At 69.4% G+C, this 56,524-nt stretch carries 53 protein-coding genes and 1 tRNA gene (2 of these 54 only partly in view); 18 read left to right on the forward strand and 36 right to left on the reverse strand.

What is annotated here, in order from left to right; all coding sequences use genetic code 11:
- On the reverse strand, positions 1-391 hold the 5' portion of the coding sequence (locus tag ACGFSB_RS35540) for a response regulator transcription factor (protein WP_393408176.1). 290 nt of this gene lie to the left of the window's left edge; 391 of the gene's 681 nt are visible here — the first part of the coding sequence; it begins with the start codon at positions 389-391; its stop codon lies off the left edge, out of view.
- 144 nt (positions 392-535) lie between these two features.
- Here ACGFSB_RS35540 and ACGFSB_RS35545 point away from each other — a divergent pair, with 144 nt between their 5' ends.
- Positions 536-1,183 carry a PepSY domain-containing protein gene (locus ACGFSB_RS35545; protein ID WP_393408179.1) on the forward strand — a complete coding sequence of 216 codons (648 nt, stop codon included), beginning with the start codon at positions 536-538 and terminating at the stop codon, positions 1,181-1,183.
- Between the two features lie 351 nt (positions 1,184-1,534).
- Here ACGFSB_RS35545 and meaB read toward each other — a convergent pair whose 3' ends face one another.
- Positions 1,535-2,494: a methylmalonyl Co-A mutase-associated GTPase MeaB gene (meaB, locus tag ACGFSB_RS35550; protein ID WP_393408181.1), complete on the reverse strand. Its 960-nt coding sequence runs from the start codon at positions 2,492-2,494 to the stop codon at positions 1,535-1,537.
- A gap of 64 nt (positions 2,495-2,558) precedes the next feature.
- A complete protein-coding gene (locus ACGFSB_RS35555; protein WP_393408183.1) occupies positions 2,559-3,761 on the reverse strand; it encodes an acetyl-CoA C-acetyltransferase in 1,203 nt (400 codons plus the stop codon).
- Between the two features lie 136 nt (positions 3,762-3,897).
- Here ACGFSB_RS35555 and mce point away from each other — a divergent pair, with 136 nt between their 5' ends.
- The 8 genes from mce (at position 3,898) to ACGFSB_RS35595 (ending at position 14,638) form a co-directional block, all read left to right on the forward strand.
- Complete coding sequence (gene mce / locus ACGFSB_RS35560; protein WP_393408186.1) at positions 3,898-4,338, forward strand: methylmalonyl-CoA epimerase; 441 nt, start codon at positions 3,898-3,900, stop codon at positions 4,336-4,338.
- Positions 4,339-4,607: 269 nt separating this feature from the next.
- Positions 4,608-8,459: a polarized growth protein Scy gene (scy, locus tag ACGFSB_RS35565; RefSeq protein ID WP_393408188.1), complete on the forward strand. Its 3,852-nt coding sequence runs from the start codon at positions 4,608-4,610 to the stop codon at positions 8,457-8,459.
- 182 nt (positions 8,460-8,641) lie between these two features.
- Positions 8,642-9,577 carry a cellulose-binding protein gene (locus tag ACGFSB_RS35570; RefSeq protein ID WP_393408191.1) on the forward strand — a complete coding sequence of 312 codons (936 nt, stop codon included), beginning with the start codon at positions 8,642-8,644 and terminating at the stop codon, positions 9,575-9,577.
- 124 nt (positions 9,578-9,701) lie between these two features.
- Entirely contained in the window at positions 9,702-10,694 is a 993-nt protein-coding gene (locus tag ACGFSB_RS35575; RefSeq protein ID WP_393408193.1) for an ABC transporter ATP-binding protein, read from the forward strand.
- Between the two features lie 3 nt (positions 10,695-10,697).
- Positions 10,698-11,468, forward strand: coding sequence for an ABC transporter permease (locus tag ACGFSB_RS35580; protein WP_393408196.1), 771 nt, complete (start codon positions 10,698-10,700; stop codon positions 11,466-11,468).
- Between the two features lie 59 nt (positions 11,469-11,527).
- Positions 11,528-12,391: a hypothetical protein gene (locus ACGFSB_RS35585; protein WP_393408199.1), complete on the forward strand. Its 864-nt coding sequence runs from the start codon at positions 11,528-11,530 to the stop codon at positions 12,389-12,391.
- Positions 12,392-12,512: 121 nt separating this feature from the next.
- Positions 12,513-13,694, forward strand: a complete 1,182-nt coding sequence (locus ACGFSB_RS35590; RefSeq protein ID WP_393408202.1) for an ABC transporter ATP-binding protein — start codon at positions 12,513-12,515, stop codon at positions 13,692-13,694.
- Between the two features lie 107 nt (positions 13,695-13,801).
- On the forward strand, positions 13,802-14,638 hold the full coding sequence (locus ACGFSB_RS35595) for an ABC transporter permease (RefSeq protein ID WP_393408320.1): 837 nt from the start codon (positions 13,802-13,804) through the stop codon (positions 14,636-14,638).
- A gap of 22 nt (positions 14,639-14,660) precedes the next feature.
- On the opposite strand, the gene ACGFSB_RS35600 is transcribed toward ACGFSB_RS35595, so the two are convergent.
- Positions 14,661-14,993 (reverse strand): ATP/GTP-binding protein, encoded by a 333-nt coding sequence (locus ACGFSB_RS35600; protein WP_393408205.1) that lies wholly within the window; start codon positions 14,991-14,993, stop codon positions 14,661-14,663.
- Between the two features lie 213 nt (positions 14,994-15,206).
- Here ACGFSB_RS35600 and ACGFSB_RS35605 point away from each other — a divergent pair, with 213 nt between their 5' ends.
- Entirely contained in the window at positions 15,207-16,280 is a 1,074-nt protein-coding gene (locus ACGFSB_RS35605) for an LLM class flavin-dependent oxidoreductase (RefSeq protein WP_393408207.1), read from the forward strand.
- 70 nt (positions 16,281-16,350) lie between these two features.
- On the opposite strand, the gene ACGFSB_RS35610 is transcribed toward ACGFSB_RS35605, so the two are convergent.
- Positions 16,351-16,743, reverse strand: coding sequence for an SCO5389 family protein (locus tag ACGFSB_RS35610; protein WP_393408209.1), 393 nt, complete (start codon positions 16,741-16,743; stop codon positions 16,351-16,353).
- Positions 16,744-16,955: 212 nt separating this feature from the next.
- Between ACGFSB_RS35610 and nucS the strand changes: the two genes are divergently transcribed.
- Positions 16,956-17,627 (forward strand): endonuclease NucS, encoded by a 672-nt coding sequence (gene nucS, locus ACGFSB_RS35615; RefSeq protein WP_393408212.1) that lies wholly within the window; start codon positions 16,956-16,958, stop codon positions 17,625-17,627.
- A gap of 91 nt (positions 17,628-17,718) precedes the next feature.
- On the opposite strand, the gene ACGFSB_RS35620 is transcribed toward nucS, so the two are convergent.
- The 4 genes from ACGFSB_RS35620 to ACGFSB_RS35635 form a co-directional block, all read right to left on the reverse strand.
- A complete protein-coding gene (locus tag ACGFSB_RS35620; protein WP_393408213.1) occupies positions 17,719-20,232 on the reverse strand; it encodes an ATP-binding protein in 2,514 nt (837 codons plus the stop codon).
- A 215-nt stretch (positions 20,233-20,447) separates the two neighbouring features.
- Positions 20,448-20,771 carry an STAS domain-containing protein gene (locus ACGFSB_RS35625; RefSeq protein ID WP_393408216.1) on the reverse strand — a complete coding sequence of 108 codons (324 nt, stop codon included), beginning with the start codon at positions 20,769-20,771 and terminating at the stop codon, positions 20,448-20,450.
- Positions 20,772-20,933: 162 nt separating this feature from the next.
- On the reverse strand, positions 20,934-21,782 hold the full coding sequence (locus tag ACGFSB_RS35630; protein ID WP_393408219.1) for a 3-hydroxyacyl-CoA dehydrogenase family protein: 849 nt from the start codon (positions 21,780-21,782) through the stop codon (positions 20,934-20,936).
- 147 nt (positions 21,783-21,929) lie between these two features.
- Positions 21,930-22,571, reverse strand: coding sequence for a TetR/AcrR family transcriptional regulator (locus ACGFSB_RS35635; RefSeq protein WP_393408222.1), 642 nt, complete (start codon positions 22,569-22,571; stop codon positions 21,930-21,932).
- An 84-nt stretch (positions 22,572-22,655) separates the two neighbouring features.
- Here ACGFSB_RS35635 and ACGFSB_RS35640 point away from each other — a divergent pair, with 84 nt between their 5' ends.
- From ACGFSB_RS35640 to ACGFSB_RS35650, 3 genes are read left to right on the forward strand one after another with little or no spacing between them, the layout of a single operon-like run.
- Positions 22,656-23,438 (forward strand): ABC transporter ATP-binding protein, encoded by a 783-nt coding sequence (locus tag ACGFSB_RS35640; RefSeq protein ID WP_393408225.1) that lies wholly within the window; start codon positions 22,656-22,658, stop codon positions 23,436-23,438.
- A gap of 37 nt (positions 23,439-23,475) precedes the next feature.
- Complete coding sequence (locus ACGFSB_RS35645; protein ID WP_393408228.1) at positions 23,476-24,231, forward strand: ABC transporter permease; 756 nt, start codon at positions 23,476-23,478, stop codon at positions 24,229-24,231.
- 13 nt (positions 24,232-24,244) lie between these two features.
- Positions 24,245-24,832 (forward strand): cob(I)yrinic acid a,c-diamide adenosyltransferase, encoded by a 588-nt coding sequence (locus ACGFSB_RS35650; protein WP_393408230.1) that lies wholly within the window; start codon positions 24,245-24,247, stop codon positions 24,830-24,832.
- Here the strand turns inward: ACGFSB_RS35650 and ACGFSB_RS35655 are convergent.
- Positions 24,829-25,485 (reverse strand): hypothetical protein, encoded by a 657-nt coding sequence (locus ACGFSB_RS35655; RefSeq protein ID WP_393408233.1) that lies wholly within the window; start codon positions 25,483-25,485, stop codon positions 24,829-24,831. The two genes, ACGFSB_RS35650 and ACGFSB_RS35655, sit on opposite strands and share 4 nt — an antisense overlap.
- Before the next feature lie 154 nt (positions 25,486-25,639).
- On the opposite strand from ACGFSB_RS35655, the gene ACGFSB_RS35660 reads away from it, so the two are divergent.
- The 3 genes from ACGFSB_RS35660 to ACGFSB_RS35670 all read left to right on the forward strand — a co-directional run bounded on the left by ACGFSB_RS35660 (position 25,640) and on the right by ACGFSB_RS35670 (position 29,545).
- Complete coding sequence (locus tag ACGFSB_RS35660) at positions 25,640-26,869, forward strand: sensor histidine kinase (RefSeq protein WP_393408235.1); 1,230 nt, start codon at positions 25,640-25,642, stop codon at positions 26,867-26,869.
- Positions 26,866-27,522, forward strand: coding sequence for a response regulator (locus ACGFSB_RS35665; RefSeq protein WP_393408238.1), 657 nt, complete (start codon positions 26,866-26,868; stop codon positions 27,520-27,522). Before ACGFSB_RS35660 ends, ACGFSB_RS35665 begins: the two co-directional genes overlap by 4 nt.
- A gap of 151 nt (positions 27,523-27,673) precedes the next feature.
- Positions 27,674-29,545, forward strand: coding sequence for a glycosyl hydrolase family 18 protein (locus ACGFSB_RS35670; RefSeq protein ID WP_393408241.1), 1,872 nt, complete (start codon positions 27,674-27,676; stop codon positions 29,543-29,545).
- Between the two features lie 119 nt (positions 29,546-29,664).
- Here the strand turns inward: ACGFSB_RS35670 and ACGFSB_RS35675 are convergent, their stop codons facing one another.
- The 25 genes from ACGFSB_RS35675 to ACGFSB_RS35795 form a co-directional block, all read right to left on the reverse strand.
- A complete protein-coding gene (locus ACGFSB_RS35675) occupies positions 29,665-30,114 on the reverse strand; it encodes a DUF2550 domain-containing protein (RefSeq protein ID WP_393408244.1) in 450 nt (149 codons plus the stop codon).
- Positions 30,115-30,240: 126 nt separating this feature from the next.
- Positions 30,241-30,615 (reverse strand): F0F1 ATP synthase subunit epsilon, encoded by a 375-nt coding sequence (locus ACGFSB_RS35680; RefSeq protein WP_393408247.1) that lies wholly within the window; start codon positions 30,613-30,615, stop codon positions 30,241-30,243.
- Positions 30,616-30,724: 109 nt separating this feature from the next.
- Positions 30,725-32,167, reverse strand: coding sequence for a F0F1 ATP synthase subunit beta (gene atpD / locus ACGFSB_RS35685; RefSeq protein WP_393408250.1), 1,443 nt, complete (start codon positions 32,165-32,167; stop codon positions 30,725-30,727).
- Positions 32,167-33,084 carry a F0F1 ATP synthase subunit gamma gene (locus ACGFSB_RS35690; protein WP_393408252.1) on the reverse strand — a complete coding sequence of 306 codons (918 nt, stop codon included), beginning with the start codon at positions 33,082-33,084 and terminating at the stop codon, positions 32,167-32,169. Before ACGFSB_RS35690 ends, atpD begins: the two co-directional genes overlap by 1 nt.
- A gap of 20 nt (positions 33,085-33,104) precedes the next feature.
- Positions 33,105-34,703, reverse strand: coding sequence for a F0F1 ATP synthase subunit alpha (gene atpA, locus ACGFSB_RS35695; RefSeq protein WP_393408255.1), 1,599 nt, complete (start codon positions 34,701-34,703; stop codon positions 33,105-33,107).
- A 126-nt stretch (positions 34,704-34,829) separates the two neighbouring features.
- A complete protein-coding gene (locus tag ACGFSB_RS35700; protein ID WP_393408257.1) occupies positions 34,830-35,651 on the reverse strand; it encodes a F0F1 ATP synthase subunit delta in 822 nt (273 codons plus the stop codon).
- The gene (locus ACGFSB_RS35705; RefSeq protein WP_393408259.1) at positions 35,648-36,196 is read right to left on the reverse strand and encodes a F0F1 ATP synthase subunit B; all 549 of its coding nucleotides are present in this window, start codon (positions 36,194-36,196) and stop codon (positions 35,648-35,650) included. Before ACGFSB_RS35705 ends, ACGFSB_RS35700 begins: the two co-directional genes overlap by 4 nt.
- Positions 36,197-36,235: 39 nt before the next feature.
- Entirely contained in the window at positions 36,236-36,475 is a 240-nt protein-coding gene (gene atpE, locus ACGFSB_RS35710; RefSeq protein WP_361820963.1) for an ATP synthase F0 subunit C, read from the reverse strand.
- Between the two features lie 76 nt (positions 36,476-36,551).
- Positions 36,552-37,322: a F0F1 ATP synthase subunit A gene (gene atpB, locus ACGFSB_RS35715; RefSeq protein WP_393408322.1), complete on the reverse strand. Its 771-nt coding sequence runs from the start codon at positions 37,320-37,322 to the stop codon at positions 36,552-36,554.
- 276 nt (positions 37,323-37,598) lie between these two features.
- A complete protein-coding gene (locus tag ACGFSB_RS35720) occupies positions 37,599-38,036 on the reverse strand; it encodes a hypothetical protein (RefSeq protein ID WP_393408261.1) in 438 nt (145 codons plus the stop codon).
- A gap of 260 nt (positions 38,037-38,296) precedes the next feature.
- Positions 38,297-39,628, reverse strand: a complete 1,332-nt coding sequence (locus ACGFSB_RS35725; RefSeq protein WP_393408264.1) for an MraY family glycosyltransferase — start codon at positions 39,626-39,628, stop codon at positions 38,297-38,299.
- 130 nt (positions 39,629-39,758) lie between these two features.
- Positions 39,759-41,036, reverse strand: coding sequence for a serine hydroxymethyltransferase (glyA, locus tag ACGFSB_RS35730; RefSeq protein WP_393408267.1), 1,278 nt, complete (start codon positions 41,034-41,036; stop codon positions 39,759-39,761).
- A 156-nt stretch (positions 41,037-41,192) separates the two neighbouring features.
- A complete protein-coding gene (locus ACGFSB_RS35735) occupies positions 41,193-41,834 on the reverse strand; it encodes a protein-tyrosine-phosphatase (RefSeq protein WP_393408269.1) in 642 nt (213 codons plus the stop codon).
- Entirely contained in the window at positions 41,831-42,478 is a 648-nt protein-coding gene (locus ACGFSB_RS35740; protein ID WP_135331177.1) for an L-threonylcarbamoyladenylate synthase, read from the reverse strand. The genes ACGFSB_RS35735 and ACGFSB_RS35740 overlap by 4 nt, the downstream gene beginning before the upstream one ends.
- A gap of 47 nt (positions 42,479-42,525) precedes the next feature.
- Positions 42,526-43,371 (reverse strand): peptide chain release factor N(5)-glutamine methyltransferase, encoded by an 846-nt coding sequence (gene prmC, locus ACGFSB_RS35745; RefSeq protein WP_393408272.1) that lies wholly within the window; start codon positions 43,369-43,371, stop codon positions 42,526-42,528.
- A gap of 37 nt (positions 43,372-43,408) precedes the next feature.
- Positions 43,409-44,485, reverse strand: a complete 1,077-nt coding sequence (gene prfA / locus ACGFSB_RS35750) for a peptide chain release factor 1 (RefSeq protein ID WP_393408275.1) — start codon at positions 44,483-44,485, stop codon at positions 43,409-43,411.
- Positions 44,486-44,630: 145 nt separating this feature from the next.
- Entirely contained in the window at positions 44,631-44,852 is a 222-nt protein-coding gene (rpmE, locus tag ACGFSB_RS35755; protein ID WP_351163871.1) for a 50S ribosomal protein L31, read from the reverse strand.
- 148 nt (positions 44,853-45,000) lie between these two features.
- Positions 45,001-46,122, reverse strand: coding sequence for an LCP family protein (locus tag ACGFSB_RS35760; RefSeq protein ID WP_393408278.1), 1,122 nt, complete (start codon positions 46,120-46,122; stop codon positions 45,001-45,003).
- A 326-nt stretch (positions 46,123-46,448) separates the two neighbouring features.
- Positions 46,449-48,548 carry a transcription termination factor Rho gene (rho, locus tag ACGFSB_RS35765; protein ID WP_393408280.1) on the reverse strand — a complete coding sequence of 700 codons (2,100 nt, stop codon included), beginning with the start codon at positions 48,546-48,548 and terminating at the stop codon, positions 46,449-46,451.
- Positions 48,549-48,920: 372 nt separating this feature from the next.
- Positions 48,921-49,838 carry a homoserine kinase gene (gene thrB / locus ACGFSB_RS35770; protein WP_393408283.1) on the reverse strand — a complete coding sequence of 306 codons (918 nt, stop codon included), beginning with the start codon at positions 49,836-49,838 and terminating at the stop codon, positions 48,921-48,923.
- 232 nt (positions 49,839-50,070) lie between these two features.
- Positions 50,071-51,129, reverse strand: coding sequence for a threonine synthase (gene thrC, locus ACGFSB_RS35775; RefSeq protein WP_393408286.1), 1,059 nt, complete (start codon positions 51,127-51,129; stop codon positions 50,071-50,073).
- Between the two features lie 6 nt (positions 51,130-51,135).
- Positions 51,136-52,428: a homoserine dehydrogenase gene (locus ACGFSB_RS35780; protein WP_393408288.1), complete on the reverse strand. Its 1,293-nt coding sequence runs from the start codon at positions 52,426-52,428 to the stop codon at positions 51,136-51,138.
- 160 nt (positions 52,429-52,588) lie between these two features.
- Positions 52,589-53,980, reverse strand: a complete 1,392-nt coding sequence (gene lysA, locus ACGFSB_RS35785) for a diaminopimelate decarboxylase (RefSeq protein WP_393408291.1) — start codon at positions 53,978-53,980, stop codon at positions 52,589-52,591.
- A 70-nt stretch (positions 53,981-54,050) separates the two neighbouring features.
- The gene (nrtL, locus tag ACGFSB_RS35790) at positions 54,051-55,109 is read right to left on the reverse strand and encodes an ArgS-related anticodon-binding protein NrtL (protein ID WP_393408293.1); all 1,059 of its coding nucleotides are present in this window, start codon (positions 55,107-55,109) and stop codon (positions 54,051-54,053) included.
- Positions 55,110-55,333: 224 nt separating this feature from the next.
- Complete coding sequence (locus ACGFSB_RS35795) at positions 55,334-55,834, reverse strand: response regulator (RefSeq protein ID WP_393408295.1); 501 nt, start codon at positions 55,832-55,834, stop codon at positions 55,334-55,336.
- A 155-nt stretch (positions 55,835-55,989) separates the two neighbouring features.
- Between ACGFSB_RS35795 and ACGFSB_RS35800 the strand changes: the two genes are divergently transcribed.
- A tRNA-Arg gene (locus ACGFSB_RS35800) sits at positions 55,990-56,061 on the forward strand.
- 108 nt (positions 56,062-56,169) lie between these two features.
- Here ACGFSB_RS35800 and ACGFSB_RS35805 read toward each other — a convergent pair.
- Positions 56,170-56,524 carry the final stretch of an MFS transporter gene (locus ACGFSB_RS35805; protein WP_393408297.1) on the reverse strand. It continues 1,109 nt past the right edge of the window, so the window shows 355 of its 1,464 coding nt (coding positions 1,110-1,464); its start codon lies beyond the right edge, outside the window — the gene reads right to left on this strand; it ends in the stop codon at positions 56,170-56,172.

The raw sequence follows: 56,524 nt of genomic DNA on the forward strand, positions 1-56,524 counted from the left end.
CGAGGGTGTGGATCGGGGACGGACCGCCGTTGCCGCGGCGGCGCAGGAGCGCCTTCACGCGGGCCACGAGCACGACGTACGAGAAGGGCTTGGTGAGATAGTCGTCGGCGCCCGTGTCGAGCCCCTCCGCCTCGTCGTACTCGCCGTCCTTGGCGGTGAGCATCAGGATCGGCACGTCGTGACCGGCGGCGCGCAGGGTGGAGCAGACGCGGTAGCCGTTCATGCCGGGCAGCATGATGTCGAGGATGACCAGGTCGTACGTTCCCTCGCTCGCCCGGTGCAGTCCGTCGACGCCGTCGTGCACGACGTCCACGGCGTAGCCCTCGGCTGTCAGGCCCTTGGCCAGCGACAGGGCGAGCCGCTTTTCGTCCTCCACGATCAACAGGCGCATGCGCTCAGGGTGGCAGAGCAAAGCTGAAGAGTTCTTCAGGCGGCTTCAGGGTGGCTTCAGGGTCGCTCAGCCAGATTGGTCCTTGTCGAAAGCGAACGGCAGCGGCTGATCGGCCGCGGGCCACCGACTCGGGAGGAACCCCTCATGAAGCGCAACATCGTCATCGCCACCGTCGCAGCCATCGCCCTGGCCGGGGGCGGCACGGCGACAGCGCTTGCCGCCACCGGCGACGACGGGTCGTCGGATGCCGCCGCCAAGAAGTCGAGCGTCCAGCTGAAGGACGGCGACCGTGACGACGCCAAGGAGAACACCGTCGAGGTGAAGGCCGCCAAGGTGACGGCCGCCGACGCGATCAAGGCGGCGCTGGCGAGCCAGTCCGGTACGGCGGTCTCCGCCGAGCTGGACGACGAGGACAACGGCGGCCTGGTCTGGGACATCGACCTTCTCGGCAAGGGCAGCACGTGGCACTCCGTGCAGGTGGACCCGGGTACGGGCAAGGTGCTCGGCTCGCACACCGAGCGGGACGAGGACGGGGACGCGAGCCGTGTGGGCGATGCCCTGAAGGGCGCGTCCATCACGGCGGAGGACGCCGCGAAGGCTGCGGCCGCCAAGGGCACGGTGACGTCTGTGGACCTGGATGACGACGGCACGGCGGGCGCGTGGGAGGCGGAGACGTCCAACGCCAAGGGTGCGGAGTCCGACTGGAAGGTTGACCTGCGGTCGGGCAAGGTGAGCGCTGACCGCTCGGACCGCGGCGATGACGTCTCCGACGACGACAGCTCGGACGACTGACGGTCCCCGTCCCATCCAGCAGTAAGCGGCCCCGCAGGGACATCCCTGCGGGGCCGCTTGCTGCCGCGACTGCACCTGGACTCTGGACTGTGGGGCGGTTTGCTGCCGCGACTGCACCTGAGCTGCGGGGCCGGCTCACGTCGCGGCTACCGCCTGAACCGCCAGTCGGCTCACATCGCGGCTACCGCCTGAACCGCCGCTTCGCGGCGGATCTTTCCCGCCCTCCCCCAAGCTCTTAAGGAGCAGGGGGGACCCCCATCCCGATTGCCCCGGGGTAATCGGGTGGGTGGGCGGGAGAAAACGCCGCGAAGCGGCGGCTCGTGCGGCCGCGGACTCAGCCGGTTTCGCCCCTCAGCCGCCCGAGGTCAAGCTCGCGATCAGTTCATCCGCCGCCGCGTAAGGGTCCATCTCCCCCGCCACGATCCGCTCCGCCAGTGCCGACAGCCGCGCGTCCCCGTGAAGGTCCGCGATGCGCTCCCGCAAAGCCGTGACCGCGATGGTCTCCACCTCGCGGGCCGCCCGCGCCGCACGACGCTCCCCGAGGACGCCCCGCTCCTCCATCCACGCCCGGTGCTTCTCCAGGGCTTCGACGACCTCGTCGATTCCCTCGCCCCGTGCAGCCACCGTCTTCACGATGGGCGGGCGCCAGTCCCCGGCGGCCCGGGACTCCCCGAGGCCCAGCATGTGGTTCAGTTCGCGCGCGGTCGCGTCCGCGCCGTCCCGGTCCGCCTTGTTGACGACGTACACATCGCCGATCTCCAGGATTCCGGCCTTCGCCGCCTGGATTCCGTCGCCCATGCCGGGGGCGAGCAGCACCACCGACGTGTCCGCCTGCGAGGCGATCTCCACCTCGGACTGGCCCACTCCGACCGTCTCGACCAGGATCACGTCGCAGCCCGCCGCGTCCAGTACGCGGATCGCCTGCGGGGCCGACCACGCGAGGCCACCGAGGTGGCCCCGCGTCGCCATCGAGCGGATGTAGACCCCGGGGTCGGACGCGTGCTCCGACATCCGGACCCGGTCGCCGAGCAGCGCGCCCCCGGAGAAGGGGGAGGACGGGTCGACAGCGAGGACGCCGACCCGTTTCCCCGCCTTGCGGTACGCGGAGACGAGCGCCGACGTCGAAGTCGACTTGCCGACACCGGGAGATCCCGTGAGGCCCACCACGTACGCATGGCCCGCCAGCGGAGCAAGCGCCGCCATGACCTCACGGAGCTGCGGTGACGCCCCCTCGATCAGTGTGATCAGCCGGGCCACGGCCCGCGGCCTGCCCTCGCGGGCCTGCGCCACCAGGGAGGGGACGTCCTGCATGTCTGACAGCTCCGTTCCGAGACGTGAGGAAGGCGAGGGAAAGCAAGCACGCGCGCGAAACGCGTCAGGCCTTCGCCACCTTCACGATCAGCGCGTCACCCTGCCCGCCGCCACCGCACAGCGCGGCCGCGCCCACGCCGCCGCCCCGCCGCTTCAGCTCAAGGGCGAGGTGCAGCACGACGCGCGCGCCGGACATCCCGATCGGGTGACCGAGGGCGATGGCGCCGCCGTTGACGTTCACCTTTTCCGAGGACACCCCGAGGTCCTTCATTGACTGCACGGTGACCGCCGCGAAGGCCTCGTTGATCTCGATGAGGTCGAGGTCCTCGACGCCGAGGCCCTCCTTCTTGAGGGCGTGCTGGATCGCGTTGGACGGCTGCGACTGGAGCGAGTTGTCCGGGCCCGCCACGTTGCCGTGCGCCCCGATCTCCGCGAGCCACGTCAGACCGAGCTCCTCAGCCTTGGCCTTGGACATCACCACGACCGCCGCGGCGCCGTCGGAGATCTGCGATGCCGTGCCCGCCGTGATCGTGCCGTCCTTGGTGAAGGCCGGGCGCAGCTTGCCCAGGGTCTCCGCGGTCGTCTCGGCGCGGATGCCCTCGTCCTTGGCGAAGAGGACCGGGTCACCCTTGCGCTGCGGGATCTCGACCGGGGTGATCTCGGCCTCGAAGATGCCGTTCTTCTGGGCAGCCGCGGCCCGCTGGTGGGACAGGGCGGCGATCTCGTCCTGCTCGGGGCGTGCGATGCCCAGGCGGGTGTTGTGCTTCTCCGTCGACTCGCCCATGGCGATGTTCTCGAAGGGGTCGGTCAGGCCGTCGTGGGCCATGGAGTCGAGCATCTCGATGGCGCCGTACTTGACGCCCTCGCGCGACTTGGGCAGGACGTGCGGCGCGTTCGTCATCGATTCCTGGCCACCGGCGACGACGATGTCGAACTCGCCCGCGCGGATCAGCTGGTCGGCGAGCGCGATCGCGTCGAGCCCGGAGAGACACACCTTGTTGACGGTGAGTGCGGGGACGTTCATGGGGATGCCCGCCTTGACGGCGGCCTGGCGTGCCGGGATCTGCCCTGTCCCGGCGGTGAGCACCTGGCCCATGATCACGTACTGCACCTGGTCGCCGCCGATCCCAGCCCGGTCGAGCGCGGCCTTGATCGCGAAACCGCCCAGGTCCGCGCCGGAGAAGGACTTGAGGGAGCCGAGCAGGCGGCCCATGGGCGTGCGCGCGCCCGCGACGATCACTGAGGTGGTACCGGTCGTTCCAGACATGTGCCACGGCCCCTTGGGAGGAGAAGTTAATGAGGGTTTACTTGAATGTACTGAGCGGTACGCCGTGCGTCACCGGGCGTTCGGTGTGATCGCGCGCACGTTGCGTAATCACCGGTGGAAGGGCTGCACTTAAACCATGCTGACGCGAATCGACCACATCGGGATCGCCTGTTTCGACCTCGACACAACTGTGGAGTTCTACCGGAAGACGTATGGCTTCACGGTCTTCCACACCGAGGTCAATGAAGAGCAGGGCGTGCGCGAGGCCATGCTCAAGATCAATGAGACGAGTGACGGCGGGGCTTCCTACCTGCAGCTCCTCGAACCCACCCGCGACGACTCCGCCGTGGGCAAGTGGCTGGCGAAGAACGGCGAGGGTGTGCACCACATCGCCTTCGGCACCGCTGACGTGGACGGCGACGCCGCTGCCATCAAGGGCGAGGGCGTACGTGTCCTTTATGAGGAGCCCCGGATCGGGTCCATGGGGTCCCGCATCACGTTCCTGCACCCCAAGGACTGTCACGGCGTGCTGACCGAACTCGTCACCTCGGCAGCTCAGGAGTCCCCGGAGCACTGACCTCCGCATACTTGGGCCGGTAGGGTTGGGGTCGGCCGTCCGAAGTATGGGTGGCCGGTCGTCCGTACGCTGGGCGACCGCGTGCCGGGGTCCGGGTTTCGGGGGACGAGCGTCGGGGCAGCAGTCCATGCTCTGCTGTTGATCTGACACCATTCCCCGTGGGCCCCGTTCGGCGGATGGACAGGGCTCGTACGGAGAGACTGGCGACCAGAGTGGGGCTTCCCCTGCTCGAGCGGAGCCGAGAGCTCGGGGAAGGATGGGACCGCGCAGTGCGGGGCTACGAACGCCAAGAGGACTCGCGGGTTGAGACGGACCACCTTTCGCGGTTCGAGGCCGAGATGGACCGGCTGAAGACCGAGCGGGAGAAGGCTGTTCAGCACGCCGAGGACCTCGGCTACCAGGTCGAGGTGTTGCGCGCCAAGCTGCACGAGGCGCGCCGCAACCTCGCGTCCCGCCCTGCCTATGACGGCGCGGACATCGGCTATCAGGCCGAGCAGTTGCTTCGCAATGCCCAGATCCAGGCCGACCAGCTCCGCCAGGACGCCGAGCGCGAGCTGCGTGACGCCCGTGCGCAGACCCAGCGCATCCTCCAGGAGCACGCCGAGCAGCAGTCCAGGCTCCAGTCCGAGCTGCACTCCGAAGCGGTGTCACGCCGTCAGCAGCTCGACCAGGAGCTGTCCGAGCGCCGGCAGACCGTCGAGTCGCACGTCAACGAGAACGTGGCGTGGGCCGAGCAGCTCCGGGCGCGCACGGAGCAGCAGGCGCGCCGCCTCCTCGACGAGTCACGCACCGAGGCGGACCAGGCCCTGGCCGCCGCCCGCGCCGAGGCCGAGCGCGTGGCCGAAGAGGCCCGCCAGCGCCTGTCGAGCGACGCCGAGTCCGCCCGCGCCGAGGCGGAGTCGATCCTGCGCCGGGCCCGCACGGACGCCGAGCGCCTCCTGAACGCCGCTTCCACGCAGGCGCAGGAGGCCACCGACCACGCGGAGCAGCTGCGCTCCACGACGGCCACCGATTCCGAGCAGGCGCGCCGCCAGGCCACCGAGGCGAGCCGGGCCGCCGAGCAGCGCATGGCGGAGGCCGAGACGGCGCTGCGCGAGGCGCGCGCGGAGGCCGACAAGGTCATCGCCGAGGCGAAGGACTCCGCGTCCAAGCAGCTTTCGGCCGCCGAGGGTGCCAACGAACAGCGCACGCGCACCGCCAAGGAGCAGGTCGCCCGCCTGGTCGGCGAGGCCACGAAGGAAGCCGAGGCCACCAAGTCGGAGGCCGAGCAGCTCGTCGCCGATGCCCGCGCCGAGGCCGAGCAGCTGATCAAGGACGCCTCCGAGAAGGCGCGCACGATCACGGCCGAGGAGACCGCGGGCCAGCTCGCCGAGGCCGCCCGCACCGCGGAGGACGTACTCGACAAGGCGTCCAAGGACGCCAAGGAGACGACGAAGGCCGCCACCGAGGAGGCCGAGCGGGTCCGCACCGAGGCCGAGGCCGAGGCGGACCGGCTGCGCGCCGAGGCGCACGACATCGCCGAGGGCCTCAAGGGCACGGCGAAGGACGACACCAAGGAGTACCGCGCCAAGACCGTCGAGCTGCAGGAGGAGGCGCGCCGCCTGCGCGGCGAGGCCGAGCAACTGCGGGCGGACGCGGTCGCCGAGGGCGAGCGCATCCGCGGTGAGGCCCGGCGTGAGGCCGTCCAGCAGATCGAGGAGGCGGCCAAGTCCGCCGAGGAGCTGCTCGCCAGGGCGAAGGCCGACGGCGATGAGCTGAAGGCGGCGGCGACCGCCGAGAGCGAGCGGGTCCGTACCGAGGCCATCGAGCGCGCCACGACGCTGCGCAAGCAGGCCGAGGAGACCCTGGCGCGCACCCGCGCGGAGGCCGAGCGGCACCGCGAGGAGGCCGCCGAGCAGGCCGAGACCACGAAGTCCGAGGCCGAGGACGCCGCACGTGCCCTGCACGAGGAGACCGAGCGGGCCATAGCGGCACGTCAGGCCGAGGCCGCCGACGAGCTGACGCGCCTGCACACGGAGGCCGAGGAGCGCCTCGCCTCCGCCGAGCAGGCGCTGACCGATGCCCGTGGCGAGGCCGAGCGCATCCGCAAGGAGGCGTCGGACGAGACGGACCGCCTTCGTTCGGAGTCCGCCGAGCGCATCCGCACCCTTCAGTCGCAGGCCGAGACCGAGGCCGAGCGGCTGCGCACCGAGGCCGCGGCCGACGCGTCGCAGGCGCGTGCCGAGGGCGAGAACGTGGCTGTGCGGCTGCGTTCGGACGCGGCGAACGAAGCCGAGCGGCTCAAGACCGAGGCCCAGGAGTCGGCCGACCGCCTCCGCTCGGAGGCGGCAGCCGCCGCTGAGCGCGTGGGCGCGGAGGCAGCAGAGGCCCTGTCCGCCGCCCAGGAGGAGGCCGCCAGGCGCCGCCGGGAGGCCGAGGAGACCCTCAGCTCGGCGCGCGGCGAAGCCGACCAGGAGCGCGAGCGGGCCCGCGAGCAGAGCGAGGAGCTGCTCGCCGCCGCCCGCAGGCGCGTCGAGGAGGCTCAGGCCGAGGCCATGCGCCTCGTCGAGGAGGCCGACCGCAGGGCGACCGAGATGGTCTCCAGCGCCGAGCAGACCGCCCAGTCCGTACGGGACTCGGTGTCGGGCCTGCAAGAGACGGCGCAGGAAGAGATCACGGGCCTGCGCAGCGCCGCCGAGCACGCGGCGGAGCGCACGAGGACCGAGGCGCAGGAGGAGGCGGACCGCGTCCGCGCCGACGCGTACGCCGAGCGGGAGCGCGCCACCGAGGACGCGGGCCGCGCCAGGCGCGAGGCCAACGAAGAAGCCGAGGCCGCCAAGTCCCTTGCCGAGCGCACCGTTTCGGAGGCGATCGCGGAGGCCGAGCGGCTGCGCTCGGACGCTTCCGAGTACGCACAGCGCTCGCGTACGGAGGCTTCGGACGCGATCGCGTCGTCCGAGCAGGACGCATCCCGCACGCGGGCCGATGCCCGCGAGGACGCCAACCGCATCCGCGGCGACGCGGCGAGCCAGGCCGACCAGTTGATCGGCGAGGCGCGCGGCGAGGCGGAGCGGCTGCAGACCGAAACGGCCTCGGAGGCCGAGCGGGTGCGCACGGAGTCGGTGGCCAAGGCCGAGAAGCTCATCTCGGACGCTTCGGGCGACGCCGAGCGGCTGCGCGCGGACGCCGCCGAGACGGTCGGCTCCGCCCAGCAGCACGCCGAGCGCATCCGGTCCGACGCCGAGCGCGTCAAGGCGGAGGCGGCGGCCGAGGCCGAACGGCTCACCTCGCAGGCGCGGGAGGAGGCCGAGCGGACCCAGGACGAGGCACGCCAGGCCGCCAACAAGCGCCGCTCCGAGGCGGCCGAGCAGGTCGACACGCTCATCACGGAGACGGCGGCCGAGGCCGACAAGCTGACGAAGGACGCCCAGGAGAAGGCTCTCAAGGCCACCACGGACGCGGAGGCGCAGGCCGACATGATGGTCGGCGCGGCCCGCATAGAGGCCGACCGGCTCGTCTCCGAGGCGACGGTCGACGGCAACTCCCGGGTGGAGAAGGCCCGTACGGACGCGGACGAACTGCTCGTCGGCGCCCGCAGGGACGCGACCGCCATCAGGGAGCGCTCCGAGGAGCAGCGCGACCGTCTCACCTCCGAGATCGAGGAGCTGCACGAGCGTGCGCGCCGCGAGTCCGCCGAGGCGATGAAGACCGCCGGTGAGCGCTGCGACGCCCTGACGAAGGCCGCGGAGGAGCACCTCGCCGAGGCCGAGGCGCAGGCCAAGGAGCTGGTGTCGGACGCGAGTTCCGAGGCCGGCAAGGTGCGGATCTCCGCGGTGAAGAGGGCCGAGTCGCTCCTCAAGGAGGCCGAGACGAAGGTGGCCGCGCTGGTGCGCGACGCCGAGCGCGTCAGGGCTGAGGCGCAGGCCGAGGCCGAGCGGACGGTTGACGAGGGCAAACGCGAACTCGAAGTCCTCGTCCGGCGCCGCGAGGACATCAACGGCGAGATTTCCCGTGTCCAGGAGGTACTGGAGGCGTTGGAATCTTTTGAGGCGCCACCGGTCGCCGGTGCGAAGGACGGTGGCGTCAAGGCCGGTGCGGCGGCGGGATCGACTCGATCGGGTGGCAAGCCGTCCGAGGGCTAGCCAGAAGAACATCTCCCGTGCTTTGTAAGGACCTTCGGCACTGTCCCTGGCAAGTGCTCCGGCGGTTAGCCACTCAAAAGGGGTGTCATTCTCCAGATCAAACGGGCATCCGCTCGATGACACGCCGCTTGGACCCCTAGGATTCCCCTATCACCTCACCGGTCTCATTCGACAGGAACCCCATGAGCGACACTTCCCCCTACGGCTTCGAGCTTGTGCGGCGTGGGTACGACCGCGCGCAGGTGGACGAACGTATCTCCAAGCTCGTCTCCGACCGTGACAGCGCTCTTGCTCGTATCACTGCTCTGGAAAAGCGCATTGAGGAGCTGCACCTCGAGACGCAGAACGCGCAGGCGCAGGTAGCCGACGCCGAGCCGTCGTACGCGGGCCTCGGCGCCCGCGTCGAGAAGATCCTCCGCCTCGCCGAGGAGGAGGCCAAGGACCTGCGCGAGGAGGCCCGTCGCGCGGCCGAGCAGCACCGCGAGCTCGCGGAGTCGGCGGCCCAGCAGGTGCGCAACGACGCCGAGTCGTTCGCCGTCGAGCGCAAGGCCAAGGCGGAGGACGAAGGCGTCCGGATCGTCGAGAAGGCCAAGGGCGAGGCGGGCACGCTGCGCAGCGAGGCGCAGAAGGACGCTCAGCAGAAGCGCGAGGAGGCCGACGCCCTCTTCGAGGAGACCCGTGCGAAGGCGGCCCAGGCCGCGGCCGACTTCGAGACGAACCTCGCCAAGCGCCGCGAGCAGTCGGAGCGTGACCTGGCTTCGCGTCAGGCCAAGGCAGAGAAGCGCCTCGCGGAGATCGAGCACCGGGCCGAGCAGCTGCGTCTCGAGGCGGAGAAGCTGCGGACCGACGCCGAGCGCCGTGCCCGTCAGACCGTGGAGACGGCTCAGCGTCAGGCCGAGGACATCGTCGCCGATGCCAACGCCAAGGCGGACCGGATTCGCTCGGAGTCCGAGCGGGAGCTTGCCGCTCTCACCAACCGTCGGGACTCGATCAACGCTCAGCTCACCAATGTGCGCGAGATGCTGGCCACGCTCACGGGTGCGGCCGTGGCTGCTGCCGGGACGCCTGCCGAGGACGAGCCTGTCTCTCGCGGGGTTCCCGCTCAGCAGACTCGCTGAAGCGCCTGGGAGACCTGCGGGCTCGTTGTGGCTGAGCGCGCAGTTCCCCGCGCCCCTGAAGGGGGCGCTCGCAGAGCTCCCTGTCCAAGTGGCAGGGGGCTCTGTCCCGTTTTAGCGTGGCCGCATGATCGAGCTCGAGGGGCTGACCAAGCGGTACGGCGAGAAGTTGGCCGTCAACAACCTCACCTTCACCGTGCACCCCGGCATCGTCACCGGCTTCCTCGGTCCGAACGGCGCGGGCAAGTCCACGACGATGCGGATGATGCTCGGGCTCGACAACCCCTCGGCGGGGGACGTACGGATCGACGGCAAGCGCTACGCGCAGCTGAAGGACCCGCTGACGTACATCGGCGCCCTGCTCGACGCCAAGGCCATGCACGGCGGCCGGAGCGCCTTCAATCACCTCCTCTGCCTCGCGCAGAGCAACGGCATCCCGCGCGCCCGCGTCCATGAGGTCCTCGACACCGTCGGCCTCACCCAGGTCGCCAAGAAGAAGGCCAAGGGCTTCTCGCTCGGCATGGGCCAGCGGCTCGGCATCGCGGGTGCGCTCCTCGGCGACCCCGAGATCCTGATGTTCGACGAGCCGGTCAACGGGCTCGACCCCGAGGGCATCCACTGGATCCGGAATCTGATGAAGTCCCTCGCCTCGCAGGGCCGTACGGTCTTCGTCTCCTCCCACCTGATGAGTGAAATGGCGCTGACGGCCGATCACCTCGTCGTCATCGGGCAGGGGCGGCTCCTCGCGGACACCTCCATGGCGGACTTCATCCGGCAGAACTCACGGTCGTACGTCCGACTGCGCTCGCCGCAGCGTGAGCGCCTCCTCGATGTGCTGCACCAGGAGGGCGTCACCGCCGTCGAAACGGGCAACGGCACCCTCGAAGTCGACGGCACCGTTTCGGAGGACCTCGGTGAGCTCGCCGCCCGGCATCAGCTCGTACTCCATGAACTGAGCCCCCAGCAGGCGTCACTCGAAGAGGCCTTCATGCAGCTCACCGCGGAGTCGGTGGAGTATCACGCGCACGCCGACCACGAGGGCGCGGGGGCCGCCCCGCCGCCCCCAGGGCAGGACGGCGGCTGGGGCAACGGCTGGACGAACCAGAAGAAGGGGTCCTGAGCGATGGCCGCTGCGCAGGTACTGAAGTCGGAGTGGACCAAGATCCGCTCGGTCTCTTCGACCGTGTGGACGCTGGGTCTCGCCGTGGTCGTCACCGTAGGGCTCGGCCTGCTGATCAGCATTCTGGCGAAGAACGACTACGACAGCCTCAACGCCCAGGACCGCAGGGTCTTCGACCCGACCTTCACCAGCTTCGCCGGAATGAGCCTCGGCCAGCTCGCGATGATCGTCTTCGGCGTGCTCGTCGTCTCGAACGAGTACAGCACCGGCATGATCCGCACCTCGCTCTCCGCGGTCCCCCAGCGCGCCACCTTCATGGTCAGCAAGGTCGCGGTCGCCACCGCGCTCACCCTGGTGGTCGGCCTCGTCACCAGCTTCATCGCCTTCTTCGTGGGGCAGGCGATGCTGGGCGAGCACAAGGCATCGATCGGCGATCCGGGCGTCCTGCGGGCGGTGATCGGCGGTGGGCTCTACATGACGCTCATCGTGATGTTCTCGATGGGTGTCGCGACGATGCTGCGCAGTCCGATGCTGTCCCTCGGCATCCTGATGCCGTTCTTCTTTTTGATCTCCAGCATTCTGGGCAATGTCTCGGCGACGAAGAAGATCGGCCGCTTTCTGCCGGACCAGGCCGGGAGCAAGATCATGCAGGTGAAGTCGCCGCTGGACGATGACACTCCGTACGGGCCCTGGGGCGGGCTCGCGATCATGGTGGTGTGGGTTGTGGTTGCGCTGATCGGTGGTTATGCGTTGTTGAAGAAGCGGGATGCGTGACGCGTGACGCTTCGCTGGATGTGCTGGGGTGGATCCCTAGGGGCGGTGGGTGATGGACCTTGAACGACCTGCGGGCCGGTGGGGGCTGGTCGCGCCGTTCCCCGCGCCCCCTACGGGGCGCTGATGCCGCAGACCGGAGTCTGTCCGCGCTCGGGCTTGACGTCGTGCCCGCCTTGCAGCCGCTGGCCTACCCGGGGCGGCCTGTCCCCGGCCCCTCCCTCCTGAGCGGTGCTGAGCTTCTCCCGCTCGGCGTACGGCCGCTCCCGCTCGGTCAGTGGCCCGTGGCGGCGGGGCAGTCGCTCGACGAGGTGCTGAGCGGGCTCGGCCTGGCGGCCATCGGCCACCGCCACCCCGTCATCGCCGTCGGATCGAACGCCTCGCCCGCGCAGGTCTCGTACAAACTGATCCGGCGCGGCATCCCCGCCGTCGTGCCGATGGTCCCCGTGCGGGTGAGCGGGATCGCCGTGGGGTGCTCGGGGCACATCGGGCGGGCCGGTTACGTGGCGGCGGCCCCTTGCCTCGACCCGGCCGCCGAAACCTCCCTCGTCGTGAGCTGGCTTGATCATGACCAGTTCCGGGCGGTCGACGAGACGGAGTTCCCCAACTATCGGCGGGTGCTGCTTCCGGGCGGCGACTTCGCGATGGTCGTGCCGGGCGGCGAGCGGCTCGGCGGTGCGCAGCTGTATGTCAGCTCTTACGGGGTCCTCGCCGATCCGGATACGGGCCTTCCGCGCCCCGGTGACGGCGACCAGGCGGCGCTGCTCGCCTCGCTCCTGGGGGGTTCCGCGCGGCTGCGGGGGCTTCTCGGTCCCGGCCCGGCCGACTGGGTACGGAAGGCCGCCGCCGACCCCGCGGCGCGGGAGCTCGGGACGCGCGTCCTCGCCGACGAAGGCTGGGTGCTGCCGCAGCCGGGCTTCCCTTGACGGTTGCCGGAGGCGAATAGTTTTACCCGCTCTTGGCTGGAACCGTCAGCTCCCCGATATCCTCCTAACCCTTACGGGGGCGTGTGCCCCGACGTCCTGAACCATTCGATGGGTGCGGAGAATGATCGAGGCAGTCGGCCTGACGAAGCGCTACGGCGCCAAGACAGCCGTGTACAACCTTTCCTTTCAGGTGCGACCCGGCACGGTCACCGGCTTCCTGGGCCCGAACGGCTCCGGCAAGTCGACGACCATGCGCATGATCCTCGGGCTCGACCAACCCACCACGGGCCAGGTGACGATCGGCGGCTACCCGTACCGCAAGCTCCCCAACGCCCCCCGTCAGGTCGGCGCCCTGCTCGACGCCAAGGCGGTGCACGGCGGCAGGCACGCCCGCAACCACCTCCTGTGCCTCGCGCAGCTCTCCGGCATCCCGGCCCGCCGGGTCGACGAGGTGCTCGGCGTCGTGGGCCTCCAGGAGGTGGCGAAGAAGCGCTCCAAGGGCTTCTCGCTCGGCATGGGCCAGCGCCTCGGCATCGCCGCCGCGCTGCTCGGCGACCCGCAGGTGCTGCTCTTCGACGAGCCGGTCAACGGCCTCGACCCCGAGGGCATCCTCTGGGTGAGGAACCTGATGAAGTCGCTCGCGGCCGAGGGGCGCACGGTCTTCGTCTCCTCGCACCTGATGAGTGAGATGGCGCTGACCGCCGAGCACCTGATCGTGATCGGCCGCGGGCAGCTCCTCGCGGACATGAGCGTCAAGGACTTCATCTCGCACAACTCCGCGGACTTCGCCCGGGTGCGTACGCCGGACACCGATCCGCAGCAGCGCGAGAAGCTCTCGGCCGCGCTGAGCGAGGCGGGCGGCCAGGTCATGCCCGAGCAGGACGGCGCACTGCGCGTGACCGGACTCCCGCTCCCCCGCATCAGCGACCTCGCACACAGCGCGGACGTCCGCGTCTGGGAGCTCTCCCCGCACCAGGCCTCGCTGGAAGAGGCGTACATGCGGATGACGCAGGGCGCCGTCGACTACCGCTCGACCGTCGACCAGCGCGCGGGCCTGCAACAGCCCGTACAGCAGGTCCCGCCGGGTGCGATGCCGCAGCAGCCCATGCCGGTGGCCGGACAGGGCCAGCCCGGGTGGTACGCGCCGCCGCCGCCCCAGCAGGGCGGCCAGCCGTTCGCGATGCCGCAGGGCGCGCCCCAGGGTGCCCCGCAGAACGCGCCGAACCCGTACGCGGCCGCCGCCCCGCAGGCTGCCGCCTCCGCTCCTGAGATGACCAAGCGCAACAGCGAGGACCAGCGATGACCACGCCTCCGACTCCGCAGCCGCAGGCGCAGCCCCAGCAGGCGTACGCACAGGCAGGCGCCCCGATGCCGCAGGGAACGCCGCCGGGAATGCCGCAGGGCGCCCCGATGGCTCCCCCGCCGGCCGCCCCCGCGCCGCCCTCCGCCTGGCAGCAGGCCGTCAACAACGCCTACACCTCGCCGATCCCGGTCAAGAAGACCCACATCGGCAACGCACTCGCCTCCGAGTGGACGAAGATCAAGTCGGTCCGCTCGACGATGTGGACCCTCGGCGTCTTCTTCCTCCTGGTCGTCGGCATCGGCGTGCTCGTCGCCGGGCAGACGCAGGACCGGGACTACGCGGATGTGCCGTTCACGATCCCGGCGTTCTTCGGTCTCGTACTCGGCCAGATCTGCCTGATCACGCTCGGCGTCCTGGTGACGTCGTCCGAGTACGGCACGGGCATGATCCGTACGACGTTCACGGCATCGCCGCAGCGCTACCGCGTCCTCGCCGCCAAGATCCTGATCTTCTTCGTGCTCGCCTTCGTCGTCGCCGCGGGCTCCATCTTCCTGGTGGGCCTGATGACGTCGGGGATGCACAGCGGCCCCGACGCCGGCGACGTGGGCTGGTCGGGCACGGTCCTCAAGGGCGGGCTCTACGTCTCGCTCCTGGGCGTCCTCGCGCTCGCCGCAGGATCGATGCTGCGCCACTCGGCGGGCGCGATCACGGCGATGCTCGGCGTGGTCCTCGTGCCCGCGATCCTGCCGGTGTTCCTGATGATCTCGGAGGGCACACGGCCGGTGGGCGAGAAGATGATGGACTACAACGCCATCAACTCCCTGGCCAAGATCTTCGAGATGGACGGCACCGGCAGCGGCACCTCGCAGCTGTGGCTGCTCGTCGGGGTGACGGTCGCCGCGATCGCCGGAGCCTTCGCGCTCCTGGAGAAGCGCGACGTGTAACCGTCCGCCGGACAGGCCCTGCCTAGTACCTGGGCGCGTTTCGGGACCGCTGCACCCGCGTGGTGCGGCGGTCCTTCGCGTTCCAGCACGCCTTGTGCCAGTGCCTGCGCTCGTCCACGCCCGAGTGCTCGGGCCAGGCCACCACGTGGGCGACGCCGGACGGGATCTCCTGGTCGCAGCCGGGGCAGCGGTAGGTCTTGCCCGCCGCGCTCGCGCCCGCGACGTGCCGCAGGCTCCACTCCTCGCCCCGCCAGCTCTCGGTGGACTGGAGGCCGCCGTAGCGGCCCGCCGGTTCCGCGTCCGTGCGCGGACTGTCTTCTCCGGCGCCCTTCGGGCGGTTGCGACGCGGGGACACGGAACACCTCACGGGATGTACGGGGACCAGGGGGTGCGTCCAGCGTACGCGGCACATGCGCGGGGACCCGCCTTTCACCAACCCCCACAGGCCTCCCCCCGCATTGCGCAGAAAATCTGTCAATCTTCATGCCAAGCCGTGCCTTTGGCACGTGTCACGCGTTGTTGCCCGTAGGGGGAGTGCCTGCGTCGGCGCCAAGGAGGCAGGAGTGCGATGCGTGTAGGTAGTTTTGTTCTGGCCGCCCAGTTCCCGGGGCAGGGGCAGGGGGAGGCGCTGCATCGTGCGGTGCGGTCCGCCGAGGTGGCCGAGGAAGCGGGTCTGGACACGGTCTGGCTCGCCGAGCACCATTTCGTGCCGTACGGCACGTGTCCGTCCGCCGTGACCCTCGCAGCGCTCCTTCTCGGGCGTACGCGGCACATGCGCGTCGGCACCGCCGTGAGCGTCCTGCCGACCGTGCATCCCGTCGCCCTCGGCGAGCAGGCCGCGCTGCTGCATCTGACGTCCGGCGGGCGCTTCTCGCTCGGCGTGGGGCGCGGCGGGCCGTGGGTGGACCTGGAGGTCTTCGGATCAGGTCTCGCCGCGTACGAGAAAGGCTTCCCCGACTCTCTCGATCTGCTCCTGCGGTGGCTGAGCGAGCCCCGGGTCGCGAGCGAAACGGACCGCTTCCCCTTCCGCGAGGTCGCCGTGGTGCCACGCCCGCAGGAGGCGCTGGCCGGCGTGGGCGGTCCTGGTGCGGAAGGGCCTGGTACGGAGGGACCTGGTGCGGAAGGGCCTGAAGTGATCGTCGCCTGCACCTCACCGGCCAGTGTGCGGCTCGCTGCCGAGCGTGGTCTGCCGATGCTGCTCGGTATGCACGTCGGCGACGAGGAGAAGGCCGAAATGGTGGCGTTGTGGCAGAGGCACGCGCGCGCCGCAGGGCGTACGCCGGAGGAGGTCCACCGCGCCGCGCACGTCTCCGCGGGGGTCGCTCAGATCGCGGACCGGCGCCTGGAAGCGGCGGAGACGCTGGAGAAGGCGATGCCGGGCTGGCTGAAGCAGGGGCTCGACGCGCACGTCACGGTCGACGGCCGGAAGCGGGCGATGCGGGACCCGCTCGCGTACACGGAACTGCTCTGCAAGCTGCACCCGGTGGGCACTCCCCAGGTGTGCGCGGACCGGATCGCGGCCACCTCGGAGCGCACGGGGATCACCCGCTTCGCGCTGCTGGTCGAGGGCTCCGGCGACCTCGCGACGACGGAGGAGAACGTACGAAGGCTGGGCGCCGAGGTGCTGCCTCAGCTGGGCTGAGCCGCTGAGGCTGGGAGCTGCCGCTCCGGTACTAGAACACCTCCCGCGTACGGAGCGGCAGCAACAACCGTCAGCAGTCCCGCAGTTCGGGCGACTGGTTGAGCAGCTGGCCCCGGATCGAGGTGAAGCGGGCAAGCCGGTCGTCCACGGACGCGTCCAGCGGGAACACCGCCACGCGGTGGCAGTTCTGGAATGCCAGGCGCACCCCGAAATGCCGCTGCAGAGCCCCGCGAATCGCGTCACTCGCGAGCGCGCGCAGCAGCTGGCCACGCGCCTGCTCGTTGGGAGGCGGCGTCTGGTTGTCGGCGAACTCTCCGCCGTCAACCTTCAACTGGGCCACCAGGGAGCTGACCATCTCCCATGCGTAGGGCAGGGAGGTCCGGACGCAGTCGACGAATTCCGCTTCGTCCACCTCGCCTCGCTCGGCCTGTTCCAACAGCGCCGGTGAGACGTCGAGCGACATGGGTTCTCCTCTCGCACCCCCGGGGAGCGGGGGCTTACGGACAGGGAAGGAAACCGCACACGCAGCGTGCACGCATGACGACCTCCTGCTTATACGGTAAGCACCGGACCGGCCCCGCACCAGGAGATTGGGCACACAACCGGCCAGGTTCGAACAGGTCCATCGACGGAGAAATCGCGTGGACCACCTGTGGTCGAGTAGCGTTGCGCCCCATGCGTCTCGTCATTGCCCGATGCTCCGTGGATTACGCGGGCAGGCTCACAGCCCATCTCCCGTCGGCCCCCCGCCTGATCCTTGTGAAGGCGGACGGCAGTGTCTCGATCCACGCGGACGACCGGGCCTACAAACCCCTCAACTGGATGTCCCCGCCCTGCACCTTGAAGGAGGGGTCGGGGGACGAAGCGGGCGTCTGGACCGTCGTGAACAAGGCGGGCGAGAAGCTCATCATCACGATGGAAGAGATCCTTCACGACTCCTCGCACGAGCTGGGCGTCGACCCCGGCCTCATCAAGGACGGCGTGGAAGCGCACCTTCAGGAGCTGCTCGCCGACCGGATCGAGGTGCTCGGCGACGGCTACTCACTCATCCGCCGCGAGTACATGACGGCGATCGGCCCGGTGGACATCCTCTGCCGCGACGCCGACGGGCAGACCGTCGCCGTCGAGATCAAGCGGCGCGGCGAGATCGACGGCGTCGAGCAACTGACCCGCTATCTCGAGCTGTTGAACCGCGACCCGCACCTGGCGCCCGTCAAGGGCATCTTCGCCGCCCAGGAGATCAAACCGCAGGCACGCGTGCTCGCCACGGACCGCGGCATCGGCTGCACCGTCCTCGACTACAACGCGATGCGCGGCATCGAGGACGACAAGCTGCGGCTCTTCTAGGAGTTCCCGCACCAAGGGTTCTTGTTGTACGGAATTGCACGAAAGAGAGGGCCGGGTCCTGGTGGACCCGGCCCTCTCTTTCGTATGTGCGTCAGGCAGCCGGAGCCGTGCTGCTCGCGGAGCCGCTCGCCGAGTTCGAGTTGTCCGGGGACGCCGGCGTGGCCGGGGCCGTCGTCGGCGGCAGAGTGGTCGGCGGTGGAGTCGTCGGCGGCTTCGTCGTGGGCGGCTTCGTGGTCGGCGGCTTCGTCGTGGGCGGTTTGGTAGTCGGGGGCTTCGTCGTGGGCGGCTTCGTCGTCGGGGGCTTCGTCGTGCCGTCCGACGGTTTTCCGCTGTCGCTCGGCTCGTCCGACGGTGAGCCGCTCCCGCTCGGCGTCGCGCTGTCCTCGGTGCTGGGGGTGGTGCTCGTGCCGCCGTCGTCCGGGCGGCTCGTCGAGTCCTTGGCGGGCTTGTCGGCGGTCAGGCCGTCGTCGTCCTGGTCCTCGCTCGCCGACTGCTCCGTCTTGACCTTGTCCGGCGGGTTGTCGTTGTTGTCCGAGGTCGCGCCGAGGGTCACCACGGTGCCGAGCACGGCGGCAAGCAAGGCTCCCGCGCCCGCCGCCACCAGATTGCGCCGGGTGCCGCTCACGATGGAACGGCGGGTCGGCGCGGGGCCCACGCCGACCGGCGTGGCCTTGCGGGTGACCAGCGTCTCGGGCTCCGGGGGCGGCGGCGCGGGCAGCGCGAACGCCGCCGGTACGCCGCCGGGGGGCGATGCCGACTCCTCGTAGCGCGCGTCGGGCACCTCTTCGCCCGCGCCCGCGGTCGCCGCAGCGGACGAGCCGGGCAGCGCGCCGCCCGAGCGGTCGGCCACCAGGGCGAGTGCCCTGCGGCCCGCGATCATGCCCCGCTTGTCGGCGAGCGCGCCGCGCAGGCCGATGGAGGCCTCGAGCTCGACGCGGGCCCGGTCGAGCTGTCCGCCGCAGAGCGCGAGGATGCCGAGCTCATGGTGGAAGTACGCCTCTTCGGCGACCTCGCCCGCGGTCCGCGCCGCCTCCTGGCCGGAGCGCAGGGCACGCTCCCAGGCGCCCCATTCGAGGCCTCCCGCGAAGGCGGGCGCGATGGTGCGGGCCAGCAGCACGGCGGCGCTCTCCTCGCCGCCCGCGGAAGCTCCGGCGGGCGCACCGGCGGGCGCACCGGCGGAAGCACCGGCGGGCGTCCCTGCCCCGGACTGACCCGCGACCAGGGCGCTCAGCGCGGCGAGCACAGCGTCCGCCTCGGCCGCGACCCGCTCAGGGCCGACCGAGGGGTGCCCGGCCCACCAGGCGTAGTGCTGGGCGGCGCTCTGGGCGCGCTCGGCGATGTCGTCCGCGTACCCGGATGCCTCCAGCTGCGTACGGACGCCGGCGGCGAGCCTGTAGTGCGAGCCGACCGCCGTGACGAGCGCGGTGGAGACCAGCTCGGCGAGGGCCGCGTCCGCGTGGGTGTCCCCCACGAGGGCGGGCAGATGCGCCTGGTGCGGCAGTTCACCGCCGAGCGCGACGGCAAAGCGCAGCGTGGCGCGGGCCGACGGGCTGAGGCGGGACGCGAGCAGGACCGCGGGGGCCGCGCCGTCGGCGAGCGAGGGCAGCGGCACGTCGTGGCCCTCGGCGTCGAAGGGCGCGTCGACCGGTCCTTCCGCGAAGTAGCCGTACTCGTCGAAGGCGTTCGGGTCGGCGCGCAGCTGGTCGCACTGCCGGAGCAGGGCGCCCGCCTGGACGAAGCGCAGGGGAAGCCCCTCCGACTCGAACCACAGGTCGCCGGCCCAGCCTGCCTCGTCGTCCGTCAGGACGCGGCCCACGGCGCGCTCGAGGAGCTCGAGGCCGCCGCTGCGGCCGAGACCGCCGAGGAAGACCTCTTCGAGGTGCGAATCGGGGGACGGCGCCGCGACGTCGGGTGTCGCGGAGATCAGGAAGGCGCACTCGGGTGTGGCGTCGAGCAGCTCCTCGAGAGCGGCGGCGCCGAACTCCAGGTCGTCGAGGACGACGACCGCGCCGATCTCGTGGACGAGTTCGAAGAGCAGGGTGCGGTCGGGGCGGTGCAGCGGCGCGTTGTAGACCGCGCCGAAGAGATCCTGGAGCAGGTCGGCGGGCGTCCTGTGATACCCGGAGAGCCGGATGACGCCGTCCGGTGCGAGGTCCGCGCAGTCCTCCGCCACGGCGTTCAGGAGCGCCGTGCGCCCCGAGCCCGCGGGACCGGTGAGCCGCACCGAGCGCCCGCGTGCGAGCAGGCGCACGAGCCGCTCGCGCTCCTCCTGCCGCTCGAGGAGCGGCAGCCGGGGCAGCACGGGTCCCGGCGGCGCGGGCGGCACCGATGCCCGGCGCAGCTCGGCGCGCTCGGCGGCGGTGCGCTTGACGGGGCGTGCGGGCCGCTCGCCCGGCGGGCAGGGTTCGATCTCACTGCCGTCGACGGGGTTCACGGTGAGCAGGAAGTCGCCCGAGACCAGCTGAACGGTGCGGGCGAGCGTGGGTGCGGGCTGCCCGAAGTCGGGTGTCAGAGGATCGCGTGGCGGCCTTGAGCGGCGCGCCGAATCATCGTCGTTGATGCCGTCATGGCCGTACTCTTCCGGTCCCCGGTTCATCGGGTCCATGGTCAAAGCCCCCCAGATGCGTCGTGTACACAGCCCCCTCCGGCCTTGTGCACACTGCGCTGTCGCTTCTGGTCCGGTGCCCCCGCTCGGGCGTCTGTCTTCGTCATGACGGTGGGCGACCGAACACTAGACCTTCACTCAGTATCTACGAACGGGCGGGGTACCGCGTCGTCCGAGACGTCACAGTCTCGTGAGGATTGTGCGCGAGGTGCGATTCAAACGCGGGGCAGCGATTCCACTCCGATGCCACCTTCGATGGCAAGGATCCGGTGCAGCCGGGTGGCCACCAGGAGGCGCTGCATCTGGGGCGGCACACTGCGCAGCACGAGCCTGCGTCCGCACCGTCCCGCGCGCCGGTGCGCGCCCATGATGACGCCGAGTCCCGTGGCGTCCCACGAGTCGAGTTCGGACAGGTCGAGCACCAGGTCGCCGGCTCCGTCGTCGACGGCCGTGTGCAGGACCGTTCGGGCGTCCGCCGCGCTGCGTACGTCGAGGCGTCCCCCGACGACCAGCTGGGCCTGGTCGCCCCTGATGTGCATATGCGCTCCCCGAGAATGCTGAGTTTGCTGTGACGTCTGTTCCGTAAGGCGTCTGCGTATGTCACTGCAACTGACTGCCGCATGGGCAAGGAAGTTGCCGTCTGTAAGCGAACCGATACCCAATTCACTCCCAGGGGTGACCCCGCGAGGGAGGTGGGGACGTCAGTGCTTGTAGAAGCCCTGCCCGCTCTTGCGGCCGATGTCACCGGCGTCAACCATCCGGCGCATCAGCTCGGGCGGTGCGAACTTCTCGTCCTGGGACTCCGTGTAGATGTTGCTGGTGGCGTGCAGCAGGATGTCGACGCCCGTCAGGTCGGCGGTGGCGAGCGGGCCCATGGCGTGCCCGAAGCCGAGCTTGCAGGCGATGTCGATGTCCTCGGCGGTGGCGACGCCCGACTCGTACAGCTTGGCGGCCTCGACGACGAGCGCCGAGATCAGACGGGTCGTCACAAAGCCCGCGACGTCGCGGTTCACGACGATGCAGGTCTTGCCGACGGACTCGGCGAACTCACGCGTACGGGCGAGGGTTTCGTCGCTGGTCTTGTAGCCGCGCACCAGTTCGCACAGCTGCATCATCGGCACCGGCGAGAAGAAGTGCGCGCCCACGACGCGCTCCGGACGCTCCGTCACGGCCGCGATCTTCGTGATCGGGATGGCGGAGGTGTTCGACGCGAGGATGGCGTCGTCGCGCACGAGCTTGTCGAGCGTACGGAAGATCTCGTGCTTGACCTCGAGCTTCTCGAAGACAGCCTCGACGACGATGTCCGCGTCGGCGACGGCGTCCATGTCGGTGCTCGTCGTGATGCGTCCGAGCGCCGCGTCGGCGTCCTCGGCGGTCAGCTTTCCCTTGCTCACGAACTTGTCGTACGACGCCTTGATGCCGTCGGTGCCACGAGTGAGGGCCGCATCGGTGACGTCGCGCAGGACGACGTCCCAGCCCGCCTGTGCGGAGACCTGAGCAATACCGGACCCCATGAGTCCGGCTCCGATGACGGCGAGCTTCCGTGCCACTGTTCCGACTCCCCTACCGCTTATCACGCCTGGCTTACACGCTGTTTACGTAAGCCCTTCCGGCGGACATTAGCGGTCGTGAGCGCGAGTGTGGCCGTGAAGTAACACGCGTCACGTCTCAGATGACGGACATCACACTGGTACGCCTCATTCGGCGTCGCGCACCGCGTAGTTGAGGACCTTTTCGCCGAGCAGGTCCTCCATCTCGTCGAGCAGCGCGAGGGCGTCGCGGGACACCTCGGCAGGTTTGCGGCACTTGGTCATCTCGTCGCCGATCCAGGCCATGAGCGTGCTGTGGACCCAGGAGAGCTGACCCGCGATCAGTCCGGGCATGGGGTCGCCCTCGGCCGCCTTCGCCTCATCGGCGAGGGTCTTCGTGAGGTGGCCGAGTGCCTGCTGCTGGATCTCCCAGAGCCGGGAGCGCAGGGGGTGGGCCGCGGTGATGACCTTCATGAAGTCGGCCCAGCCAGGAAAGAGGCCGATGTGGGGCGAGACGCCCTCCACGTCCGAACGCAGCGCACGCAGGACGGCGGCAGCGGCGGACTCCCCCGGGCGGCGGCCGCGTACATAGCCGGAGAGCCGGTCGACGACGGCCTCGCCGCGGTCGAGGAAGAGGTCCTCCTTTGCCGGGAAGTAGTTGTAGACGGTGTTCACGGAGACGTCAGCGGCTTCCGCGACCTCCGCGACGGTCACCGTGACGAAGCCGTGCTCCAGGAAGAGCCCCGTCGCGATGTCCGAGATCCGCTGCTTGGTCTGCCGCTTCTTGCGCTCCCTGAGACCTTCAGCCATGCCCCCACCCTAAGGCCACTCGCCAGGGCAACTGAAAACTTGGGGCAATTGCAAAATTTAAGGGACTCTGTTTTTGTAGTCGCCATGGCAATCATCAGCACCGCCGGGCTCGCCCGGACCTTCCAGACCAAGAGCGGGCCGGTGGAGGCCGTGCGCGGCATCGACCTGACCGTCGCCCCCGGCGAGATCCTCGGCTTCCTCGGGCCGAACGGCGCGGGCAAGACGACGACGCTGCGTATGCTCACCACGCTGCTCGCACCCACCGGCGGCGCCGCCACCGTCGCGGGCTGCGACCTGGCCCGCGACCCGGCGGGTGTACGGCGCAAGATCGGGTACGTCGCCCAGTCGGGCGGCGTCGACCTCAACATCTCCGTGCGCGAGGAACTGGTCACCCAGGGGCGCCTCTACCGCCTGACAAAACCTCAGGCAGCAGCCCGCGCCGAGGAGTTGGCCGCCGACCTGGGCCTCGCCGACCTCATCGACCGCAAGTGCGCGACCCTCACCGGCGGCCAGCGGCGGCGGCTCGACATCGCCATGGGCCTCATGCACCGGCCCGATGTGCTCTTCCTCGACGAACCGACCACGGGACTCGACCCGGGCAGCAGGGCCGACCTGTGGGCGCTCGTGCGGCGGCTGCGCGACGACCACGGCACCACCGTCGTCCTCACCACGCACTACCTCGACGAGGCCGACGCGCTCTGTGACCGCCTGGTCGTCGTCGACAAGGGCGTCGTGGTCGCCGAGGGCACCCCGAGCGCGCTCAAGCTCCGGCACGGAGGCTCGATCGACGCCTCGCTCCAGGACACGTTCCTCGCCATCACCGGCCGGGACGTCACCCCCAAGGACACGGCGCCGGTCGCCGTCTGAGACCGCACAAGCCCCCCAGAACTCCGGGACCTCACCTATGTCTGCGCTTCTCTCCGACACCGCGCTGATCTTCGGGCGGTACGCCCGCCAGACCCTGCGCTCCAAATTCCAGATCCTCTTCGGCGTCCTGATGCCGCTGCTCTACCTGCTCTTCTTCGGCCCGCTCCTGACCGATCTGCCGCTCGGGTCGCGCGGCGACTCCTGGCAGGTGCTCGTGCCGGGGCTGCTGCTCCAACTCGGCCTGTTCGGCGCCTCGTACAGCGGATTCGCGATCATCATCGAGAAGCAGTTCGGCGTGGTGGAGCGGATGCGGGTGACGCCGGTCAGCCGGCTCGCGCTGCTCCTCGGGCGAGTGCTCCGCGATGCCGCGCTCTTCGTCTTCCAGGCGGTGCTGCTCGTCCTGGCGGCCGTGGTGATGGGGCTGCGCGCACCGGTCGTCGGGATTCTCATCGGGTTCGCGTTCGTCGCGGTCCTGACGATCGTCCTCGCGTCCCTCTCGTACGCCCTGGCTCTGCTCGTCTCCAAGCCGCACGAGTTCGGGCCCGTCATCAACGCGGTGAGTATGCCCTCGATGCTGCTCTCCGGCCTGATGCTGCCGATGGCACTCGCGCCGGGCTGGCTGGACGTGCTCTCGCACTTCATGCCGTTCCGCTATCTCGTGGACGCGGTGCGGGCCGCCTTCGTGGGCGACTACGCGAGTACGGCGATGCTGTACGGCGTCCTGATGGCTGCCGCGCTCACACTGGGGTCCGTGACGGTGGGCACACGTGTCTTCCGGAGGGCGGGCGCGTAACTAGGCTGACCCCATGGTCAATCTGACGCGCATCTACACCAGGACCGGCGACCAGGGCACCACCGCCCTCGGCGACATGAGCCGGACCGCCAAGACCGATCTGCGGATCTCGGCATACGCCGACGCCAACGAGGCCAATGCCGCGATCGGCACGGCGGTCGCGATCGGTCAGCTCGACGAAGAGGTCGTGAAGGTCCTCGTCCGGGTCCAGAACGACCTCTTCGACGTGGGAGCGGATCTGTCGACGCCGGTCGTCGAGAACCCGGAGTATCCGCCGCTGCGTGTCGAGCAGTTCTACATCGACAAGCTGGAAGCGGACTGCGACCGCTTCAACGAGCAGCTGGAGAAGCTGCGCAGCTTCATCTTGCCGGGGGGCACGGCGGGGGCCGCGCTGCTGCACCAGGCGTGCACGGTGGTGCGGCGGGCCGAGCGGTCCACTTGGGCCGCTTTCGAAGTCCATGGGGCCGGTAAGGAAAACGGCAGTATGAACCCCCTGACGGCGACCTATCTGAACCGCCTCTCCGACCTCCTTTTCATTCTGGCCCGTACGGCCAACAAGGAGGTCGGAGACGTGCTGTGGGTGCCAGGGGGCGAGCGCTAGGAACCGCGCCGGGAGGCCTGTACCTCTTCCGCGGGTGCGTCTTCCGCGGGTGCGTCGTGGCTTGTCGCGCTCACGCGGCGGAGCCGCTCATGCCGCAGCCCCGCGCCCCTTCGGGGCCCGTCCACCGGCGGTGCCTTGTGCGGGAAGACCGTGTACGTCGCCGCGATGATGACGTTGATGCCGATCAGCCACAGCATCTTCTCCTGCCACATCCTCAGCGAGTCGATGTCGCCGTCGTCGCCCACGTACCAGGCCGCGCCCTGGAGCAGCGCCATGGCGATCAGGGCTGCCAGGACCCAGCGGGCGGCGATCTTCCACTCGTCGATCGCGCGGGCCATGCCGTAGAGCTTGACGGGCGGCGGGCCGCCCGCGAAGCGGTGGGCCACGCGGACGTCGGCCCACTTGATCGTGTAGTGGCCGAGCGCGATGGAGTAGCCGATGTAGACCGCGGCCAGGCCGTGCTTCCAGTCCGGCTCCGCGCCGTTCTTCAGGTCGACCGCGGTGACGACGAAGAGGATGACCTCCAGGATCGGCTCGCAGAGCAGTACGGCGATGCTGGCGCGCGGCATCTTCGCCCCGTACCGCAGGGCGAGGCCGCCGGCCAGCAGCACCCAGAATCCGACCTCGCAGATGATGATCAGTGTGACAATCACGGTTCGCTCCTCTCGGTCACCTTTCCAGGCTCCCGGCGGACCGGCCGCGGATCATCGTCGCCAGTGACGAAGTGGCACTGCATCCTTCGATGTAGCGCGCGGTTCCTCCCTCAGGATCAGGCGTCGGCCCGGCGCGCCGTGTTGGATGGAGGGCATGGCCCTGCCACTGCCGCCCCGCCCGCACCGCGTCGACGTACAGATCGCCGCGGTCAGTGTGCTCAGCGGGCTCGCGCTGTTCGCGCTCGGACTCGGCACACAGGGCGACCGGCCGCTGGGCAGCCCTTGGCTGCTGCTGCCGCTCGGCGTTCTCGGGTGCATGGAGCTGCTGCGCAGGACCGCGCCGCGCGTCGCCCTGCCGGTCGCCACCATCGCACTGGCCTTCGATCAGTTCACGCCGGGCAATCTGGCGTCGGTCATGATGTTCACGGACATCATGTACGCCGCTGTCGTGTACGGGACTCCGGCCGCCGCCCGGCGCATCCCGCTCACCACCGGCGCCGTCACCGTGGCGATGACGATCGGCTTCCTCGCCTGGTGGCAGCAGCCGGAGGCCGTCCTCATCGGTGTCGTGACCGGCATCGTGTCGTTCGGTCCCGCCGCCACCGGAGTCCTGGTGCGCAACCACCGCGAGGCCGCCGCGGCGGCCAAGCTGCGGGCCGAGCAGACCGCGCTGCTCGCCGAGATGGACCGCGTGCAGGCGATCACCGCCGAGCGCGCCCGGATGGCCCGCGAGCTGCACGACATGGTCGCCAACCACCTCTCGGCCATCGCCATCCACTCCACTGCCGCGCTTTCCCTCGACGACCCGAAGACCACCCAGGACGCGCTCTCCGTCATCCGGGAGAACAGCGTCGAGGGGCTGGCCGAGATGCGGCGTCTGATCGGCATCCTGCGGGACTCGAGCGACGATCGTGAGCCCGCGGCCGCGCCCACCCTGGACGGCCTCGGCGCGCTGATCGCGGGCGCCCGCACCAACGGCCTCGACATCGCCCTGGACCACGACCACGCCCCCGAAGGCCCCAAGCTCCCCGCGCCGGTCGAGCTCGCGGCGTACCGCATCGTCCAGGAGTCCCTGACCAACGCCCTCAAGCACGCCGCCCCCGGCCGGGTCACGGTGGCGCTCACCCGGCGGCGCGGCGCCCTTGAGGTCCGGGTGACCAGCCCCTGCGGCGATCCGTCGGGGCCGCGCGCGCCTGGCTCCGGAGCCGGTCTCGTCGGTATGCGCGAACGCACTGAACTCCTCGGCGGAGCCTTCGAATCGGGCCCCGAGAGCAGTTCCGACGGCGATTCTGACGGCGATTCCGGCAGCATTTACGGCGGCAAGGTGTGGATCGTGTCCGCGACTCTGCCCGTCGACCCCGCAGACAAGGAAGTGACCGAATGATCCGCGTGCTCGTCGCCGAGGACCAGTCCGCCGTACGGGCGGGACTCGTCCTGATCCTGCGCAGCGCGCCCGACATAGAGGTGGTCGGCGAGGCGTCGGACGGCGAGGAGGCGGTGGCGCTCGCTCGTGAACTCCGCCCCGATCTGGTGCTCATGGACATCCAGATGCCACGCCTCGACGGAGTGTCGGCGACCCGCCAGGTCGTCACCGAGGGGCTCGCGGACGTGCTCGTCCTGACCACCTTCGACCTCGACGAGTACGTTTTCGGGGCACTGCGCGCGGGCGCCTCCGGGTTCCTCCTGAAGAACACCGAGGCCAGGGACCTCCTGGAGGCGGTGCGTACGGTCGGCCGCGGCGAGGGCCTGATCGCCCCGTCCGTCACCCGACGACTGATCGCCGAGTTCGCGGCTCCGCAGACCATGAACCGCGTACGCCGTGAGAACGGACCCGATCCCGCCATCCTCGACACCCTCACGCGCCGCGAGCGCGAGGTGCTCGCGCGCATCGGCGAAGGACTGTCCAACGCGGAGATCGCGGCCCGTCTGGACATGGCGGAGGCAACGGTGAAGACGCATGTCAGCCGACTGCTCGGCAAGCTCGAACTCCGCAGCAGGGTCCAAGCGGCCGTGCTCGCCCAGGAGTTGGGCGTCTGACTCCGGAACCGGTGCGCCCGACCGGCGCGATCCGGCCAATGGTTCAGACCTCTTGACCGATGGTCCAGACCTTTCTATTCTCACCGGCACTGCGGTGAGCACTCCCCCACGTGTTCCACGTGCTCACGGGCGGCGCAGGGACCCACCCCCTATGTCCCCCCGGATCTCACCCGAGGAGCACACCTTGCGCACCTTGCGCTTCAGACACAGAGCCGTGGCAGGCCTCACCACCCTGCTGCTCCCGCTCGCCACCCTGGTCGCGCTCGGCGGCACCGCCGAAGCCGCGCCGGAAGCGGCCCCCGAGGCCACCGCCACGTACGCCAAGACCCAGGACTGGGGCACCGGCTTCGAAGGCAAGTGGACCGTCAAGAACACCGGAACCACCTCCATCAGCTCCTGGAACGTCCAGTGGGACTTCCCCACCGGCACGAAGGTGACCTCCGCCTGGGACGCCACCGTCACCAACTCCGGCAACCACTGGACCGCCAAGAACGTCGGCTGGAACGGGACGCTCACCCCCGGCGCCTCCGTCTCCTTCGGGTTCAACGGCTCGGGCCCCGGCTCCCCCTCCAACTGCACGCTCAACGGCGCCAGTTGTGACGGCGGCAGCGTCCCCGGCGACAACCCGCCGAGCGCCCCCGGCACTCCCATCGCGTCCGACATCACCAACACCTCGGTGAAGCTCGCCTGGAAGGCGGCCACCGACGACAAGGGCGTCAAGGACTACGACGTCCTGCGCGACGGCTCCAAGGTCGCCACGGTGACCGGCACCTCGTACGCCGACAGCGGCCTCACCGCGGGCACCGACTACTCGTACACCGTCCAGGCCCGCGACACCGCGGACCAGACGGGACCGGCGAGCGGCGCCGTCAAGGTGCACACCACGGGCGGCGGCGGTGACCCGGACCCCGGCGGCAAGGTCAAGCTCGGCTACTTCACCGAGTGGGGCGTCTACGGCCGCAACTACCACGCGAAGAACATCGACACCTCGGGCTCCGCGTCCAAGATCACGCACATCAACTACGCCTTCGGCAACGTCACCGGCGGCAAGTGCGCCATCGGCGACGCCTACGCCGACTACGACAAGGCGTACACCGCCGACCAGTCCGTGGACGGCGTCGCCGACACCTGGGACCAGCCCCTGCGCGGCAACTTCAACCAGCTGCGCAAGCTCAAGGCCAAGCACCCGAACCTCAAGGTCATCTGGTCCTTCGGCGGCTGGACCTGGTCCGGTGGCTTCACCGAGGCGATGAAGAACCCGGCGGCCTTCGCCAAGTCCTGCCACGACCTGGTGGAGGACCCGCGCTGGGCCGACGTCTTCGACGGCATCGACCTGGACTGGGAGTACCCCAACGCCTGCGGTCTGTCCTGCGACACGAGCGGCCCCGCCGTCTTCAAGACCATGCTTCAGGCGTTCCGCACCGAGTTCGGCAAGGACCTCGTGACGGCCGCGATCACCGCCGACGCGTCGAGCGGCGGCAAGATCGACTCTGCTGACTACGGCGGCGCGTCGCAGTACGCGGACTGGTACAACGTGATGACGTACGACTTCTTCGGCGCATGGGATGCCAAGGGGCCGACCGCACCGCACTCTCCCCTCACCTCGTACCCCGGTATCCCGCAGGCGGGCTTCAACTCCGCCGACGCGATCGCCAAGCTGAAGGCGAAGGGGGTGCCTGCGTCGAAGCTGCTGCTCGGCATCGGCTTCTACGGACGCGGGTGGACCGGCGTGACGCAGAAGGAGCCCGGCGGGACGGCTACGGGCGCGGCGCCGGGGACGTATGAGACGGGCATCGAGGACTACAAGGTCCTGAAGAACAGCTGCCCTGCGAACGGCACGATCGCCGGTACCGCTTACGCGCACTGTGGCAGCAACTGGTGGTCCTACGACACCCCGGCGACCATCGGCACCAAGATGAGCTGGGCGAAGAGTCAGGGGCTTGGCGGTGCGTTCTTCTGGGAGTTCAGTGGGGACACCGCCAACGGTGAGTTGGTGAGTGCGATCAACGCCGGGCTCAAGTAGCCGCACATGGACGAAGCCGGGGAGACAGGTACGCCCCCTGTCTCCCCGGCTTCTCGCGTCTCTTTTTAGCTGCGGGTCGCATGTGGCTGGGCGCGCAGTTTCCCGCGCCCCTTTGGGGCTCAGGCCACGTTGACGCGCTGGCCAGGCGGGGCTGCCTCCAGCCAAGCCAGGAAACCGGTAAGCGCGTCCTCGCCCATCGCCAGCTCAAGGCGTACGCCTCTGTGCAGACAGCCCAGGACGATCGCGTCGGAGAGCAGGGCCAGCTCCTCCTCGCCGTCCGGGGCGCGTCGGTCGACGACCTCGATGGACGAGCGCTCCAGGACCCGGCGCGGGCGGGGAGCGTACGAGAAGACGCGGTACCACTCGATCCGGTCGCCGTTGTAGCGGGCGACGCCGTACCCCCAGCCCTTGCCGGAGGTGTCGCCCTTCTCCGGGGCGTTCCAGCGCAGGCTGCAGTCGAAGGTGCCGCCGGAGCGCTGGATGAGCCGGCGGCGCAGTCCGAAGACGAAGAGCCCCACCAGCAGCACCGCGACCAATACGAGTCCGCACACGAGCAGAGTGAGGATCATCGGCACCGACCTCCTCGCCTGTTCGAAACGGACCAACATTGCACCCGCATTGCCTCAGCCGCGACCCGGTCCGGATTGCTCCGGACCTGGCCGCGGCTGAGTCACGTCAACGCCGACACGCTGGTTTCAGCGTGGCGACACCGCCCGCAGTCGGACGTCCGCGCGACGCTCGGCGGAGGCGTCGGCCTCCGACTTCGCGCGCTCGAGCGCCCGCTCCGCACGCTGGACATCGATCTCGTCCGACAGCTCGACGATCTCAGCAAGCAGCGACAGCTTGTTGTCCGCGAAGGAGATGAATCCTCCGTGGACGGCGGCGACGACGGTGTCGCCGTCGCTCGTACGAATGGTCACCGGGCCCGACTCCAGCACACCGAGCAGCGGCTGGTGACCGGGCATGACGCCGATGTCGCCGGACGTGGTGCGCGCGACGACCAGGGTGGCCGCGCCGGACCAGACACTGCGGTCCGCGGCGACCAGCTCGACATGCAGCTCAGCAGCCAAGGGTGGCTCCTCGGGTCACCACCCGGCGGCTTCGCCGGGTGTTGGGTCAAATTCTAGTGGGCGTATCGGGAGGGGCGGGACGCGCCCACCCCTCCCGGGAGTCACAGACTCAGGAGACGCCGAGTTCCTTGGCGTTCGCCTTCAGGTCCTCGATGCCACCGCACATGAAGAACGCCTGCTCGGGGAAGTGGTCGTAGTCCCCGTCGATGATCGCGTTGAACGCGACGATCGACTCGTCGAGCGGTACGTCCGAACCGTCAAGGCCGGTGAACTGCTTGGCGGCGTGGGTGTTCTGCGACAGGAAGCGCTCGACGCGACGGGCGCGCTGAACGACCAGCTTGTCCTCTTCGCTGAGCTCGTCGATGCCGAGGATCGCGATGATGTCCTGGAGGTCCTTGTACTTCTGCAGGGTGCCCTTGACACGCATGGCGGTGTCGTAGTGGTCCTGCGCGATGTAGCGGGGGTCCAGGATGCGGGACGTCGAGTCCAGCGGGTCGACCGCCGGGTAGATGCCCTTCTCCGAGATCGGACGCGACAGCACGGTCGTCGCGTCGAGGTGCGCGAAGGTCGTGGCCGGGGCCGGGTCGGTGAGGTCGTCCGCGGGGACGTAGATCGCCTGCATCGAGGTGATCGAGTGACCACGCGTCGAGGTGATGCGCTCCTGGAGGAGGCCCATCTCGTCGGCCAGGTTCGGCTGGTAGCCCACCGCGGAGGGCATACGGCCGAGCAGGGTCGAGACCTCGGAACCGGCCTGCGTGAAGCGGAAGATGTTGTCGATGAAGAACAGCACGTCCTGCTTCTGCACATCGCGGAAGTACTCCGCCATGGTCAGACCGGCGAGCGCGACACGCAGACGCGTGCCCGGCGGCTCGTCCATCTGGCCGAAGACCAGGGCGGTCTTGTCCAGAACGCCCGACTCTTCCATCTCGTCGATGAGGTCGTTGCCCTCACGGGTGCGCTCGCCGACACCGGCGAACACGGAAACGCCCTCGTGCAGCTTGGCCACACGCATGATCATTTCCTGGATGAGGACGGTCTTGCCGACGCCCGCACCACCGAACAGACCGATCTTGCCGCCCTTGACGTACGGGGTCAGCAGGTCGACGACCTTCAGGCCGGTCTCGAACATCTCGGTCTTGGACTCGAGCTGGTCGAAGGCCGGGGCCTTGCGGTGGATCGGCCAGCGCTCGGTGACCTCAGCCTCGGCCTCCGGGTGGTTCAGGATCGCGCCGAGGGTGTTGAACACCTTGCCCTTGGTGATGTCACCGACGGGGACGGTGATGCCCTCGCCCGTGTTGGTCACCGGGGCCTGGCGGACCAGACCGTCGGTGGGCTGCATCGAGATGGCGCGGATGATGCCGTCGCCGAGGTGCTGGGCAACCTCGAGCGTCAGCGTCTTCAGCTCGCCGTCCTTGGCCGGGTCGGCCACCTCGACGTGCAGGGCGTTGTAGATCTCCGGCATGGCGTCGACGGGGAACTCCACGTCGACGACCGGGCCGATCACCCGGGCGACGCGGCCCGTGGCAACGGCCGTATCAACAGTGGTCGTCATTACTTGTCACTCCCCGCGTTCGCGTCGGCCAGGGCGCTGGCACCACCGACGATCTCGCTGATTTCCTGGGTGATTTCGGCCTGTCGGGCCGCGTTGGCAGAGCGGGTGAGCGCGTTGATGAGGTCACCCGCGTTGTCGGTCGCCGACTTCATCGCGCGGCGCGTGGCGGCGTGCTTGGAAGCAGCCGACTGGAGCAGCGCGTTGTAGATACGGCTCTCGACGTAGCGCGGCAGCAGGGCGTCGAGGACGTCCTCCGCCGACGGCTCGAAGTCGTACAGCGGGCGGGCCTCGTCCTTCGTGCCCGCCTCTTCCGCGACCTTCTCGAGGCTGAGCGGGAGCAGCCGGGAACCGACCGCTTCCTGCGTCATCATCGAGATGAACTCGGTGTAGACGATGTGGAGTTCATCCACGCCGCCCTCGGCCGAGTCCTTCTCGATGGCCTCGATCAGGGGTGCGGCGATCGTCTTGGCGTCCGCGTAGGACGGGGCATCCGTGAAGCCCGTCCACTGCCCGGCGATCTTCCGCTCACGGAAGTTGTAGTGCGCGATGCCACGGCGGCCGACGACGTACGTGTCGACCTCCTTGCCCTCGTCCTGCAACTTCTTGGTGAGCTTCTCCGCACCCTTGATGGCGTTGGAGTTGAAGGCGCCGGCCAGACCGCGGTCGCTCGAGAGGAGCAGAACAGCGGCCCGGGTCGGAGCCTCGGCCTCGGTGGTCAGCGGGTGCTTGTTGTTGGCACCCGCACCCACCGCGGTGACCGCGCGCGTGAGCTCGGTCGCGTACGGAGTGGAGGCCACCACCTTGCGCTGTGCCTTGACGACACGCGAGGCGGCGATCATCTCCATCGCCTTGGTGATCTTCTTGGTCGCGGTGACGGATTTGATGCGACGCTTGTAGACCCGGAGCTGAGCTCCCATGAGTCAGTTCCTTTCCGTCGTCACTTGGACGCGTCGACGGCGGCCGGAGCGTCCTCGCCGAGCAGCTTGCCGTCCGAGGTCTCGAACTGCTTCTTGAACTCGGCGACGGCGTCGGTGATGGCCGTGATCGTGTCGTCGTTCATCTTGCCGCCCTCCTTGATGGAGGTCATCAAGCCCTGCTCCTTGCGGTGCATGTAATCGAGCAGCTCGCGCTCGAAACGCTTGATGTCGGCGACCGGTACCTCGTCCATACGGCCCGTGGTGCCGGCCCAGATCGAGATGACCTGGTCCTCGGTGGCCATCGGCTGGTACTGAGCCTGCTTGAGCAGCTCGACCATGCGCGTACCGCGCTCGAGGGAGGCCTTCGACGCGGCGTCCAGGTCGGAACCGAAGGCGGCGAACGCCTCGAGCTCACGGAACTGGGCGAGGTCCACGCGCAGACGTCCCGACACCTGGCGGATCGCCCTGTGCTGGGCGGAGCCACCGACACGCGAGACCGAGATACCGACGTTCAGGGCCGGACGCTGACCGGCGTTGAACAGGTCGGACTCCAGGAAGCACTGACCGTCGGTGATGGAGATGACGTTGGTCGGAATGAACGCCGACACGTCGTTCGCCTTGGTCTCGACGATCGGGAGACCCGTCATCGAGCCCTTGCCCATCTCGTCCGACAGCTTCGCGCAGCGCTCGAGCAGACGCGAGTGCACGTAGAAGACGTCACCCGGGTAGGCCTCGCGCCCCGGCGGGCGGCGGAGCAGCAGGGACATCGCGCGGTAGGCGTCGGCCTGCTTCGAGAGGTCGTCGAAGATGATGAGGACGTGCTTGCCCTCGTACATCCAATGCTGGCCGATGGCCGAACCGGTGTAGGGCGCCAGGTACTTGAAGCCCGCCGGGTCGGACGCCGGGGCGGCGACGATGGTCGTGTACTCCAGCGCGCCGGCCTCTTCGAGGGCACCGCGCACGGAGGCGATGGTGGAGCCCTTCTGACCGATGGCGACGTAGATGCAGCGCACCTGCTTGTTCACGTCGCCCGAGCGCCAGTTGTCGCGCTGGTTGATGATCGTGTCGACGGCCAGGGCGGTCTTGCCGGTCTGGCGGTCACCGATGATCAGCTGACGCTGGCCACGGCCGATCGGGGTCATCGCGTCGACGGCCTTGTAGCCGGTCTCCATCGGCTCGTGCACCGACTTGCGGTCCATGACCGTGGGTGCCTGCAGCTCGAGGGCGCGGCGTCCGGACGTCTCGATCTCGCCGAGGCCGTCGATCGGGGTGCCGAGCGGGTTGACGACACGGCCGAGGTAGCCCTCGCCCACCGCGACGGACAGGACCTCGCCGGTACGGGTGACCGGCTGGCCCTCTTCGATGCCGCTGAACTCGCCGAGTACGACGGCGCCGATCTCGCGCTCCTCAAGGTTGAGGGCGAGACCGAGGGTGCCGTCCTCGAACTTCAGCAGCTCGTTTGCCATGGCCGAGGGGAGGCCCTCGACCTTCGCGATGCCGTCACCGGCAACGGTGACCGAACCGACCTCCTCGCGCGAGGCCGCGTCCGGCTTGTACGCCTGGACAAAGTTCTCCAGTGCGTCCCGGATCTCCTCCGGCCGGATCGTGAGCTCCGCCATCTGGGTTCCCTGCTCTCCTTGTTGGGCCCGAAGTTTCACTTTGGGGGTCTGGGGACTCCCCCCAAGTAAGGGTGAATCCTCTGCACGGCCCAACTAGGGCCGTCATTCCTACGTTTTGAGTTACTGCTAGCTCGCCATGCGGCGGTGCGCGTCCTCGAGTCGGTCCGCGATGCTGCCGTTGATGATCTCGTCGCCGATCTGCACCGTGATCCCGCCGATGAGCTCGGGGTCCACGTCGAGGTTCAGGTGCATCTGGCGGCCGTAGACCTTCGCGAGGGCGGCACCGAGGCGCTGCTTCTGCTGGTCCGAAAGCGGAACAGCCGAAGTGACGACGGCGACCATGCGGTCCCGGCGGTCCGCGGCCAGCTTGGACAGGGACTCGAGTCCCGCTTCCAGGCTACGTCCACGGGGCGCGGTCACAAGGCGCTCGACGAGCCGCTCCGTCACCTCGTTGGCACGGCCACCGAGCAGGCTGCGCAGCAGCTCGCTCTTGGCCGCGCCGGTGGCGGCGCGGTCGGTCAGCGCGGAACGCAGGCCGGTGTTCGAGGAGACGATCCGGCCGAACCGGAACAGCTCGTCCTCGACGTCGTCCAGCGCGCCGGACTGCTGCGCACCGGTCAGCTCGGCGAGGTTGGTGAGCTCCTCGAGGGTGTCCACCAGGTCACGCGACTGCGACCAGCGCGAGCGGACCAGGCCGGCCACCAGGTCAGCGGTCTCGCCGCTCACCTGCCCGCCGAGCAGCCGCCCGGCGAGCTCGGCCTTGGCCTCACCGGACTGCGACGGGTCGGTAAGGACCCGGCGCAGTGAGACCTCACGGCTGAACAGCGCGGTGACCGAGGCCAGCTCGTCCGCGAGCCGCTTGGCGTCGACCGACGTGTTGTCGGTCAGCGCGTCAAGACGCTCGCGCGCGGCGGCCAGGGCCTCGCGGCTAGCTCCGTGGGCTGTCATCGAGCAGCCTCGGCCTTCTCCTCGAGGTCATCGAGGAAACGGTCGATGGTGCGGCTCTGCCGTGCGGAGTCCTCGAGGGACTCACCGACGAGCTTGCCGGCCAGGTCGGTGGCCAGCTGGCCCACGTCCTGACGCAGCGACTGCGCGGCGGCCTTGCGGTCGGCGGCGAGCTGCGTGTGACCGGCGGCGACGATCTCCTCACGCTGCCGCTGGCCTTCGGCGCGCATCTCGGCGATGAGCGTGGCGCCCTGCTCCTGCGCCTCCTGGCGCAGACGCGCGGCCTCGTGCCGAGCCTCGGCGAGCTGAGCGGTGTACTGCTCGAGCACGCTCTGGGCCTCGGTCTGAGCGGCCTCGGCCTTCTCGATACCGCCTTCGATTGCCTCGCGGCGCTCATCCAGAACCTTGTTGATGTTCGGGAGGAGCTTCTTCCAGAAGAAGAAGAAGACGATGGCGAAGGCGATGGCGCCGACGAGCAGCTCAGGGCCCGGCGGGATGAGAGGATTCTGCTCCTCTTCGGCCGCCAGCTGAACCAGGTTGGCGATCACATCAATGCCTTTCGTCGAAAAGTGTCAGGTAGCTGTTGTCTAGCGACCGAACACGAACGGCATGACGATGCCGATGAGGGCGAGCGCCTCACAGAAGGCGAAGCCGAGGATCTGGTTGGCACGGATCAGGCCGGCCGCTTCGGGCTGACGGGCCAGGGCCTCGGTGCCCTTACCGAAAACGATACCGACGCCGATGCCGGGGCCGATCGCGGCGAGGCCGTAGCCGATGGAGCCGAGGGAGCCGGAGACGCCTGCGGCGAGTTCGAGGGTCGCGGACATGCCGTTACTTCCTTCTCTTTCATGGACCGGTGGGGGTTGGCCACCGGGCGATCTGGGGGCTTGATGGCCGGGTGACTCAGTGGTGCTCGGCGAGAGCGCCCTGAATGTACGTGCTGGCGAGGAGTACGAAGACGTACGCCTGGACCGCCTGCACGAAGAGCTCGAAGAGGATCATGGCCACGGTCATCACGAAGGAGACACCGGCGGCCGGGATCATGAAGCTGTTCAGCAGGTACCAGGAGGCGACGGTGAACATCACCAGCATCAGGTGACCTGCGAACATGTTGGCGAAGAGTCGCACCGCGTGCGTGAAGGGACGCACGAGCAGGTTCGAGAAGAACTCGATGAACGACACGAGCCACTTGATCGGACCGAGCGAGTTGTCGTAGCCCGTGATGTTCTTCCAACCGCCCACGAAGCCGTGGCGCTTGAAAGTCAGGGAAACCCAGATCACGTAGACCAGGAGCGCGAGTACGACGGGGTACGCGATGATCGACGAGACCGGGAACTGGGCCAGCGGGATCACGGACCAGATGTTCATGATCCAGATGAAGAAGAACATCGAGACCATCAGGGGGACGTACTTCTCGCCCTCCTTCTTGCCCATGGTCTCGTAGACGATCCCGCGGCGGACGAAGTCGTATCCGGCCTCCGCGGCCATCTGTAGCTTGCCCGGGACGACCTTGGCCTTGCCGAACGCCGCGTAGAAGAAGCTGACGACCAGGAGCGTCGTCAGCAACGCCAGCAGCATCACCTTGTTGAACTCGAACCCACCGACGGTGAAGATCGGCTTGAAGAGGAACGAGTGCAAGCCCGGGGAGGGGAAGCCACAGCCGTTGTCGGACATGATCCGACAGCTCCACTTAAAGGCGAGCTCAGTTTGGTCAGCACTCACCGCGGGCTCCTTCGGCGTGACGCATAGGTACGGCAACCTCGTTGTCGTGTCGGCGCGGCGCGCAGCCGCGGTTCGGCACCAGACTGGTGTTTCGGATGTGGGCGCGGCGTTCAGGCATCGAGCCTCGCGATTGTGCAGGCGTCAGCTCAGATGCCCGCGCCGGCAGTGCCGCAGTTGGCACCGGACGATAGCAGTAACGCGAACGCGCGTTTATCCCGCCCCTACCCTTCACGTCGAGGACCCCGACTTCTCCGGCTTGTCCTTCTGCTCGGAGTCGGGATCGACATAAAGGATCTTGGCCTTCATGAACGCGCGGGCCTGCGAAGCCATCCACACGACGGTCGCGACCACAAGCCCCACGGCGAACGCCTTGGGGTTGAACAACGTGGTGTCCTTGAAGAGGGCCACGAAGACAAGAAGCAGCAGGAGTTGGGCGACGTAGAGCATCAGCCCCATCGCCTGGAACAACTGCGGAAGCGATTTCGCCGTGCGTTGAAGTGCGAACATCCCGAGCCCCATGAAGGCGATGACCACCAATGTGCCGATGACCGCACCGAGCGCTCCCTTGCCGCCCGCGACCACACCACTGACGACGGCGACGATCGCGCCGGCGGCAGCAGTAGGTACTGCGGACTGAAGAAGAGTTCGGGTGTCTTGAGACGGCATGGCGGCGCTCCGCTTACTGATGGGGGCAGGGTGTCGTCATGGACGAGCGTAGTCCGGGGTCGAGAGTGTTCCTCGGGCCAATGGACCGTCGCACTACGGTCCTTCGGCTCTAGCCCCTGGTTTCGTGAACGGTATCACAAACTATTTGATGAGGTCTTTACCTGGTAGGTGTGCTCGCCGTCACACATGAGAGTGACTCTGCGCGTCTGTGCACGCAGCGCGGCAACTTGTCTGGTAATGGGCGAGTTTGACGGCACCCCTCAACTCGACGAGCCGGCCTTGTGTCGATCCTCGAAGCGCGAGCGAGTGCCAACGGCCGTCGCCCCGTTGACGCCTGAGTCGGCCGGAGGGCGGCCTTCCGCCTCTACCTCCGCGTCCTTCATGCCCGTTTCGTCCGTCGCGGGCGCCTCCGCCGCGGCCCTCTTGCGCCGCCGGTAGCGCGGCGGCACGAAGGACTCCGCCCAGCGCGGGATGTGCGGCGTGAACCGCGGCAGGAGGAGCAGCACGAGGCCCACCGCGCTCAGCGCGACGATCACGAGCAGGATCCACATGCTGGCCGAGTGGACCGAGTACGCGACCGTGCCGAAGCCGATGAGCGCCGACCAGAAGTACATGATCAGCACCGCACGGCTGTGGGAGTGGCCGATCTCCAGGAGCCGGTGGTGGAGGTGGCCCCGGTCGGCGGCGAACGGCGACTTGCCATTCCAGGTGCGGCGGACGATCGCGAGCACCAGGTCGGCGAACGGGATCGCGATGATCGTCAGCGGCATCAGGAGCGGGATGAAGACCGGGAGCATCGCGTGGGTGGCATCGCGGGTGCCGCCGAAGTTCAGCTTCAGGGCGTCACCGTCGATCTGCCCTGTGGCGGAGATCGCACCCGCCGCGAGGACGAGGCCGATCAGCATCGAGCCGGAGTCCCCCATGAAGATCCGGGCGGGATGGATGTTGTGCGGCAGGAAGCCCAGGCACATGCCGATCAGGATCGCGGCGAAGAGCGTCGCGGGGGCGGCGGCCTCGATGCCGTAGCCGTACCAGAGGCGGTAGGCGTACAGGAAGAACGCGGACGCCGCGATGCACACCATGCCCGCGGCCAGGCCGTCCAGGCCGTCCACGAAGTTCACGGCGTTGATGGTGATGACGACGAGCGCGACCGTCAGGAGCGTGCCCTGCCCCTGGTCCAGGAGGACCATGCCGTAGCCGGGGACGGGGATCCACAGGATCGTCAGGCCCTGGATGACCATGACGCCCGCAGCGATCATCTGGCCGCCCAGCTTGATCAGCGCGTCGATCTCGAACTTGTCGTCCAGGACGCCGATCAGCCAGATCAGCGCGGCACCGGAGAGCAGCGCGCGCGGCTCGTTGGACCGCGCGAAGACATCGTTCAGATTCGGCAGGTGATCGGCGACGAGGAGACCTGCGCACAGCCCGAAGAACATCGCGATACCGCCGAGCCGGGGCGTCGGCTCCCGGTGGACGTCGCGAGCGCGGATCTCCGGCATGGCGCCGGCCACGATCGCGAACTTCCGCACCGGGCCGGTCAGCAAGTAAGTCACCGCGGCCGTGATGCAGAGCGTCAGCAAGTATTCACGCACGGGCTTCCCCACAGGTATCGCTGGCCATCTCAGCCCCACACCCTAGCTCTGCGTGCATATGGGTGGGGACTTCCGGGTAGCGACGATGGTTGCACGAGTACGCGCCTTCCCTTGACGCGTCTACCCCGACCTAGGCCGGATACGGCGGAAATCTTCCCACCAGTTCGCGCACTTCCTCTCGTACTTTCGAGTCCGTCGCGCCCGTCGAGTCGTCACGCACCGCGTCGGCGAAGAGCGCGGCGATCCGCACCATCTCCGCGTCGCCCATTCCCTGGGTGGTGACGGCCGCGGTGCCGAGCCGCAGCCCGCGTCCGTCGCCGTACGGCAGGGCACAGGTGTCGAGGACGAGTCCCGCCGCGGCGAGCCTGCCGCGAGCGGTGTGCGCGTCGATGCCGAGCGGTGCGGGGTCGGCGAGGATCAGGTGGGTGTCCGTGCCGCCGGTGGTGACGGTGCAGCCCGCGTCGGCGAGCGCACGGGCCAGGGTGCGTGCGTTGGCGACGACTTGATGGGCGTACCCGGTGAAGGCGGGAGTCTCCGCCTCGCCGAACGCGACGGCCTTGGCGGCGATCGTGTGCATCTGGGCGCCGCCCTGGGTGAAGGGGAACACGGCGCGGTCGATACGTGAGGCGAGCTCGGCCCCGCAGAGGATCAGGCCGCCTCGCGGGCCGCGGAGCACCTTGTGGGTGGTGGCGCAGACGACGTCGGCGTACGGCACGGGGTTCGGGGCCGCTCCCCCGGCGATCAGGCCGATGGGGTGAGCCGCGTCGGCGATGAGGTACGCCCCGACGTCGTCGGCGATGTCACGGAAGGCGGCGTAGTCGATGTGCCGGGGGTAGGCGATGGAGCCGCAGACGATCGCCTTCGGCTTGTGGGTGCGGGCCAGGGCCCTGACCTGGTCGAAGTCGATGAGGCCGCTCTCCGGGTCGACTCCGTAGCCCACGAAGTCGAACCAGCGCCCCGAGAAGTTCGCGGGTGAGCCGTGCGTGAGGTGGCCGCCGAACGGCAGGCCCATGGCCAGGACGGTGTCGCCGGGGCGCAGCAGCGCGGCGTACGCGGCGAGGACGGCAGAGGAGCCGGAGTGCGGCTGCACGTTGGCGTGCTCGGCCCCGAAGAGGGCCTTGGCGCGATCGATGGCGATGCGCTCGGCGACGTCCACCAGCTCGCAGCCGCCGTGGTGGCGGGCGCCGGGGTAGCCCTCGGCGTACTTGTTGGCGAGGGGGGAGCCGAGGGCGGCGAGCACCGCGGGCGAGGTGAAGTTCTCGGCGGCGATCAGCTGGAGCGAGGACGCCTGGCGGTCCTGCTCGGCGAGAAGGATCTCGGCCAGCTGGGGGTCCGCGCGGCGGAGCGCGTCGAAGTCAGCGGGCGCGTGCGCCGCGGGGGCGGCGGGTGGGGCGGTGCTGACCGGCATCTTGGGCTCCGGGCCTCGCGAGGGGTGCGGGTCCCTCCAATGTAGGCCTGCCTCACGTCGCCCGCGCGCCGCCAGGCGTGGGCAACGTCGATCACCGGCTTCGCCGAGTTCGTCCTCGATCGCCGGACGGGTTCTCGCAGAAGGTTGGGGAAAGGTTTAAGCCTTGGCCCGCACCCCTGTCAGCGCCGTCACCACCGGGTCGAGCGCCTCGTTGATCTCGTCGCCCACCGAGCGGAAGAAGGGCAGTGGCGCCCCGTAGGGGTCGTACACCTCGTCCGCCTCGGCCGTGGGCGCGAGGAGCCAGCCCCGCAGGGCCGCGGCGGCCCGCACCAGGGCGCGCGCCCGCGCCACCACACCGCCGTCGACATCGGGCAGCGTCGCGGGATCTATGGCCCGTACGAGCCGTGTGAACTCCTTGAGCGTGAACGTGCGGAGGCCCGCCGAGTGGCCCATCGAGATGACCTGCGCCCGGTGGTCCCGGGTGGCCGTCAGGACGAGGTCCGCGCGGATGACGTGCTCGTCCAGGAGCTCGCGCCCCCGGAAGCCGGAGGCGTCCGCGCCGAAGTCGGCGAGCACCGCCTCGGCGTTGGTCTCCATGGGCGCGCCCTCGTGCCCCCACGTGCCCGCGCTCTCCACGATCAGGCCGCCGGTGAGGGGATCGCCCAGGCGGTCGGCCAGGGCATGTCTGGTCAGCCGCTCGGTGATGGGCGAGCGGCATACGTTGCCGGTGCTGACGTGGAGGATGCGGAACGAATCGGGATATGCCGCTATGCCACGCCCCGTCTCAGGGGCTGTCAATTCGCCACCTCGAGGTCGGGTACCACCTTGCGGAGCTCCTCCGCGGTCAGGGCACCCGCGCGCAGCAGGACCGGTACCTTCCCTGTGACGTCGACGATCGACGAGGGGACGATGCCCGGCGTCGGACCGCCGTCGAGGTACACGGAGACGGAGTCCCCGAGCATCTCCTGCGCGGCGTCGCAGTCCTCCGGAGCGGGGTGCCCCGTGAGGTTCGCCGATGAGACCGCCATGGGGCCGACCTCGGTGAGCAGTTCGATGGCGACCGGGTGCAGCGGCATCCGGATCGCGACGGTCCCACGGGTGTCCCCGAGGTCCCACTGGAGCGAGGGCTGCTGCTTGGCGACCAGGGTCAGCGCGCCGGGCCAGAAGGCGTCGACGAGCTCCCAGGCCGACTCGGAGAAGTCGGTGACCAGGCCGTGCAGCGTGTTCGGGGAGCCGATGAGGACAGGGGTGGGCATGTTGCGCCCACGGCCCTTGGCGTCGAGCAGGTCGGCACACGCCTCCGGTGTGAAGGCGTCGGCGCCGATGCCGTAGACGGTGTCGGTGGGCAGCACGACCAGCTCGCCACGGCGGACGGCCGACGCGGCCTCGCGCAGACCGGTCGTACGGTCCGTCGCGTCGTTGGTGTCGTATCGCCGTGCCATCTAACGGGCCTCCTCGTACACGTACTGCTGGCTTGAAGTGGATGTGCTCACGGCATCGCCCTGCGGGCGGTCGCGAACCTCGGCCGGTTGTTGAGGTCGGGGTGGTCGGCCGCGTCGGCCCAGCCCCGCTCCTCGGTGAAGATCCACGGCACCTGGCCGCCCTGGGTGTCGGCGTGCTCGATGACGACGACGCCGCCGGGCCGCAGGAGGCGGTGCGCGGTGCGCTCGATGCCGCGGATCAGGTCGAGGCCGTCCTCGCCGGAGAAGAGCGACAGTTCCGGGTCGTAGTCGCGGGCCTCCGGAGCGACGTACTCCCACTCGGTGAGCGGGATGTACGGCGGGTTCGAGACGACGAGGTCGACCTGTCCTTCGAGCTCCGGAAAGGCGTCACGGGCGTCGCCCTGGGAGAGCTTGACCCGAGACCCCTCGACGTTCTTCCGCGTCCACTTCAGGGCGTCCTCCGAGAGCTCCACGGCGTGCACACGCGAGCGCGGGACCTCCTGCGCCATCGCGAGGGCGATGGCTCCGGAACCCGTACACAGATCGACGATGAGCGGCTCCACGACATCCATCGCGCGCACGGCGTCTATGGCCCACCCGACGACCGACTCGGTCTCGGGGCGGGGCACGAAGACACCGGGTCCGACCTGCAGTTCCAGGTAGCGGAAGAAGGCGCGTCCGGTGATGTGCTGGAGCGGTTCGCGGGCCTCGCGGCGCGCGATCGTCTCCCAGTAGCGGGCGTCGAAGTCGGTGTCCTTGACGGAGTGCAGCTCGCCCCGCTTCACGCCGTGCACGAAGGAGGCGAGTTCCTCGGCGTCGTTGCGCGGCGAGGGCACGCCGGCGTCGGCCAGCCGCTGGGTGGCCTGGGCCACTTCCGCGAGCAGCAGGTTCACGCTGGTCCTCCGGGGCGTCGTACGAGAGATGGGGGCGTCAGGCTGCCGCGAGCTTGGCGGCGGAGTCCGCGTCGACGCAGGCCTGGATGACCGCGTCGAGCTCTCCGTCGAGCACCTGGTCCAAGTTGTACGCCTTGAAGCCGACCCGGTGGTCCGAGATCCGGTTTTCCGGGAAGTTGTACGTCCGGATCTTCTCGGAGCGGTCGACGGTGCGGACCTGGCTGCGACGGGCGTCCGCCGCCTCCTTCTCCGCTTCCTCCTGAGCCGCGGCAAGGAGCCTGGAGCGCAGGATACGCATCGCCTGTTCCTTGTTCTGCAGCTGGCTCTTCTCGTTCTGGCAGGAAGCCACGACTCCGGTGGGCAGGTGCGTGATGCGCACCGCGGAGTCGGTCGTGTTGACGGACTGGCCACCGGGGCCCGACGAGCGGTAGACGTCGATGCGCAGGTCGTTCGCGTGGATCTCGACGTCGACCTCCTCGGCCTCGGGCGTCACGAGGACACCGGCCGCTGAGGTGTGGATCCGGCCCTGCGACTCGGTCGAGGGCACGCGCTGCACGCGGTGCACGCCGCCCTCGTACTTCAGCCGCGCCCAGACGCCCTGTCCCGGCTCGGTCGCGCCGTTGCCGCCCTTGGTCTTCACGGCGACCTGGACGTCCTTGTAGCCGCCCAGCTCGGACTCGGTGGCGTCGATGATCTCGGTCTTCCAGCCGACGCGCTCCGCGTACCGCAGATACATGCGAAGGAGGTCCCCGGCGAAGAGCGCCGACTCGTCGCCGCCCGCGCCCGCCTTGACTTCAAGGATGACGTCCTTGTCGTCGTTGGGGTCACGGGGCACCAGGAGGAGCCGCAGCTTCTCGGTGATCTCCTCGCGCTGCTTCTCCATGTCCTTGACCTCGGCAGCGAACTCCGGGTCCTCGGCGGCCAGTTCACGGGCCGTCGCGATGTCCTCGCCGGTCTGCTTCCAGGCGCGGTACGTCGAGACGATCGGGGTCAGCTCGGCGTAGCGCTTGTTGAGCTTGCGCGCGTTGGCCTGGTCGGCGTGGACCGAGGGGTCCGCGAGCTTCGTCTCCAGATCGGCGTGCTCGCCGATCAGTTCCTCGACCGCCTCGAACATCGGGGGCTCCTGGTTTTCTGCGTTCCTACGCGAAGGTTCTACGCGAAAAGTGGCTGCTGCGTCAGATGTCTGCTGCGTCAGACGGCAAAGCGCCGGTCCCAACCGCCCCCTCCCGGGGGCGGCCGAAGACCGGCGCAGTGGCTCGCTACTTGTTGGCGGCGGCAGCCTTGCCGAAGCGGGCCTCGAAGCGGGCCACGCGGCCACCGGTGTCGAGGATCTTCTGCTTGCCCGTGTAGAACGGGTGGCACTCGGAGCAGACCTCGGCGCGGACGGTGCCGCTGGAGATCGTGCTGCGGGTGGTGAACTCGGCGCCACAGGTACAGCTGACCTGGGTGTCGAAGTACTCGGGGTGGATGTCGCGCTTCAAGGTGTCTCCTAGTTTCGGGAGGACGCCGGGTCGCACGCGCGGATTGCTCGTACGTGAACCGGGGCCGACGGACCAGTCTGCCAGGACTGGTCGCATCTGCCCAAACCGGGGTGGGTTCCGTTCTATTCCCGGCGGGCCGCGAACGCCGCTAGTCGCTGGTCACGACGGAGTGCGCGTCACCCTTGTCACCGGCGGACTTCTCCGTGGCGGACTTGGGGATCGCCTTGTCGGCCTTGAGCGCGGCCCAGACCTGGCGGTCGGCCTTCTCCAGGGGCAGGACGCGGTTGGGGTCGGCGGGATCGTACTGGATGGGCAGCGTGACCATTTTCATGTCGCCCGCGCCGATGCCCTTGAGGCCGCCCGCGAAGCCCGCGAGGCTCTTGACGTCGTTCAGGTCGGAGTCGGTGGTGATGGCGCTGGTCGCGTCGTCCGCGAGGTCGTACATCTTCTTCGGGTTGCTGAAGACGCCGACGTCCTTGACCTGGTTGATCAGAGCCTTGATGAAGGCCTGCTGGAGCTGGATGCGGCCGAGGTCGCTGCCGTCACCGACGCCGTGCCGGGTGCGGACGAGACCGAGGGCCTGCTCGCCGGTGAGCTGGTGCTTTCCGGCCTCGAGGTCCAGATGGCTGTCCTTGTCGTGGATGGCCTTCTTGGTGGTGATCTCGACGCCGCCGAGGGTGTTGATGAGCTTCTTGAAGCCCGTGAAGTCGACCTCTACATAGTGGTCCATCCGGATGCCGGACATTTTCTCCACGGTCTTGACGGCGCAGGCGGGCCCGCCGACCTCGTACGCCGTGTTGAACATCTGCCGCTGACCGCCCGGGTCGTCCTCGCCGTCGTCCGTCTTGCACTCGGGGCGGGATATCAGGGTGTCGCGGGGTATCGAGACGACGCTGGCCGTCTTGTGGCCCTTGTTCACGTGCACGACCATCGCCGTGTCCGAGCGGGCGGCGCCCTCGTCCTTGCCGTACTTGGCGTTGTCGCCGGAGCGGGAGTCCGAGCCGAGGACGAGGATGTCCTGCGAGCCGTTGTCGACGTCCTGGGGGCGGTCCGTGCCGAGCGCCGCGTTGATGTCGACGCCCTTGATGTTGCCGTTGAGCTTGAAGTACACGAAGCCGAGGCCCGCACCACCGAGGACGACCACCGATGCCGCGGTCCATGCCGTGATGACGAGGCCCTTGCGGCGCTTGTCACGCGGCTTACGACGCCGACCGCCACCGCCACGCTGGCGCTTCGGTGTCGTATCCGCGGGTGCGCTCTCGTCGGTCATGTGCTCCTCAGTCCTCGGCGGGCCGGTCGGGTACCCCCTGCTTTCAGGGTCAGGCGCGGTTTGTCGTCACTTGTCAGACGTGGAAACCGAAAGAAGGGTTGCACAGCGAGTTGTGTGCGCCCCAGGCGCGCACCCGTGACGCATCGTGCACTCCCGCACGCCCTTCCAGCTCCTCACCTGCGGTTTCTCGCATCACGGGGCTACTGCCCGTGACCGTAAGAATCTCTTAGGCATGTGGCCAAGGTCATTCCCCACGCAGAGGGCCGCCCCCGTCGTGAGACGGGGGCGGCCCTCTGCGTGCTGCCTGTGTGCTGTGTCCGCGAGGACTAGTCGTTGCCGTTGCTCGGCGTCGTCTTCGCGATCTGCATGAGGAACTCGGCGTTCGACTTCGTCTGCTTCATCTTGTCGAGAAGCAGCTCGATGGCCTGCTGCGAGTCGAGCGCGTGCAGCACCCGGCGCAGCTTCCAGACGATCGCGAGCTCCTCCGCGTTGAGGAGGATCTCTTCCTTACGGGTGGAGGACGCGTCGACGTCCACCGCCGGGAAGATGCGCTTGTCCGAGAGCTTCCGGTCGAGCTTGAGCTCCATGTTGCCGGTGCCCTTGAACTCCTCGAAGATCACCTCGTCCATGCGCGAGCCGGTGTCGACGAGCGCGGTGGCCAGGATGGTCAGCGAGCCGCCGTCCTCGATGTTGCGCGCCGCACCGAAGAAGCGCTTCGGCGGGTAGAGCGCGGTCGAGTCGACACCACCGGACAGGATGCGACCGGAGGCCGGGGCCGCCAGGTTGTACGCACGGCCCAGACGGGTGATCGAGTCGAGCAGCACGACCACGTCGTGACCCAGCTCCACGAGACGCTTGGCGCGCTCGATGGCCAGCTCGGCGACCGTGGTGTGGTCCTCGGCAGGACGGTCGAAGGTCGAGGAGATGACCTCGCCCTTCACCGACCGCTGCATGTCGGTGACCTCTTCCGGACGCTCGTCGACCAGGACGACCATCAGGTGGCATTCGGGGCTGTTGACGGTGATCGCGTTGGCGACCGCCTGAAGGATCATGGTCTTGCCGGTCTTCGGCGGTGCCACGATCAGGCCTCGCTGGCCCTTACCGATCGGCGCTACGAGGTCGATGATCCGGGTGGTGAGGATGCCCGGGTCGGTCTCGAGGCGGAGGCGGTCCTGCGGGTAAAGGGGCGTCAGCTTGTTGAACTCCGGTCGCCCGCGCCCGGATTCGGCCGCCATGCCGTTCGCCGAGTCGAGGCGGACGAGCGCGTTGAACTTCTCGCGGCGCTCGCCGTCCTTGGGCTGACGGACGGCGCCGGTGACGTGGTCCCCCTTGCGCAGGCCGTTCTTGCGGACCTGGGCGAGCGACACGTACACGTCGTTCGGACCCGGGAGGTAACCCGACGTACGAATGAACGCGTAGTTGTCGAGGATGTCCAGGATGCCCGCGACGGGGATCAGTACGTCGTCGTCGGCGACCTGCGGCTCACTCGCACCGCCGAACTCGTCGCGGCCACGACGGCCACGGCGGTCGCGGTAACGGCCACGGCGACCGCGGCGGCCACCCTCGTCGTCGAAGTCGTCCTGCGGTCCGTTGTCCCGCGGTCCGCTGTCCCGCTGCTGACGGTCACCGCGGTCCTGACGGTCGCCGCGCTCCTGGCGGTCCTGACGGCCGCCGCCCTGCTGGCGGTTTCCGCCCTGCTCCTTGTCGTCGCCCTTGTTGCCACGGCGGTCGCGGTCACGGCCACGGCCCTGACGGTCGCGGCCCTGACGGTCGCGGCGGCCCTCGGCGCTGTTGTCGCCGGAGCCTTCGCCCTTGGCCTCGGACTGCGCGTCCGTCCTGGACTCGTTCCTGGCCTCGTTCTTGGCGTCGCCCCTCGGCTCGCTCTTCGCCTCGGCGGTGACCGTCTCCGGGCTGCCCGCGTCGGCGGTGGCGCGGCGACGGCGGCGCTCGCCCTTGTCGGCACCCGCGGGCTGGCCCGGGATGTCGATCTGCTGCTGAGCGGTGGCCTCTTCGGCCTTGCCGCCCGAAGTCTGCTCGCCCTTGTCGGACTTGCTCGCCTTGGCGCTCTTGTCCGCGCCTGCCGGGGCGTCCTCGCCCGTCCGGGCCTTCGAGGTGGCGCGGCGCTTGGGCTTGGTCTCGGCTTCCGCGGCGGGCGCGGCCGAGGCGGAGGGCGCGGCACTCTTCGCGGGGCTGCCCCCGGACTGCGCCTCCTTGATGACCTCGATCAGCTGGCTCTTGCGCATCCGCGCGGTGCCCTTGATACCGAGGCCGGATGCGACCTGCTGGAGTTCCGCCAGCACCATGCCGTCGAGGCCGGTGCCGCGGCGCCGGCGGGAGCCGGCCGAAGCACCGGTGGCAGGCGCCGCAGAGGCGTCCGTGGCGGGCGTGTCGGCAGTCACGCCCATCAGATCGGTGGTGTCGCTCACGAAGGGTCCTTCCCTGGAGCGGACGTCGGCCTGTCTGGCTCGGCGACCGGTTGTGCTGTCCGGAGGTCCTTTGGTGTGTGGACCGTGCCGGGGCGGTGGTCCGCCAACGCGCGGCGGAAGAATTCACTGGTGATGGCGAGTCCCGGTGAGGTGCCACTGATGTGCGGTGTCACTCGGCTCGGTCACGCCGGTTCCGGAGCGTGCTCGGCACCGCTCAGTGCGAGGCACAGAGCAGGTTGGGAGGCTCCCGGAAGGATGGATGTCCCGGACGGGGACACGAAGCACCTCGCCATGGTGGGGTCGGGTGCAGACTTGAGATTAACACTACCGGATCCAACAAACATTCCCCTCTCCAAATCCGGTTACCAGCTGTCACGGCGCAAGCGGCAGCACGCTCGCACCGGTCGCGTCGAGCGCCAGGCGGTTGGCCGCCCAGCCCTCTCCCGCAAGGCGTGCGACCTTGTCGGCCGCACTCTCATCGGCCAGCGCGAGGACCGTGGGTCCGGCGCCGGAGATCATGGCAGGGACGCCGTCCGCGCGCAGGCGCTCCACCAGGGCGGCGCTCTCCGGCATGGCGGGTGCGCGGTACTCCTGGTGGAGGCGGTCCTCGGTGGCGGGGAGCAGCAGCTCGGGGCGCCGTGTCAGCGCCTCTACGAGCAGCGCGGCACGGCCCGCGTTGGCGGCGGCGTCGACGTGCGGGACGGAGCGCGGGAGCAGTCCGCGCGCGGTCTCGGTGAGGACGGGCCTGCCCGGCACGAAGACCACCGGAACGATGGATGCGGCGGGCTCCATCCTGATCGCCCGCGCCGCTCCCCCGTCCATCCAGGAGAGCGTGAAACCGCCGAGCAGACAGGCGGCGACGTTGTCCGGGTGGCCCTCGATCTCGGTGGCGAGCTCGAGCAGGGCGTTGTCGTCGAGCCGGGCGTCACCGCCTATCGTCACGGCGCGCGCGGCGACGATGCCCGCGCAGATGGCGGCGGACGATGAGCCGAGGCCCCGGCCGTGCGGAATGCGGTTGGCACAGACGATTTCAAGCCCGCGCGGCTGTCCGCCGAGCAGGTCGAAGGCGGTACGCAGCGAGCGTACGAGCAGATGCGACTCGTCGCGGGGGAGGGTTTCTCCGCCCTCACCTGCGATGTCGATGTTCAGTCCGGTGTCGGCCACCCGTACGACGACATCGTCGTACAGCCCCAGTGACAGGCCGAGGGCGTCGAAGCCCGGCCCGAGGTTGGCGCTGGTGGCGGGGACGCGCACCCGGACGGCGGCGGCGCGGAACGCGGGACCGGCCATCGCTCGATGACTCTCCTTGAGCTGCGATCTTTTGAGGACTTGCCACGTGATGAGGCACTACCCGGAGGCCGCTCTGCGGCAGCACCGCGGCATATGCGGCGGGGCGGGTTCGGTACAGCCTATCGAAGGAAGGTTCTGTGGCGACATAGGGCGCACAGGAGGCGCACGATGCGTGTCGCAAGCCCCCTGTGCACCCCCTATAGGGAGTTGCGGGATTTAGCCGGTTACGCGATTACGCCAGACCCAGGCGCTCGGCCGCGGCAGCCGAGTCGACCGGAACCGTGACCGGCTGCGGTGCGCCCGCGACGGCCCAGTCCGGGTCCTTGAGGCCGTTTCCGGTGACGGTGCAGACGATGCGCTGCCCCTTGTCGACCTTGCCCTGCTCGGCGGCCTTGAGGAGACCGGCGACCGAAGCAGCTGAGGCGGGCTCGACGAAGACACCCTCCTGGGACGCCAACAGCTTGTAGGCGCGCAGGATCTCACGGTCCGTCACCTCGTCGATGAAGCCGTCCGACTCGTCGCGCGCGTCGAGGGCGTACTGCCAGGACGCGGGGTTGCCGATGCGAATCGCGGTGGCGATCGTCGAGGGGTCCTTGACGATCTCGCCGCGCACGATGGGCGCGGAACCGGAAGCCTGGAAGCCCCACATCCGGGGAGTGCGCGACGACACCGAGTCGGCGGCGTACTCCTTGTAGCCCTTCCAATAGGCCGTGATGTTGCCCGCGTTGCCCACCGGAAGGACGTGGATGTCGGGGGCGTCCCCGAGCGCGTCCACGATCTCGAACGAGGCGGTCTTCTGGCCCTCGATGCGGAACGGGTTCACCGAATTGACCAGCGCCACCGGATAGTTCTCGGAGAGGCTGCGCGCGAGGTTCAGACAGTCGTCGAAGTTGCCGTCGACCTGGAGGATCTTCGAGCCGTAGACGAGCGCCTGGCCCATCTTGCCCAGCGCGATCTTGCCCTGCGGCACGAGGACCGCGCAGACCATTCCGGCCCGTACGGCATAGGCGGCGGCCGAGGCCGACGTGTTGCCGGTGGAGGCGCAGATGACGGCTTTCGCGCCCTCCTCCTTGGCCTTCGTGATCGCCATCGTCATGCCGCGGTCCTTGAAGGACCCGGTCGGGTTGGCACCCTCGACCTTGAGATGGACCTCGCAGCCCGTGCGCTCGGAGAGCACCTGCGCGGGCACGAGCGGCGTGCCGCCCTCGCGAAGCGTCACGACCGGCGTCGTGCCGGAGACCGGAAGACGGTCCCGGTACTCCTCGATGATTCCGCGCCATTGGTGGGTCATTACTGCTTACTCCCCTTCAACCCGCATGATGCTGGCGACACCGCGCACGGTGTCGAGCTTGCGCAGCGCGTCGACGGTGCCGGTGAGGGCGGCGTCGGGCGCGCGGTGGGTGACGACGACGAGAGAGGCCTCGCCGTCCTTGCCCGTCTGACGGACCGTATCGATCGATACGCCGTGCTCGGCGAAGACCGTCGCGACCTGGGCGAGGACGCCCGGCTTGTCGGCTACGTCGAGGCTGATGTGGTACCGCGTGACGACCTCGCCCATGGAGCTCACGGGCAGCTGGGTGTACGCGGATTCGCCGGGCCCGGTGGCTTCACCGAGCTTGTTCCGGCAGACGGCGACGAGGTCGCCGAGAACGGCGGACGCGGTGGGCGAGCCGCCCGCGCCGGGACCGTAGAACATGAGCTGGCCGGCGGCCTCGGCCTCGACGAAGACGGCGTTGTACGCCTCGCGGACCGAGGCGAGCGGGTGGCTGAGCGGAATCATCGCGGGGTGCACGCGCGCGGTCACGGACCCGCCGTCGGCGGCCCGCTCACAGATGGCGAGGAGCTTGATGGTGCAGCCCATGCGCTTCGCGGACGCGAAGTCGGCGGCGGTCACCTCGCTCATGCCCTCGCGGTAGACGTCGTCGAGACGCACGCGCGTGTGGAAGGCGATACCGGCGAGGATCGCGGCCTTGGCCGCGGCGTCGAAGCCTTCGACGTCGGCGGTCGGGTCGGCCTCGGCATACCCGAGCGCGGTGGCCTCGTCGAGGGCTTCCTGGTAGCCCGCGCCCGTCGTGTCCATGGCGTCGAGGATGAAGTTGGTGGTGCCGTTGACGATGCCGAGCACCCGGTTGACCTTGTCGCCGACGAGGGACTCGCGCAGCGGCCGGATCAGCGGGATGGCACCGGCGACGGCAGCCTCGTAATAGAGATCCCGCCCGTGCTCCTCGGCGGCGGCGTGCAGCGCGGCGCCGTCCTGTGCGATGAGCGCCTTGTTGGCGGAGACGACGGACGCGCCGTGCTCGAAGGCGGTGGTGATGAGGGTCCGAGCGGGCTCGATCCCCCCGATGACCTCGACGACGACATCAATGTCACCCCGTTTGACCAGGGCGGTCGCGTCGGTGGTCACGAGGGAGGGATCGATTCCCTCGCGCACCCTCGACGGGCGACGGACGGCGACCCCGGCGAGCTCCACCGGGGCGCCGATCCTGGCCGTGAGGTCGTCGGCGTGCGTCGTCATGATGCGCGCCACCTCTGAGCCGACAACCCCACAGCCCAGCAGCGCCACCTTCAGCGGACGCGTACGCATCATCCGACCTCACTTCTCATACATCTACAGTGGGACCAGTCTCACCCACCGAACCGGAGTTTCTATCCATTGTCCGGATGGTGAGACACCTATTTCACTGGCCGATATCGCTTCGGCCGTGATTTTTTCAGTTCCTTCAGCCTGTTCAGCTTCTTCAGCTTCTTCAGCCGACGTCGAGCCGCAGGAGATCCTCCTCCGTCTCGCGCCGGACGACGACCCGCGCCTCCCCGTCCCGCACGGCGACGACCGGCGGACGCAGGGCGTGGTTGTAGTTGCTCGCCATGGAACGGCAGTACGCACCGGTCGCGGGCACGGCGATGAGGTCACCGGGAGCGAGGTCGGCGGGCAGGAACGCGTCCTTCACCACGATGTCCCCGCTCTCGCAGTGCTTGCCTACGACGCGGACGAGCATCGGCTCGGCATCGGACGTACGCGAGACGAGCGCGACGCTGTACTCGGCGTCGTAGAGCGCGGTACGGATGTTGTCGGACATGCCGCCGTCGACGGAGACGTACGTACGCAGGCCTTCGAGCGGCTTGATGGTGCCGACCTCGTAGAGCGTGAAGGCGGTGGGCCCGACGATGGCGCGACCGGGCTCGACGGAGATACGAGGGGTCCGCAGATCGGCGGCCTCGCACTCGCGCGTCACGATCTCGCCGAGCGCCTTGGCGATCTCGTGCGGCTCGCGCGGGTCGTCCTCGGAGGTGTAGGCGATGCCGAGCCCGCCACCGAGGTCGATCTCGGGAAGCTCGACGCCGTGCTCGTCACGGACCTCGGCGAGCAACTGCACGACGCGCCGGGCCGAGACTTCGAACCCCGCCATGTCGAAGATCTGCGACCCGATGTGCGAATGCACGCCGATGAGCTCGAGCCCGTCCAGCTGAAGCGCACGCCGCACGGCCTCGGCGGCCTGTCCCCCGGCGAGGGCGATGCCGAACTTCTGGTCCTCGTGGGCGGTGGCGATGAACTCGTGGGTGTGGGCCTCGACGCCGACAGTCACGCGGATCTGCACGCGCTGACGGGTGCCGAGCCGGTCGGCGATGTGAGCGACGCGCACGATCTCCTGGAAGGAGTCGAGCACGATGCGTCCGACACCGGCGGCGATGGCCCGCTCGATCTCGTCCTCGGTCTTGTTGTTGCCGTGGAAGGCGATGCGGTCGGCGGGCATACCGGCGGCAAGGGCGGTGGCGAGCTCGCCGCCACTGCACACATCCAGGTTGAGCCCTTCCTCATGCAGCCACCGCACGATCGCGCGCGAGAGGAAGGCCTTACCGGCGTAGAAGACGTCGGCGTCGGAGCCGAAGGCACCGCGCCAGGCGTGGCAGCGGGCGCGAAAGTCGGCCTCGTCCATGAAGTAGGCGGGGGTGCCGAACTCCTCGGCGAGCCGGGTCACTTCGATCCCGCCGACGGTCGCGACGCCATCGGCGTTGCGGCTGACCGTCTGGGACCAGACCTTCGGGTCGAGGGAGTTCAGATCGGCGGCCGGGGCGGTGTAGTGCCCTTCGGGCACTACGTCGGCGTGGCGGGGCCCGGCGGGGTGTGCGGAACGGCTCATGTCGCGGTCTCTCTTACGTCTGTCACGTCTGTCACGTCTGTCTTCACGTGTGTCGGCACGTCTTCACGTGTCACAAGTACTCAGGGGCGCTGATACCGAGCAGGGACAGGCCGCCTGCGAGCACCGTCCCGGCGGCTTCGGCGAGCGCGAGCCGGGCGCGGTGGGCGGCCGAGGGTTTCTCGTCACCCAGCGGCAGGACGGCGGGCTCGAAGGCGAGGAAGGCATCGGCGGTGGCGACGAGATGCCGGGCGAGCCGGTCAGGGCCGCGGTGGTGAGCGGCGGCGGCCAGGACGCGGGGGTGGTCGGCGAGGGCGTCGAGGAGGCCGCGCTCTTCCGGTCCCGCTATGTCCCCGGGCTCGGCGGTGATGCTCAGCGCGGCGGCACCGCGGGCGAGGGCGCGGGTGCGGGAGTGGGCGTACCGCACGCGGAAGAGCGGATTGGCCTCGCGCTGGACGAGGTGCTCGTCGCTGATGCGGGGCCGGTCGTGCGGGGCGGGGTACAGCAGGGCCCAGCGGGCGGCGTCGCGGCCGAGGGGGGTGGGGTCGGCCGGGACGGGAACGGGCCGGAGGGTGTTCAGGGGGGCAGGCGGCTTCCCGTAGGCGTCGATCTTGACGTCCAGGGCGGCGGCCCAGCCGGGATCCGGGGCTTCGTCGCAGGTGCTGCGGACGAGGGCGCCCTGGGAGCGGAGGATGCGGCGGAGGGAGTCGGCGATGACGGCGGCGCGGACTTCGCGGGGGAAGTGGATCTGGTGGACTTCGCCGGTGGGCGGAAGGTGCCCGTAGGAGGCGCCACGGGCGAGTACGTCACGTACGAGAGAGGCGGCATCGCCTTCGGCCGCGGCCAGGGTGATGTTGAGGAACCCGGGCCCGGTGATGGCGATGGCCCCGATGCCGGGCTCCTCGACGAGCCGCGGGGACAGAATCCCGGCGACCTGGAGAGGCGGTCGCCCGGCGGCGCGGGCCAGCTGCAGGGCGGCGTTGGTGGCGTAGTCCCCGCAGCCACCGGGCCGGGGCCGCTCGACGACGACCTGGCTTGGCATGGCCGCTCCGTCACGGAGGTCGAGCTCACCGTCATCGACGGCACGGCGCATGGCGCGCAGCACGGTGCGGGAGAGCTCGACGGGGGTCACGGGGACAAGCGTATGGGAGGAGGGGGGTAGGGACGCGACCCGGTTTCGCGGATGGTCCGGGATGTGGACGGGGGCGGGGGTGGGGTGCTGCGCCGCCCAGTGTGCTGCCGCGTGCACCGAGGTCGCGCACCGCCGCCTTCAGGCGCATGTGGACGGGGGCGGGGGTGGGGGTGTTGCGCCGCCCAGTGTGCTGCCGCGTGCACCGAGGTCGCGCACCGCCGCCTTCAGGCGCCGGTGCGGCCCGCGCGCTCGGCCTCGCCGCCGGCCCCGCACTCACTGCCGATGGCCTCGCGCCCGCCACCGCCGCGCTCCTTCAACTGTCGTACTATGCCGACGAGTTCGGAAGGTTCGAAGGGCTTGGCAAGGAACGCGTCCACGCCCACATCGAGCCCGCTGTCCACCTCGTACTGAGTGCAGGCGCTGACGATGACGATGGGCAGATTGCGCGTACGCGGATCGGAGCGCAGCCGAGCGGCGGTACGAAGTCCATCGAGGCGGGGCATCACCACGTCGAGGGTGACCACATCGGGCCTGACCTGGTTCACGACGTCCAGGCATTCGGCACCGTCGGCCGCGGTCACGACCTCGAAGCCCTCCAGCTCGAGGTTGACCCTGATCAGTTGCCGGATGACCTTGTTGTCGTCCACAACAAGCACGCGGCCTGACACGCCTGACACAACTCGAGAGTAGGTCCGCGCCCGCCGCCGCGTCCGGGTTTTCCCCACTTCCGCCCCGTGCGGGGGAGCCCGGGGCGGCGCCTGTGACACAGGGGGCGGATGCGGCCGCCCCGACGGACACGGAAGTACGGAAATACCTGTTCATGGGGAGCCGTTTGGAGCTGGTAGGGTTCTACACGTCGCCGCGCAAGCAGCGCTGATACGCCCCCGTAGCTCAGGGGATAGAGCATCGGCCTCCGGAGCCGGGTGCGCAGGTTCGAATCCTGCCGGGGGCACCCAGAACAGGGAAATGGACGCGACGGTCTTGAGCCGTTCGTCCACCCAGGGTGCCAAGATCGGGTACCAGCACTTCGGTGCTGGTACCCGTTTTTTTGTTCGCCGGGTCACCCGGCCGACGTGTCCGCCGGGTCCGCGGCGGGATCCGCGCGGGCGCCCAGGAGCGGGCCGGCCGGTCGTCGGCCGCGGCGCATGAGGAGCACCGACAGGACGCCGATCACCGCCGCGAACAGGGTGGAGCCGATCGTGATGCCGGCGAATCCCTGCCGGGACGCGTGGTCGGCGCTGCCCACGAAGGTGGCGAACAGCGAGCCGAACAGCGACACCGCGATGGCTTCGCTGCCGAGCCTGACGGTGTTGATCCAACCGGCCCCCATGCCCGCCTCCTTCTCCGGCACATGAGCCAGGGCCTCGCCGTCGACCAGACCGGCCTGGAGCCCGAAGCCGATGCCGACGATCACC

This window comes from Streptomyces sp. NPDC048441 (assembly GCF_043200235.1).
Classification (GTDB): Bacteria; Actinomycetota; Actinomycetes; order Streptomycetales; family Streptomycetaceae; genus Streptomyces.

Coding starts and splice junctions, on each gene's coding strand:
- ACGFSB_RS35645 (WP_393408228.1), top strand. CDS start 23,476: ATGTCTGCGCTTCTCTCCGACACCGCGCTGATCTTCGGGCGGTACGCC.
- meaB (WP_393408181.1), bottom strand. CDS start 2,494: ATGCAGGACGTCCCCTCCCTGGTGGCGCAGGCCCGCGAGGGCAGGCCG.
- ACGFSB_RS35640 (WP_393408225.1), top strand. CDS start 22,656: ATGGCAATCATCAGCACCGCCGGGCTCGCCCGGACCTTCCAGACCAAG.
- ACGFSB_RS35665 (WP_393408238.1), top strand. CDS start 26,866: ATGATCCGCGTGCTCGTCGCCGAGGACCAGTCCGCCGTACGGGCGGGA.
- atpE (WP_361820963.1), bottom strand. CDS start 36,475: ATGTCCGCGACCCTCGAACTCGCCGCAGGCGTCTCCGGCTCCCTCGGC.
- ACGFSB_RS35700 (WP_393408257.1), bottom strand. CDS start 35,651: ATGACAGCCCACGGAGCTAGCCGCGAGGCCCTGGCCGCCGCGCGCGAG.
- ACGFSB_RS35580 (WP_393408196.1), top strand. CDS start 10,698: ATGGCCGCTGCGCAGGTACTGAAGTCGGAGTGGACCAAGATCCGCTCG.
- ACGFSB_RS35555 (WP_393408183.1), bottom strand. CDS start 3,761: ATGTCTGGAACGACCGGTACCACCTCAGTGATCGTCGCGGGCGCGCGC.
- ACGFSB_RS35760 (WP_393408278.1), bottom strand. CDS start 46,122: ATGACCGACGAGAGCGCACCCGCGGATACGACACCGAAGCGCCAGCGT.
- thrB (WP_393408283.1), bottom strand. CDS start 49,838: ATGGCCGGTCCCGCGTTCCGCGCCGCCGCCGTCCGGGTGCGCGTCCCC.
- ACGFSB_RS35720 (WP_393408261.1), bottom strand. CDS start 38,036: ATGCCGTCTCAAGACACCCGAACTCTTCTTCAGTCCGCAGTACCTACT.
- nucS (WP_393408212.1), top strand. CDS start 16,956: ATGCGTCTCGTCATTGCCCGATGCTCCGTGGATTACGCGGGCAGGCTC.
- ACGFSB_RS35660 (WP_393408235.1), top strand. CDS start 25,640: ATGGCCCTGCCACTGCCGCCCCGCCCGCACCGCGTCGACGTACAGATC.
- ACGFSB_RS35670 (WP_393408241.1), top strand. CDS start 27,674: ATGTCCCCCCGGATCTCACCCGAGGAGCACACCTTGCGCACCTTGCGC.
- atpD (WP_393408250.1), bottom strand. CDS start 32,167: ATGACGACCACTGTTGATACGGCCGTTGCCACGGGCCGCGTCGCCCGG.
- ACGFSB_RS35635 (WP_393408222.1), bottom strand. CDS start 22,571: ATGGCTGAAGGTCTCAGGGAGCGCAAGAAGCGGCAGACCAAGCAGCGG.
- ACGFSB_RS35595 (WP_393408320.1), top strand. CDS start 13,802: ATGGCTCCCCCGCCGGCCGCCCCCGCGCCGCCCTCCGCCTGGCAGCAG.
- ACGFSB_RS35590 (WP_393408202.1), top strand. CDS start 12,513: ATGATCGAGGCAGTCGGCCTGACGAAGCGCTACGGCGCCAAGACAGCC.
- mce (WP_393408186.1), top strand. CDS start 3,898: ATGCTGACGCGAATCGACCACATCGGGATCGCCTGTTTCGACCTCGAC.
- ACGFSB_RS35625 (WP_393408216.1), bottom strand. CDS start 20,771: ATGCACATCAGGGGCGACCAGGCCCAGCTGGTCGTCGGGGGACGCCTC.
- ACGFSB_RS35605 (WP_393408207.1), top strand. CDS start 15,207: ATGCGTGTAGGTAGTTTTGTTCTGGCCGCCCAGTTCCCGGGGCAGGGG.
- ACGFSB_RS35740 (WP_135331177.1), bottom strand. CDS start 42,478: ATGGCACGGCGATACGACACCAACGACGCGACGGACCGTACGACCGGT.
- glyA (WP_393408267.1), bottom strand. CDS start 41,036: ATGCCGGTCAGCACCGCCCCACCCGCCGCCCCCGCGGCGCACGCGCCC.
- atpA (WP_393408255.1), bottom strand. CDS start 34,703: ATGGCGGAGCTCACGATCCGGCCGGAGGAGATCCGGGACGCACTGGAG.
- ACGFSB_RS35545 (WP_393408179.1), top strand. CDS start 536: ATGAAGCGCAACATCGTCATCGCCACCGTCGCAGCCATCGCCCTGGCC.
- prfA (WP_393408275.1), bottom strand. CDS start 44,485: ATGTTCGAGGCGGTCGAGGAACTGATCGGCGAGCACGCCGATCTGGAG.
- ACGFSB_RS35690 (WP_393408252.1), bottom strand. CDS start 33,084: ATGGGAGCTCAGCTCCGGGTCTACAAGCGTCGCATCAAATCCGTCACC.
- lysA (WP_393408291.1), bottom strand. CDS start 53,980: ATGAGCCGTTCCGCACACCCCGCCGGGCCCCGCCACGCCGACGTAGTG.
- ACGFSB_RS35650 (WP_393408230.1), top strand. CDS start 24,245: ATGGTCAATCTGACGCGCATCTACACCAGGACCGGCGACCAGGGCACC.
- ACGFSB_RS35675 (WP_393408244.1), bottom strand. CDS start 30,114: ATGATCCTCACTCTGCTCGTGTGCGGACTCGTATTGGTCGCGGTGCTG.
- ACGFSB_RS35610 (WP_393408209.1), bottom strand. CDS start 16,743: ATGTCGCTCGACGTCTCACCGGCGCTGTTGGAACAGGCCGAGCGAGGC.
- atpB (WP_393408322.1), bottom strand. CDS start 37,322: ATGTCCGACAACGGCTGTGGCTTCCCCTCCCCGGGCTTGCACTCGTTC.
- thrC (WP_393408286.1), bottom strand. CDS start 51,129: ATGACCCACCAATGGCGCGGAATCATCGAGGAGTACCGGGACCGTCTT.
- ACGFSB_RS35570 (WP_393408191.1), top strand. CDS start 8,642: ATGAGCGACACTTCCCCCTACGGCTTCGAGCTTGTGCGGCGTGGGTAC.
- ACGFSB_RS35575 (WP_393408193.1), top strand. CDS start 9,702: ATGATCGAGCTCGAGGGGCTGACCAAGCGGTACGGCGAGAAGTTGGCC.
- ACGFSB_RS35780 (WP_393408288.1), bottom strand. CDS start 52,428: ATGATGCGTACGCGTCCGCTGAAGGTGGCGCTGCTGGGCTGTGGGGTT.
- ACGFSB_RS35620 (WP_393408213.1), bottom strand. CDS start 20,232: ATGGACCCGATGAACCGGGGACCGGAAGAGTACGGCCATGACGGCATC.